The 54,210-nt window shown below is 58.8% G+C and carries 60 protein-coding genes and 1 pseudogene (1 of these 61 only partly in view); 29 read left to right on the top strand and 32 right to left on the bottom strand.

The window, feature by feature from the left end:
* Positions 1-110: 110 nt before the first annotated feature.
* Positions 111-1,712 carry a BCCT family transporter gene (locus ACR0E2_RS13010; RefSeq protein ID WP_152459384.1) on the bottom strand — a complete coding sequence of 534 codons (1,602 nt, stop codon included), beginning with the start codon at positions 1,710-1,712 and terminating at the stop codon, positions 111-113.
* Positions 1,713-2,194: 482 nt separating this feature from the next.
* On the opposite strand from ACR0E2_RS13010, the gene pnp reads away from it, so the two are divergent.
* Entirely contained in the window at positions 2,195-4,345 is a 2,151-nt protein-coding gene (pnp, locus tag ACR0E2_RS13005) for a polyribonucleotide nucleotidyltransferase (protein WP_152459385.1), read from the top strand.
* 175 nt (positions 4,346-4,520) lie between these two features.
* Positions 4,521-5,321, top strand: a pseudogene (locus tag ACR0E2_RS13000) (Hint domain-containing protein); the annotation flags it as partial.
* A gap of 214 nt (positions 5,322-5,535) precedes the next feature.
* Here the strand turns inward: ACR0E2_RS13000 and ACR0E2_RS12995 are convergent.
* Entirely contained in the window at positions 5,536-6,171 is a 636-nt protein-coding gene (locus ACR0E2_RS12995) for a DUF1326 domain-containing protein (RefSeq protein ID WP_480446684.1), read from the bottom strand.
* A 235-nt stretch (positions 6,172-6,406) separates the two neighbouring features.
* Here ACR0E2_RS12995 and ACR0E2_RS12990 point away from each other — a divergent pair, with 235 nt between their 5' ends.
* The 3 genes from ACR0E2_RS12990 to ACR0E2_RS12980 all read left to right on the top strand — a co-directional run bounded on the left by ACR0E2_RS12990 (position 6,407) and on the right by ACR0E2_RS12980 (position 8,032).
* Entirely contained in the window at positions 6,407-6,679 is a 273-nt protein-coding gene (locus ACR0E2_RS12990; RefSeq protein WP_171233448.1) for a PepSY domain-containing protein, read from the top strand.
* Positions 6,680-6,702: 23 nt separating this feature from the next.
* The gene (locus tag ACR0E2_RS12985; protein ID WP_224858283.1) at positions 6,703-7,203 is read left to right on the top strand and encodes a helix-turn-helix transcriptional regulator; all 501 of its coding nucleotides are present in this window, start codon (positions 6,703-6,705) and stop codon (positions 7,201-7,203) included.
* Positions 7,204-7,342: 139 nt separating this feature from the next.
* The gene (locus tag ACR0E2_RS12980) at positions 7,343-8,032 is read left to right on the top strand and encodes an outer membrane protein (protein WP_480446683.1); all 690 of its coding nucleotides are present in this window, start codon (positions 7,343-7,345) and stop codon (positions 8,030-8,032) included.
* Positions 8,033-8,261: 229 nt separating this feature from the next.
* Here the strand turns inward: ACR0E2_RS12980 and ACR0E2_RS12975 are convergent, their stop codons facing one another.
* Positions 8,262-8,912, bottom strand: coding sequence for a peroxiredoxin (locus tag ACR0E2_RS12975; RefSeq protein WP_152459391.1), 651 nt, complete (start codon positions 8,910-8,912; stop codon positions 8,262-8,264).
* Between the two features lie 213 nt (positions 8,913-9,125).
* Between ACR0E2_RS12975 and ACR0E2_RS12970 the strand changes: the two genes are divergently transcribed.
* Positions 9,126-10,565, top strand: coding sequence for an aldehyde dehydrogenase family protein (locus ACR0E2_RS12970; protein WP_480446682.1), 1,440 nt, complete (start codon positions 9,126-9,128; stop codon positions 10,563-10,565).
* A 60-nt stretch (positions 10,566-10,625) separates the two neighbouring features.
* On the opposite strand, the gene ACR0E2_RS12965 is transcribed toward ACR0E2_RS12970, so the two are convergent.
* Positions 10,626-11,060: a glyoxalase superfamily protein gene (locus ACR0E2_RS12965; protein WP_480446681.1), complete on the bottom strand. Its 435-nt coding sequence runs from the start codon at positions 11,058-11,060 to the stop codon at positions 10,626-10,628.
* 177 nt (positions 11,061-11,237) lie between these two features.
* A complete protein-coding gene (locus ACR0E2_RS12960) occupies positions 11,238-12,089 on the bottom strand; it encodes a methylated-DNA--[protein]-cysteine S-methyltransferase (protein WP_152459393.1) in 852 nt (283 codons plus the stop codon).
* 116 nt (positions 12,090-12,205) lie between these two features.
* On the opposite strand from ACR0E2_RS12960, the gene nth reads away from it, so the two are divergent.
* The 3 genes from nth (at position 12,206) to ACR0E2_RS12945 (ending at position 14,696) form a co-directional block, all read left to right on the top strand.
* The gene (gene nth, locus ACR0E2_RS12955) at positions 12,206-12,850 is read left to right on the top strand and encodes an endonuclease III (RefSeq protein ID WP_480446680.1); all 645 of its coding nucleotides are present in this window, start codon (positions 12,206-12,208) and stop codon (positions 12,848-12,850) included.
* The gene (locus tag ACR0E2_RS12950) at positions 12,847-13,836 is read left to right on the top strand and encodes an adenosine kinase (RefSeq protein WP_152459395.1); all 990 of its coding nucleotides are present in this window, start codon (positions 12,847-12,849) and stop codon (positions 13,834-13,836) included. Before nth ends, ACR0E2_RS12950 begins: the two co-directional genes overlap by 4 nt.
* A 149-nt stretch (positions 13,837-13,985) precedes the next feature.
* Positions 13,986-14,696 carry a glutathione S-transferase family protein gene (locus ACR0E2_RS12945; protein ID WP_480446679.1) on the top strand — a complete coding sequence of 237 codons (711 nt, stop codon included), beginning with the start codon at positions 13,986-13,988 and terminating at the stop codon, positions 14,694-14,696.
* On the opposite strand, the gene ACR0E2_RS12940 is transcribed toward ACR0E2_RS12945, so the two are convergent.
* On the bottom strand, positions 14,666-15,931 hold the full coding sequence (locus ACR0E2_RS12940; protein WP_480446678.1) for a SulP family inorganic anion transporter: 1,266 nt from the start codon (positions 15,929-15,931) through the stop codon (positions 14,666-14,668). The genes ACR0E2_RS12945 and ACR0E2_RS12940 overlap by 31 nt on opposite strands.
* Before the next feature lie 80 nt (positions 15,932-16,011).
* Positions 16,012-16,503, bottom strand: coding sequence for an RNA pyrophosphohydrolase (locus ACR0E2_RS12935; protein WP_480446677.1), 492 nt, complete (start codon positions 16,501-16,503; stop codon positions 16,012-16,014).
* A 137-nt stretch (positions 16,504-16,640) separates the two neighbouring features.
* On the opposite strand from ACR0E2_RS12935, the gene ACR0E2_RS12930 reads away from it, so the two are divergent.
* Positions 16,641-18,668, top strand: a complete 2,028-nt coding sequence (locus ACR0E2_RS12930; protein WP_480446676.1) for an FAD-dependent oxidoreductase — start codon at positions 16,641-16,643, stop codon at positions 18,666-18,668.
* Between the two features lie 21 nt (positions 18,669-18,689).
* Here ACR0E2_RS12930 and ACR0E2_RS12925 read toward each other — a convergent pair whose 3' ends face one another.
* Together ACR0E2_RS12925 and ACR0E2_RS12920 are read right to left on the bottom strand one after the other, a co-directional pair.
* A complete protein-coding gene (locus ACR0E2_RS12925) occupies positions 18,690-19,298 on the bottom strand; it encodes a LysE family translocator (RefSeq protein ID WP_480446675.1) in 609 nt (202 codons plus the stop codon).
* A gap of 100 nt (positions 19,299-19,398) precedes the next feature.
* Positions 19,399-19,839, bottom strand: coding sequence for a DUF4399 domain-containing protein (locus tag ACR0E2_RS12920; RefSeq protein ID WP_152459400.1), 441 nt, complete (start codon positions 19,837-19,839; stop codon positions 19,399-19,401).
* Positions 19,840-20,066: 227 nt separating this feature from the next.
* On the opposite strand from ACR0E2_RS12920, the gene ACR0E2_RS12915 reads away from it, so the two are divergent.
* Complete coding sequence (locus ACR0E2_RS12915; protein WP_480446674.1) at positions 20,067-20,972, top strand: LysR family transcriptional regulator; 906 nt, start codon at positions 20,067-20,069, stop codon at positions 20,970-20,972.
* 52 nt (positions 20,973-21,024) lie between these two features.
* Here the strand turns inward: ACR0E2_RS12915 and ACR0E2_RS12910 are convergent, their stop codons facing one another.
* Positions 21,025-21,942 (bottom strand): hydrogen peroxide-inducible genes activator, encoded by a 918-nt coding sequence (locus tag ACR0E2_RS12910; RefSeq protein WP_171172024.1) that lies wholly within the window; start codon positions 21,940-21,942, stop codon positions 21,025-21,027.
* 99 nt (positions 21,943-22,041) lie between these two features.
* Here ACR0E2_RS12910 and ACR0E2_RS12905 point away from each other — a divergent pair, with 99 nt between their 5' ends.
* Entirely contained in the window at positions 22,042-23,004 is a 963-nt protein-coding gene (locus ACR0E2_RS12905; protein ID WP_171117141.1) for a sodium-dependent bicarbonate transport family permease, read from the top strand.
* Here ACR0E2_RS12905 and ACR0E2_RS12900 read toward each other — a convergent pair.
* Genes ACR0E2_RS12900 through ACR0E2_RS12885 form a run of 4 tightly spaced genes read right to left on the bottom strand, consistent with a single transcriptional unit; the run spans position 22,997 to position 25,913 of the window.
* Positions 22,997-23,866, bottom strand: a complete 870-nt coding sequence (locus ACR0E2_RS12900) for an OmpA family protein (RefSeq protein WP_480446673.1) — start codon at positions 23,864-23,866, stop codon at positions 22,997-22,999. The genes ACR0E2_RS12905 and ACR0E2_RS12900 overlap by 8 nt on opposite strands.
* Before the next feature lie 29 nt (positions 23,867-23,895).
* Complete coding sequence (locus tag ACR0E2_RS12895; RefSeq protein WP_152459932.1) at positions 23,896-24,453, bottom strand: peroxidase-related enzyme; 558 nt, start codon at positions 24,451-24,453, stop codon at positions 23,896-23,898.
* Between the two features lie 30 nt (positions 24,454-24,483).
* Positions 24,484-25,194, bottom strand: coding sequence for a GNAT family N-acetyltransferase (locus ACR0E2_RS12890; RefSeq protein WP_480446672.1), 711 nt, complete (start codon positions 25,192-25,194; stop codon positions 24,484-24,486).
* Entirely contained in the window at positions 25,191-25,913 is a 723-nt protein-coding gene (locus tag ACR0E2_RS12885) for a competence/damage-inducible protein A (protein WP_171117137.1), read from the bottom strand. The genes ACR0E2_RS12890 and ACR0E2_RS12885 overlap by 4 nt, the downstream gene beginning before the upstream one ends.
* Positions 25,914-25,963: 50 nt before the next feature.
* On the opposite strand from ACR0E2_RS12885, the gene sfsA reads away from it, so the two are divergent.
* A complete protein-coding gene (sfsA, locus tag ACR0E2_RS12880; protein WP_171229938.1) occupies positions 25,964-26,671 on the top strand; it encodes a DNA/RNA nuclease SfsA in 708 nt (235 codons plus the stop codon).
* A gap of 1 nt (position 26,672) precedes the next feature.
* Here sfsA and ACR0E2_RS12875 read toward each other — a convergent pair whose 3' ends face one another.
* The gene (locus tag ACR0E2_RS12875; protein WP_254443983.1) at positions 26,673-27,068 is read right to left on the bottom strand and encodes a RidA family protein; all 396 of its coding nucleotides are present in this window, start codon (positions 27,066-27,068) and stop codon (positions 26,673-26,675) included.
* A 269-nt stretch (positions 27,069-27,337) separates the two neighbouring features.
* Between ACR0E2_RS12875 and map the strand changes: the two genes are divergently transcribed.
* Complete coding sequence (gene map, locus ACR0E2_RS12870) at positions 27,338-28,150, top strand: type I methionyl aminopeptidase (protein WP_152459408.1); 813 nt, start codon at positions 27,338-27,340, stop codon at positions 28,148-28,150.
* Here the strand turns inward: map and ACR0E2_RS12865 are convergent.
* The 4 genes from ACR0E2_RS12865 to ACR0E2_RS12850 all read right to left on the bottom strand — a co-directional run bounded on the left by ACR0E2_RS12865 (position 28,138) and on the right by ACR0E2_RS12850 (position 30,833).
* A complete protein-coding gene (locus tag ACR0E2_RS12865; protein WP_171637339.1) occupies positions 28,138-28,317 on the bottom strand; it encodes a hypothetical protein in 180 nt (59 codons plus the stop codon). The genes map and ACR0E2_RS12865 overlap by 13 nt on opposite strands.
* 25 nt (positions 28,318-28,342) lie before the next feature.
* Positions 28,343-28,978, bottom strand: coding sequence for an HAD family hydrolase (locus tag ACR0E2_RS12860; protein ID WP_171637341.1), 636 nt, complete (start codon positions 28,976-28,978; stop codon positions 28,343-28,345).
* 89 nt (positions 28,979-29,067) lie between these two features.
* On the bottom strand, positions 29,068-29,625 hold the full coding sequence (gene rsmD / locus ACR0E2_RS12855) for a 16S rRNA (guanine(966)-N(2))-methyltransferase RsmD (RefSeq protein ID WP_171637343.1): 558 nt from the start codon (positions 29,623-29,625) through the stop codon (positions 29,068-29,070).
* Positions 29,622-30,833: an NAD(P)/FAD-dependent oxidoreductase gene (locus ACR0E2_RS12850; RefSeq protein ID WP_480446670.1), complete on the bottom strand. Its 1,212-nt coding sequence runs from the start codon at positions 30,831-30,833 to the stop codon at positions 29,622-29,624. The genes rsmD and ACR0E2_RS12850 overlap by 4 nt, the downstream gene beginning before the upstream one ends.
* Before the next feature lie 99 nt (positions 30,834-30,932).
* Here ACR0E2_RS12850 and ACR0E2_RS12845 point away from each other — a divergent pair, with 99 nt between their 5' ends.
* The 4 genes from ACR0E2_RS12845 (at position 30,933) to ACR0E2_RS12830 (ending at position 32,455) form a co-directional block, all read left to right on the top strand.
* A complete protein-coding gene (locus tag ACR0E2_RS12845) occupies positions 30,933-31,418 on the top strand; it encodes a peroxiredoxin (protein ID WP_224858240.1) in 486 nt (161 codons plus the stop codon).
* Between the two features lie 102 nt (positions 31,419-31,520).
* Positions 31,521-31,766: a glycine zipper 2TM domain-containing protein gene (locus tag ACR0E2_RS12840; protein ID WP_152459414.1), complete on the top strand. Its 246-nt coding sequence runs from the start codon at positions 31,521-31,523 to the stop codon at positions 31,764-31,766.
* 11 nt (positions 31,767-31,777) lie between these two features.
* Entirely contained in the window at positions 31,778-32,125 is a 348-nt protein-coding gene (locus ACR0E2_RS12835) for an EF-hand domain-containing protein (RefSeq protein WP_170346724.1), read from the top strand.
* Between the two features lie 21 nt (positions 32,126-32,146).
* A complete protein-coding gene (locus ACR0E2_RS12830; protein WP_171117123.1) occupies positions 32,147-32,455 on the top strand; it encodes a hypothetical protein in 309 nt (102 codons plus the stop codon).
* On the opposite strand, the gene ACR0E2_RS12825 is transcribed toward ACR0E2_RS12830, so the two are convergent.
* The 4 genes from ACR0E2_RS12825 to ACR0E2_RS12810 are packed head-to-tail and all read right to left on the bottom strand — an operon-like array spanning position 32,452 to position 35,194.
* Positions 32,452-32,745: a 4a-hydroxytetrahydrobiopterin dehydratase gene (locus ACR0E2_RS12825; RefSeq protein ID WP_152459417.1), complete on the bottom strand. Its 294-nt coding sequence runs from the start codon at positions 32,743-32,745 to the stop codon at positions 32,452-32,454. The genes ACR0E2_RS12830 and ACR0E2_RS12825 overlap by 4 nt on opposite strands.
* Positions 32,742-33,929 carry a GNAT family N-acetyltransferase gene (locus ACR0E2_RS12820; RefSeq protein ID WP_480446669.1) on the bottom strand — a complete coding sequence of 396 codons (1,188 nt, stop codon included), beginning with the start codon at positions 33,927-33,929 and terminating at the stop codon, positions 32,742-32,744. Before ACR0E2_RS12820 ends, ACR0E2_RS12825 begins: the two co-directional genes overlap by 4 nt.
* A gap of 45 nt (positions 33,930-33,974) precedes the next feature.
* The gene (locus ACR0E2_RS12815) at positions 33,975-34,742 is read right to left on the bottom strand and encodes a glycerophosphodiester phosphodiesterase family protein (protein WP_480446668.1); all 768 of its coding nucleotides are present in this window, start codon (positions 34,740-34,742) and stop codon (positions 33,975-33,977) included.
* Positions 34,739-35,194 (bottom strand): RidA family protein, encoded by a 456-nt coding sequence (locus ACR0E2_RS12810; protein WP_152459420.1) that lies wholly within the window; start codon positions 35,192-35,194, stop codon positions 34,739-34,741. The genes ACR0E2_RS12815 and ACR0E2_RS12810 overlap by 4 nt, the downstream gene beginning before the upstream one ends.
* A 345-nt stretch (positions 35,195-35,539) precedes the next feature.
* On the opposite strand from ACR0E2_RS12810, the gene ACR0E2_RS12805 reads away from it, so the two are divergent.
* Together ACR0E2_RS12805 and ACR0E2_RS12800 are read left to right on the top strand one after the other, a co-directional pair.
* The gene (locus tag ACR0E2_RS12805; protein ID WP_171230055.1) at positions 35,540-36,310 is read left to right on the top strand and encodes an MlaA family lipoprotein; all 771 of its coding nucleotides are present in this window, start codon (positions 35,540-35,542) and stop codon (positions 36,308-36,310) included.
* Positions 36,300-36,899, top strand: coding sequence for an MlaC/ttg2D family ABC transporter substrate-binding protein (locus tag ACR0E2_RS12800; protein WP_480446667.1), 600 nt, complete (start codon positions 36,300-36,302; stop codon positions 36,897-36,899). Before ACR0E2_RS12805 ends, ACR0E2_RS12800 begins: the two co-directional genes overlap by 11 nt.
* Before the next feature lie 103 nt (positions 36,900-37,002).
* Here ACR0E2_RS12800 and fliP read toward each other — a convergent pair whose 3' ends face one another.
* The 4 genes from fliP to fliF are packed head-to-tail and all read right to left on the bottom strand — an operon-like array spanning position 37,003 to position 40,190.
* Positions 37,003-37,731 (bottom strand): flagellar type III secretion system pore protein FliP, encoded by a 729-nt coding sequence (fliP, locus tag ACR0E2_RS12795; RefSeq protein WP_480446666.1) that lies wholly within the window; start codon positions 37,729-37,731, stop codon positions 37,003-37,005.
* On the bottom strand, positions 37,731-38,018 hold the full coding sequence (locus ACR0E2_RS12790; RefSeq protein ID WP_480446665.1) for a FliM/FliN family flagellar motor switch protein: 288 nt from the start codon (positions 38,016-38,018) through the stop codon (positions 37,731-37,733). Before ACR0E2_RS12790 ends, fliP begins: the two co-directional genes overlap by 1 nt.
* The gene (locus ACR0E2_RS12785; protein ID WP_480446664.1) at positions 38,011-38,607 is read right to left on the bottom strand and encodes a FliH/SctL family protein; all 597 of its coding nucleotides are present in this window, start codon (positions 38,605-38,607) and stop codon (positions 38,011-38,013) included. Before ACR0E2_RS12785 ends, ACR0E2_RS12790 begins: the two co-directional genes overlap by 8 nt.
* Positions 38,607-40,190: a flagellar basal-body MS-ring/collar protein FliF gene (gene fliF / locus ACR0E2_RS12780; RefSeq protein WP_480446663.1), complete on the bottom strand. Its 1,584-nt coding sequence runs from the start codon at positions 40,188-40,190 to the stop codon at positions 38,607-38,609. Before fliF ends, ACR0E2_RS12785 begins: the two co-directional genes overlap by 1 nt.
* Before the next feature lie 119 nt (positions 40,191-40,309).
* On the opposite strand from fliF, the gene ACR0E2_RS12775 reads away from it, so the two are divergent.
* Genes ACR0E2_RS12775 through ACR0E2_RS12755 form a run of 5 tightly spaced genes read left to right on the top strand, consistent with a single transcriptional unit; the run spans position 40,310 to position 44,923 of the window.
* A complete protein-coding gene (locus ACR0E2_RS12775; protein WP_480446662.1) occupies positions 40,310-40,807 on the top strand; it encodes a flagellar basal body-associated FliL family protein in 498 nt (165 codons plus the stop codon).
* 9 nt (positions 40,808-40,816) lie between these two features.
* Positions 40,817-41,293, top strand: coding sequence for a hypothetical protein (locus ACR0E2_RS12770; RefSeq protein ID WP_480446661.1), 477 nt, complete (start codon positions 40,817-40,819; stop codon positions 41,291-41,293).
* The gene (locus ACR0E2_RS12765; RefSeq protein WP_480446660.1) at positions 41,290-41,874 is read left to right on the top strand and encodes a MotE family protein; all 585 of its coding nucleotides are present in this window, start codon (positions 41,290-41,292) and stop codon (positions 41,872-41,874) included. The genes ACR0E2_RS12770 and ACR0E2_RS12765 overlap by 4 nt, the downstream gene beginning before the upstream one ends.
* A gap of 47 nt (positions 41,875-41,921) precedes the next feature.
* Positions 41,922-42,791 (top strand): flagellar motor stator protein MotA, encoded by an 870-nt coding sequence (motA, locus tag ACR0E2_RS12760; RefSeq protein WP_171637362.1) that lies wholly within the window; start codon positions 41,922-41,924, stop codon positions 42,789-42,791.
* Positions 42,788-44,923, top strand: a complete 2,136-nt coding sequence (locus tag ACR0E2_RS12755; RefSeq protein WP_480446659.1) for a hypothetical protein — start codon at positions 42,788-42,790, stop codon at positions 44,921-44,923. The genes motA and ACR0E2_RS12755 overlap by 4 nt, the downstream gene beginning before the upstream one ends.
* Before the next feature lie 580 nt (positions 44,924-45,503).
* Here ACR0E2_RS12755 and betB read toward each other — a convergent pair.
* The gene (betB, locus tag ACR0E2_RS12750) at positions 45,504-46,958 is read right to left on the bottom strand and encodes a betaine-aldehyde dehydrogenase (protein ID WP_480446658.1); all 1,455 of its coding nucleotides are present in this window, start codon (positions 46,956-46,958) and stop codon (positions 45,504-45,506) included.
* A gap of 187 nt (positions 46,959-47,145) precedes the next feature.
* Here betB and ACR0E2_RS12745 point away from each other — a divergent pair, with 187 nt between their 5' ends.
* Entirely contained in the window at positions 47,146-47,475 is a 330-nt protein-coding gene (locus ACR0E2_RS12745; RefSeq protein ID WP_171117096.1) for a hypothetical protein, read from the top strand.
* 7 nt (positions 47,476-47,482) lie between these two features.
* Here the strand turns inward: ACR0E2_RS12745 and ACR0E2_RS12740 are convergent, their stop codons facing one another.
* Together ACR0E2_RS12740 and trhO are read right to left on the bottom strand one after the other, a co-directional pair.
* Entirely contained in the window at positions 47,483-47,992 is a 510-nt protein-coding gene (locus tag ACR0E2_RS12740) for a potassium channel family protein (RefSeq protein ID WP_152459433.1), read from the bottom strand.
* A 65-nt stretch (positions 47,993-48,057) separates the two neighbouring features.
* Positions 48,058-48,963, bottom strand: a complete 906-nt coding sequence (gene trhO / locus ACR0E2_RS12735) for an oxygen-dependent tRNA uridine(34) hydroxylase TrhO (RefSeq protein ID WP_480446657.1) — start codon at positions 48,961-48,963, stop codon at positions 48,058-48,060.
* Positions 48,964-49,058: 95 nt separating this feature from the next.
* Here trhO and pncA point away from each other — a divergent pair, with 95 nt between their 5' ends.
* Complete coding sequence (gene pncA / locus ACR0E2_RS12730) at positions 49,059-49,652, top strand: bifunctional nicotinamidase/pyrazinamidase (RefSeq protein WP_480446656.1); 594 nt, start codon at positions 49,059-49,061, stop codon at positions 49,650-49,652.
* On the opposite strand, the gene ACR0E2_RS12725 is transcribed toward pncA, so the two are convergent.
* Positions 49,649-50,179 (bottom strand): hypothetical protein, encoded by a 531-nt coding sequence (locus ACR0E2_RS12725; RefSeq protein ID WP_480446655.1) that lies wholly within the window; start codon positions 50,177-50,179, stop codon positions 49,649-49,651. The two genes, pncA and ACR0E2_RS12725, sit on opposite strands and share 4 nt — an antisense overlap.
* Positions 50,180-50,343: 164 nt before the next feature.
* On the opposite strand from ACR0E2_RS12725, the gene pncB reads away from it, so the two are divergent.
* A complete protein-coding gene (gene pncB, locus ACR0E2_RS12720) occupies positions 50,344-51,636 on the top strand; it encodes a nicotinate phosphoribosyltransferase (RefSeq protein ID WP_480446654.1) in 1,293 nt (430 codons plus the stop codon).
* Positions 51,637-51,714: 78 nt separating this feature from the next.
* The gene (locus ACR0E2_RS12715) at positions 51,715-52,854 is read left to right on the top strand and encodes a hypothetical protein (RefSeq protein WP_480446653.1); all 1,140 of its coding nucleotides are present in this window, start codon (positions 51,715-51,717) and stop codon (positions 52,852-52,854) included.
* Between the two features lie 14 nt (positions 52,855-52,868).
* Here ACR0E2_RS12715 and ACR0E2_RS12710 read toward each other — a convergent pair whose 3' ends face one another.
* Positions 52,869-54,210, bottom strand: partial view of an aldehyde dehydrogenase family protein gene (locus ACR0E2_RS12710; protein ID WP_480446652.1) — the 3' portion only. The gene runs 110 nt beyond the window's last position; the window shows 1,342 of its 1,452 coding nt (coding positions 111-1,452); its start codon lies off the right edge, out of view; its stop codon occupies positions 52,869-52,871.

Raw genomic sequence — 54,210 nt, 5'->3', positions numbered from 1 at the left:
AAAATTCCGGTCAAGACACCGCGCAGATCTCTTCACTTTATGCAGGCTCCACAAAACGGAAGACGCCCACCAATCGGCGGGCGTCTCGTTCATGGAAAAAATCTTCGGCTCTACATTTTCGCCTTTTCTGATTTCAACGCCAGCCACAGGCAGTAGCACATTATCAGAACCACCAGCGTAAAGGGGATGCCGGTTGAAACCGCCGCGCCCTGCAATGCGGAAAGACCGCCTCCCAACAGCAATGCGATGGCAACCAGGCCTTCCAAAGTGCACCAGAACACGCGCTGAACCACGGGTGCGTCCATCTTGCCGCCTGCGGTGATCGTGTCGATCACCAAAGATCCGGAATCAGACGAGGTGACGAAGAAGATCACGATCAGGACTAGGGCGATCGGGGCTACGATGCCGTACAGCGGCAGCTCCTTCAGGAAACCGAACAGCGCTCCCTCGGGGGCGTAGCTGTCGATCACGGTCGCGCGCACACCTTCTGCTCCGCCTGCGTTCAGCATGTCGATGGCTGCGCCACCGAAGGTCGACATCCACAGGGCGCAGACGGCTGTTGGCGCCAGCAGCGCACAGATTACGAACTCGCGCACCGTACGGCCCTTTGAAATGCGGGCAATGAACATGCCAACAAACGGTGACCATGCGATCCACCACGCCCAGTAGAAGGTCGTCCAACCGTGGAAATAGCTGGTGTCTTCTCGTCCGAACGGGTTCGACAGCGCGGGCAGGTGCAGCACGTAATCAGTCATCACGTTGAAGTACCGCGCGATGGCGGTGCCTATGCCTGTTACAGCGATGACGAAAAGGAACAGCCCCACGGCCATGATCATATTGATCTCACTCAGCCGTTTGACGCCCGCATCCATGCCCAGCAAAACCGAGCCCAGCGCGATCAACGTAATGCCAATGATCAGCAGAACCACGACGGTGGGGCTGGGTTCGATGCCAAAAACCTCGTAAAGGCCAGCGGCAACCTGCTGAGCCCCCAGGCCAAGCGATGTGGTCAGACCGAACAACGTGGCAAAAACCGCCAACGTGTCGATGATATGGCCCCACCAGCCCCAGACCCGTTCACCCAGAATTGGATAGAAGGCCGAACGCAAAGTCAGGGGCAGGTTCAGATTGTAGCTGAAAATCGCCAGGCTCAGGCCGACTGCGGCGTAAACCGCCCAGCCTTCCAGCCCCCAATGGTGAATGGTTCCAACAACGCCGATATACTCATTGCCCGGAACAGCGATATCGATACCCAGTGGGCGCGCATTCCCGTCTTCGGCAAAGTTGTAGTAGACCGGCTCCATCACTCCGAAAAACAAAAGACCGATACCAATACCGGCGGCGAACATCATCGCAATCCATCCGGCGTAGGAATAATCAGGCTTGGCGTCCTTGCCGCCGATCCGCACACTGCCGACTGGCAGGATGATCAGAACGAGGCAAAACAGGGTAATTGCATCTACCGAAAGGACCAGAAACCAATCGAACGTGCTGGTCAGCCAAGGCCGGAGCCAGCCGAAAAACGTAGCTGCGGCCTCTTGGTTGGCCAATGCGATCAGAACGAACGCAAAGATCATGATACTCGAGATCAGAAAGACCGGGTTGTGAATGTCCAAGCCAAACGGCCGGACGTTATCCTGCCCCAGTTCATATTCCGTTTCGAAGTCGTAAATCCGGGGGTCCGGATCCAGCATCTTCTTTGTTTGTGCCATTCGATTGCCCTTCTGTTCGCTGTCTGCAAACGCCAAGGTATTCGGTCGGCGGACGGGAATGAGTTAGTTAACCCCCTTGGCGCGTTTCCGTCATTTCGACCGCAGGCTTAGTGATAAGAGCTTATACTGCCTTCATATTTTTACAAAATGCATTCGATTGCGGATATGTTAGCGCTACATGTTGTTCCGGGTTCCCGTAACCCCGGACCTGAAGAACCAACAGCAACCTGATAAGTTGATCGTTGTTCGTGCTTGAATCTTTTGCGCCCGGTGGCAGCACAAGCCAGTCCCGGCATGAAACGGCCATCCGATGCAGTTTCGCTTTCCTTCCAACGCATTCTCATGTATGCGCGCGGTATCTGAGACGTTGTGCCCTGACCCCGGCACTCGAATGGAAGATAAATTGGGGTCGGCGGCAATGGGGCCGCCACGCAAAACGGGAGACCCGCAGGGGCGGGAGTGCTCCCATCTAGGATACGCATATGTTTGATGTAACGAAGAAATCGATGCAGTGGGGCGAGGAAACGCTTACACTGGAAACCGGCAAGGTTGCCCGTCAGGCTGACGGCAGCGTGATTGCCACCCTGGGCGAAACCAGCGTCATGGCCAACGTGACCTTCGCCAAGGAACAGAAGCCCGGTCAGGACTTTTTCCCGCTGACCGTGCATTACCAAGAGAAATACTATGCCGCCGGCAAGGTTCCGGGTGGCTTCTTCAAGCGCGAAGCGCGCCCGACCGAGAAAGAAACGCTGACCGCGCGTCTGATCGACCGTCCGATCCGTCCGTTGTTCGTTGACGGCTTCAAAAACGAAGTCCTGGTGATGTGTACCGTGCTGAGCCACGATCTGGTCAACGATCCCGACATCGTTGCGATGATTGCTGCTTCGGCTGCTCTGACCATCTCGGGCGCACCGTTCATGGGCCCGATCGCGGGCTGCCGCGTGGGATACACCGACGGTGAATATGTCCTGAACCCAACCGTGGACGACATGCAGGACCTGCGCCTGAACCCCGAACAGCGTCTGGACCTGGTTGTGGCCGGCACCAAAGACGCCGTGATGATGGTGGAATCGGAAGCGTACGAACTGTCCGAAGCGGAAATGCTGGGTGCGGTGAACTTTGCGCATGAGCAGATCCAACCGGTCATCGACCTGATCATCTCGCTGGCGGAAGAAGCCGCGAAAGAGCCGTTTGACTTCCAGGCGCCGGATTATTCCGAGCTTTATGCCGCAGTTAAAGCCGCCGGTGAAGAGCAGATGCGCGCCGCCTTCGCGATCACCGACAAGCAAGAGCGCACCGCCGCTGTTGCCGCCGCCCGCGAAGCGATCAAAGAGGCGCTGACCGAAGAGCAGCTGGAAGACGGCAACCTCGGTTCCGCGATGAAAAAGCTGGAAGCCGGCATTCTGCGCGGCGACGTCGTCAGGGGCGGCAAGCGGATCGACGGTCGTTCGACCACCGATGTCCGCTCGATCGTTGCGGAAACCTCGATTCTGCCCCGGACCCACGGTTCTGCCCTGTTCACCCGCGGTGAAACACAGGCGCTGGCCGTGACCACGCTGGGCACCGGCGACGATGAGCAATTCATCGACGCGCTGCACGGCAATTTCAAATCGAACTTCCTGCTGCACTACAACTTCCCCCCGTATTCGGTGGGTGAAGTTGGCCGCGTTGGTTCGCCCGGCCGTCGCGAGATCGGCCACGGCAAACTGGCATGGCGCGCGCTTCAGGCGGTTCTGCCTGCGCCGACCGATTTCCCCTACACCATCCGCGTGGTGTCGGAGATCACAGAATCCAACGGCTCGTCCTCGATGGCCTCTGTCTGCGGCGGTTCGCTGTCGATGATGGATGCGGGTGTTCCGCTGAAAGCGCCGGTTGCCGGTGTGGCCATGGGTCTGATCCTGGAAGATGACGGTGAATACGCTGTTCTGACCGACATCCTGGGTGACGAAGACCACCTCGGCGACATGGACTTCAAGGTTGCGGGCACCGAAAACGGCATCACCTCGCTCCAGATGGACATCAAGGTTGCCGGTATCACGCCGCAGATCATGGAAACCGCCCTGGCACAGGCCAAGGAAGGCCGGATGCACATTCTGGGCGAGATGGGCAAAGCCCTGTCCGAGACCAACGATTTCTCGGTCCACGCCCCGCGCATCGAGACCATGAACATCCCGACGGACAAGATCCGCGAAGTGATCGGCTCGGGCGGCAAGGTCATCCGCGAGATCGTCGAGGTTTCGGGTGCCAAGGTCGACATCAACGACGATGGCGTGATCAAGATCGCCTCGCCCGATGGTGAGTCGATCAAGAAGGCCTATGACATGATCCATTCGATCGTGGCAGAACCTGAAGAAGGTCAGATCTACACCGGCAAAGTCGTCAAGATCGTCGATTTCGGCGCCTTCGTGAACTTCTTTGGCAAGCGTGACGGTCTGGTCCACGTGTCGCAGATCGAAAACCGCCGCCTGAACCATCCGTCGGATGTTCTGAAAGAAGGTCAGGAAGTCAAAGTCAAACTGCTGGGCTTTGACGATCGCGGCAAGGTGCGCCTGTCGATGAAAGTCGTCGATCAGGAAACCGGCGAAGAGATCGTTCCGGAAAAGAAAGAAAAGAAAGAGGAAAACGCAGAGTAATCTGCCCCTCTGACCCACAGCGGAAGGCCCCGGTTTCATCCGGGGCCTTTTTGTTTGCGCGGCAGCAGGACGGTTAACTGCGCCGCAACTTTGGTAAATCAATTATTAACACTTATTGCGTGTATTAGCTCAACCTTAAGGGGGATATTGCCGTTTTCAAGGAAGCTGTTCGACCGTGGCATCGATTACTGTTTACGAAATCAGCGCAGACCCGTTCAGCAACCGCAGTGTTGATATTACTGCTGCGTATTCGGTCGACGTCACGGATAATGACGCCCTGCTGCAAGATCCCGACCCGGATGGCAGCTCGCAACTTGACCTTGGGTCTCTTCCCGGCTTTTCCGGCTCGACCCAGAATTTCAGCACGTTCGAAAACTACACAGGCACGGTCGATGGCGCGCCGGTCACGTTCATCCTGATCCAGTTTTCAAACCCGCGTTACATCATAGTCACTTCGGGTCAGGCCGAACTGAATGACACGATTTCAGACACCAGTTTTGCCGGCACCGCGCCGCCATCCGCGTATGACACTTTGCCTTCTTTCGTGTGTTTCACCACAGGATCTCTGATCCAGACACCGACTGGGCTGCGCCGGGTCGAGGCGCTGGAGCCCGGCGACCCGGTCATCACCGCCGGAGGCCATGCACGCCCGGTCCGCTGGATCGGCAAGCGCCGGTTGTCCGCGGCTGAGTTGCGGCGAAACACGCATCTGTCCCCTGTACGGATCAAGGCGGGCTGTTTCGGGCCTAACAGCCCAAGCCGCGATCTCGTCATTTCCCCACAGCACCGGATTGCCGTGACCTCGACCATGATGGAGCTTATGCATTGCGAGCCGGCGATGCTGGCCCCCGCAAAGGGGCTGATCAATGGGCGTACCATCGTTCAGGAAACGCCCGCACATGGGGTGCAGTACATTCATATCCTCTTTGATCAGCATGAGTTGGTGAATGTCGAAGGACTCTGGTCCGAGTCCTTTTACCCCGGCGACACCAGCCTTGGGGCAATGGCGCCCGCCACCCGAAGCGAGCTGTTCGAACTGTTCCCGGAACTGGCCAATGGTGAAGGCAGCTACGGTTCGACCGCATTGCCGGTCCTCAAACCCTTCGAAGTCCGGGTGCTGTCGGCGGATCTGGCGGTTCCGGGCTGGAAGATCCGCCCCAATGAATCCGCAAAAGCCGCCTGACCGCAGGTCAGTGCGCGACACCACCGGGGCCATGTTTCAACAGGTGCCACTGGCCGTAGCTGTCTTTCAGGTCCAGTTTGATCGCCGCATCGGCTCGGGTCGAGGCGCTGCCGATCTCGGCAATGGTGAATTCGATCCCGCCGGGAATATCGATGCGTACGCGGTGTTCGCCGCCACCATGCGGGGCCTGAATCGGGCGCCCGGTCGACTTTAGAACGTCGCCAACAGTAACACTGGCCGTTCGTCCTTCGATATCCATCTCAAGCTCGATCGGCAGGTACAGCGTGTCGTGCACCGTCTCACACATGGCCCGGAACACGTACCAATGGGTTGCCATCTCTTCGGTTTCTTCGCCGTGAAAGACTTTTTCCAGCGCATCGCGCTGCGCCGGTGAGGCCGCGGGGTCGACGATCACCTGCATTTCGCCGCCACCCTCGAATATTGGCCCGGGCCATGCATAGATCAACGCAGCCTTGGTTCCACTCAGATCCGTTTCGCCAAAATATCCGGTGGATATTTCAAGCACCTCGAAGCCGCGGCAATCGCCATGCGTCGGCAATTCCTCGAACTGGCAGGGGCAGGCATAGCCGCAGTTGCAGTTTCCGAAGCTTTCTCCCTCGACGTACCAATCTGTAAAAGCCATGGTTTTCTCCTGTTCAGGACAGTCAGAAAGCCCGACATCGTTGGTTACATGCCCGTATGTTTCCGCAAAACAAACTATCACAACTTGATTGCAATCTGAACCTGACGCGCGCAAACGGCCGCAAATGGCATAAACCTTGGTTCCATTCGCCCTGTTTCAACCAAAAACCAATCGCAGGTGTCCGCTGCCATCCCCAGTTCGACCGCATCGCCACAACGCAAAAAGGAGATGCGATATGGAAACCTTGAAACTGCTGACACTGACGGGATTGATCGCAACCGCACCGGTTCTTGCTTTGGCCAATGTCGGACTGGGCGACAAACTGGGCACAAGCGAAGCCGATATCCGCGCGGCCCTTGAAGCCCAGGGGTACCAGATCGAAGAGATCGAATTCGAAGGCGGGAAGATCGAGGTTGAACTCACCAAGGATGGCGTGGAAACTGAACTGGTTCTGTCTGACACGGACGGGGTGGTGACAGCCATCGAGCTCGAAGAGGACGACGACTGAACCTGCAACGTCCAAGGGGCCGCATGAAAGTACCTCAAACGTCTTTGCTCTGGCTCCTTCTGGTGGTGCAGGCCCTCTGCGCCGCCTTTTTCATGACGGATGCGCTGCTGGATTGGACGGGCGGCGATGGCGCAGGGTTTCGTCACCTTCATTCGTTCGAGCTGTTTCTGTCGCTGGCGCTTGTCGGCGGCCTGAGCGCCACGATCGCCCTGATCCGTTCCCAGTCCAGACGGGTGCGCGACATGCAGCGGCAACTGCAAGTGGCGCAAGGGGCCTTTGCCCAGGTCATCGAAACCCAGTTCAGCGAGTGGCAGCTCAGTGATGCTGAGCGTGACGTCGCCATGCTGACGATCAAGGGTCTTTCCATCGCGGAAATCGCCGGAATGCGACAGACGAAAGAAGGGACGATCAAGGCCCAAAGCGCTGCGGTCTATCGAAAGGCGGGCGTTTCCAGCAGGGTGCAGTTGCTCAGTTTCTTTGTCGACGAACTCCTGTCAGAACCGTTGGTCAGGGATGTGCCCTGAAACAGTGCCAGAGCCTCGTGTTTATTCACTCACACATTCCTAAAAACCTGTGAAACGAAGTGAAGGCCCGGCGCCTTTCTTTTTGGGCAAGCCTCGTCCACATCCATGGCATGCGGACTTTGGAACACTGGAGATGGTTATGTTCACGCGCCTCATTCTCGCCTCTTCGGCTCTGGCGATCAGCGCAACGGCGCTTGCCGCGCAGAGCCTGGGCGACGGCACCTATTTTCACGGCTTCATCGGCTACAGCCAGCTACAGGACAGCGATTTCACCGGGACGATCGGTGGCGCGACGCAATCGGTCGATACCGAATTCGACGCAGGTTTCGGACTGGGCCTCGCGATAGGCAAGGAAATCCCGCAATGGTCCAACGACATCATCGGAACGCGGATCGAGCTGGAACTGTCTTATCGCGACAGTGACGTGGATGGTGTGAACTTTACCGGCAATGGTCCGGGGCCCGAGGGCAATATCTCGGGCGACGTCACGCAGACCTCGTTATTTGCCAATCTGCTGTTCGATTTCAAACAGGCCGGCGCGCTGACACCGTTTGCCGGGTTTGGCGTGGGGGCCACCTATTCGGATCTGGATTTTTCTTACGGGCCGGGTGTGGCGCTGGACGGCTCCGACACCACCTTGGCCGCCCAGCTGATCGCCGGCGTGGCATATGACATCAACGCGTCGACAGCGTTCACCGTTGATGCCCGTTACGCCCGTGCCTTTGATGTTTCGTCGCAGCGCCTGGCCCCCAACGGAGCTTTGACCGGCAGCGTAGAGGACGATCTGGGTACTTTCAGCATCAATTTCGGACTTCGCCATAATTTCTGATTGCTTCGGGTGTCAGGTTTCTCTCCGGTTTCCTGCCCCTCTTTGCCCTCGCGCCTCAGGCGCGGGGGCACCCGGAAAACCCCGAAAAATGCAGTACGCGCTGGATATGCCGGTGGTTGCCCGATCTGCAACAACCGCCTGCTTCATCTGGCGAAAAAATATCCTCGGGGGGAATCGTGCCAGCGGGCACGATGGGGGGGCAGACAGCCCCCCTGACCCGGCAACCGGCTTACGACGGCGCTTTGGTCTTGCGCAGATAGGGGAAGATCGTTTCGAACTCGCCAAACTTGGCCTTGGCGTCTTCGTTCGACACGGTTGGCGGGATGATCACGTCTTCGCCCGGCACCCAGTTGGCAGGCGTCGCAACCCCCTTGGCCGACATCTGCAACCCATCAAGCGCGCGCAAGATTTCGGCAAAGTTCCGGCCCACGGTCATCGGGTACGTCATCGACAGCTTCAGCTGCTTGTCCGGGCCGATGATAAAGACCGAACGCACCGTGGCACTGTCAGCCGGTGTACGGCCATCGGGCAGATATGCTTCGGCCGGCAGCATGTCGAAAGCCTTGGACACAGCCAGACCGTCATCGGCGATGATCGGAAAGCCGGGGTTGGCCTTGCCGTATTCCTCAATGTCCTTCTTCCACTTTTTGTGGTCTTCGACGCCATCGACCGATACGCCGATCACCTTGGTGTTGCGCGCGGCCCATTCGTCATTCAACTGCGCAACGGCCGAAAACTCGGTGGTGCAAACAGGTGTGAAATCCTTTGGGTGCGAGAACAGAATGGCCCAGCTGTCGCCAATCCAGTCGTGAAACTGAATGGTGCCCTGATCCGTTTCTGCCGTGAAATTCGGAACGGTGTCGTTGATACGCAAACCCATGGGGCATCTCCTTCTCTGTGAAAAACCTGAATCGGTTGTTTGGAACCTAATCACTTTATGTGCAGGTTAAACCGCCCATCGCGCTTGGCGATACGGATTTCGTGGGCATTGCCCGAAAATAATTTGATCAAATTCACTATTGCTCAGCCTGTACATGGGTGACAGAGTGGCCCCGAACAGCCGGTTTCAGGCAGACCTTCAGGAGGGCTCAGGATGATCGAAAAGCGGGATTTCTATATTAATGGTCGGTGGGTGGCCCCATCGCAGCCCAATGACTTCGAGGTCATCAACCCGTCAACCGAAGACCCCTGCGCCGTGATCTCGCTTGGCGCCGAAGCCGACACGAATGCGGCCGTTGCCGCGGCCAAGGCCGCCCTGCCGGGCTGGATGACCACGCCAGTGGAAACCCGCATCGCGCTGGTGGAAAAACTGGTCGAACTCTATGCAGCCCGGGCAGAGGATCTGGCGCAGGCGATGTCGCTGGAAATGGGCGCCCCGATCGATCTGGCGCGTTCGGCGCAGGCGGGCGCCGGCATCTATCACCTGAAGAACTTCATCCGCGCCGCCAGGTCGTTCGAATTCGAGCGCCCGCTGGGGGATCATGCGCCGAATGATCGCATCATTTACGAGTCGGTTGGCGTTGCCGCTTTGATCACGCCGTGGAACTGGCCGATGAACCAGATCACGCTCAAGGTTGGGGCTGCTGCGATTGCGGGCTGCACGATGGTGCTGAAACCGTCGGAACAAAGCCCGCTGAACGCGATGATCTTTGCCGAGATGATGGACGAGGCAGGCTTCCCGCCCGGTGTGTTCAATCTGGTCAACGGCGACGGCGCGGGTGTTGGTTCGCAACTTTCGGGTCATCCGGATGTGGACATGGTCAGCTTCACAGGTTCGACCCGCGCAGGCACCGCGATTTCCAAAAACGCGGCTGAAACCCTCAAGAAAGTACATCTTGAGCTTGGAGGCAAAGGAGCCAACGTCATCTTTGAGGACGCGGACGAAAAAGCGGTCAAGCGTGGGGTGCTGCACATGATGCAAAACACCGGCCAAAGCTGCAACGCCCCCAGCCGGATGCTGGTTCAACGCCCGATCTATGACAAGGCTGTGGAAACCGCGGCCGAGGTCGCAAACATGGTCAAGGTTGGCCCTGCCTCAGAGGAAGGCCGCCATATCGGCCCGGTGGTGAATGAAGTTCAGTGGACCAAGATTCAGGACTTGATCCAGAAAGGCATCGATGAAGGGGCGCGGCTGGTCGCAGGCGGCACCGGACGGCCAGAGGGGCTGAACAAGGGCTACTATGTCCGCCCCACGGTCTTTGCCGATGCAAACAACCAGATGACCATCGCCCGCGAAGAAATCTTTGGCCCGGTTCTGACCATGATCCCCTTCGACACCGAAGAAGAGGCTATCGAAATCGCCAATGATACCCCCTATGGCCTGACCAACTATGTTCAGACGCAGGACGGCGCGCGTGCCAATCGCATGGCACGGGCGCTGCGGTCGGGCATGGTCGAAATGAACGGGCAATCGCGCAGCGCGGGCTCACCGTTCGGCGGCATGAAGCAATCCGGCAACGGGCGTGAAGGCGGCGTCTTTGGGCTTGAGGACTTCCTCGAGATCAAAGCTGTCGGTGGTTGGGCGGCAGAGTAACTATACCTGCAAAGCAGACAGATCGGGCGGGGCAACGCGGTTGGCCCCGCCCACAACCCCCTATAGGGGCCGCACCACAAGCTGGGGTACGCCATCGGACGTGCGGCGCCGGGATTGACCGTCCCACCCAATCTCTCCGGTGACGCGCTGTCGAAATGCAGAAAAGCTGTCAAAGCGCACCACATCTACCGGCGCATCGAAATGCAGGGTCACTCGGCGACGCGCGCCATCGCCAAGAATGGTCATACCGCGAATTTCGGCCGTGAACGCCTGACCCAGATAGCGCCCTTCGACCCGATCACCCACGCGCAGATGCATCCGGTTTCCGGCAATTGCGTGCAAGGTGTTCCAGTCTCGAACGCCATGCTGATGGGCCAGCAGTTCCAATGCCGCACTGTGCGACAGCGAAACGCCCTTCGTTTTCAAGTCTTCCCGCAGGCGTCTCGCCTGCGCTTTCAGCTCTTCAACCGGAGCAACGGTTTGGGATCGTGTCATCATGTGCCTCGTTTCCTTGAACGGGCGCGAAGTCAGGACGGGGCTCGCATTTCCATCCGCGCGCCGGGAAAGGGCAACAGATGCTTTTCAAACCGGGTTTCACCAAAGCCAATGGCCGCGAACGGCAGGGGACCCGAACCTGAGGTGCCTTTTGGCAGCGGGCGGGCCGTCTGTCAATCAGGCATCTGCCTGCGCCGCCTCATAGGCCAGCATGGCACGCTTGACAGGCAAGCCCCAGTGATAGCCCCCCAGACCACCTGATTTGCGCAATGCCCGATGGCAGGGGATCAACCAACTGACCGGGTTGCGACCAACTGCCGTTCCAACGGCGCGAACGGCTTGCGGCGAACCGATTCGTTGGGCGATCTCGGAATAGGTCGTGACCTGCCCGGACGGGATATGCATCAGCGCTTCCCACACCTTGATTTGCAAAGGTGACCCGATCAGGAAAACCGGTGTCGGCTCCAACCGGTCGCTGGCAGCGCCAAAAGCACTCAGCGCCCAAGGACGCAGGCGCATCGGATCTTCGACAAACGTCGCCTTGGGCCAGCGCGAGATCATGTCTTCCATCGCGGCCTCTTCGCCGGTCTCGGCACCGAAGGCGATGCCGCAGATGCCCTTGTCGGTCCCCATGACCAGCGCAGGGCCAAAGGGGCATTCGAACCACCCCCAATAGATCGTCAGACCTTCGCCTTTTCGGGCATATTCGCCAGGGCTCATGGATTCCCACTTCAGGAACAGATCATGCAGACGCCCGCTGCCGGACAGGCCCACATTGTGGGCCGTTTCCAATGTCGTGAACCGTTCACGCAACAATGCTTTCGCATGGCCCAGCGTCAGGTATTGTTGGTACCGTTTCGGTGACACTCCGGTCCAACGCGAAAACAAACGCTGGAAATGGGCCGGGCTCATATCCATCTGGCGCGCCAGTTCATCAAGGCTCAGGCCTTCACCGCCCTGATCGATCAACTCGATTGCCCGGCGCATGACGTTGTAATGATAACCGCTTTCTGGGGTCTGGACGTTCATGGTTCCACCTCATCATCTGACAAAACCATAGCGCGCCGGCCACGCTGTCGCGACCCGGAACTTGCGCATTGGCTTTGTGCTTGTGTCAGGGCGCGGTGGACGGCATTAAGGCCCGGATGGCAAAGCAACTCGACTATCATACGATCCGCGAGATTTTCACGCGCTTTCAAGAGGCCGACCCGGAACCCAAGGGCGAGCTGGAGCATGTGAACGTCTATACTCTGGTCGTCGCCGTGGCCCTTTCGGCGCAGGCCACGGATGCGGGTGTCAACAAAGCGACGCGCGACCTGTTCAAGATCGCCGACACGCCGCAAAAGATGCTGGATCTGGGCGAGGACGGCCTGATCGAGCACATCAAGACCATTGGCTTGTTCCGCCAGAAGGCCAAGAACGTCATCAAGCTCAGCCGTATCCTGGTTGACGAATATGGTGGCGAGGTTCCCAATTCCCGGGCTGCCCTGCAATCCCTTCCGGGTGTGGGCCGCAAGACGGCCAACGTGGTTCTGAACATGTGGTGGCGGCAACCGGCGCAGGCGGTGGACACCCATATCTTTCGCGTCGGCAACCGCACCGGTATTTGCCCCGGCAAGGATGTGGACACGGTCGAACGCGCCATCGAAGACAATATTCCCACTGACTTTCAACTTCATGCGCATCACTGGTTGATCCTGCATGGCCGGTACCACTGCAAGGCGCGCAAGCCGCAATGCCCGACCTGCATCATCCGTGATCTCTGCCAATTCGAGGACAAAACCCTATGAAGACTTATCAACTGACCGGCATCGGAAATGCCGTTGTGGACGTGATTTCCCAGGCCGATGACAGCTTTCTGGAGCTGATGGGCATCGAAAAAGGCATCATGCAGTTGATCGAACAGGAACGCGGCGAGGTGCTGTACGCCTCGATGGAAAGCCGAGTTCAAACGCCGGGCGGCTCGGTGGCCAATACCATTGCGGGCGCAGGCGCGCTTGGTCTGGATGCAGCGTTTATCGGCCGGGTACACGATGACGCTCTGGGCCGGTTCTATGCAGATGCGATGAACGAAGATGGCGTCGACTTCGTGAACCCGCCTGTTCCGGGTGGCGAATTGCCGACGTCACGCTCGATGATCTTTGTCTCGCCTGATGGCGAGCGGTCGATGAACACCTATCTGGGCATTTCCTCGGAACTGTCGTCTCAGGACGTTCCGGATGAGGTCGCTGGAAACAGCCAGATCATGTTCCTCGAGGGGTATCTGTTCGACAAGGAAAAAGGCAAGGCGGCATTCCTTGAGGCCGCACGCGCCTGTCACAAGGGTGGCGGCAAAGCCGGGATCGCCATTTCCGACCCATTCTGCGTGGAACGGCATCGGGTGGATTTCCTGCTGCTGATTGAAAACGAGCTGGATTTCGTGATCGGCAACGAGGCCGAGATCAAATCCCTGTTCGAGACCGACGACCTGGAAGAGGCGCTGCGGCGCACGTCGGCGATCTGCCCGCTGGTGGTCTGCACCCGCTCGGGTGACGGGGTGACGGTTATGAACGGTGATGCTCGCATTGACGTACCGGTCGAGAAGGTCGTCCCGGTTGACGCAACGGGTGCCGGCGACCAGTTTGCCGCCGGGTTCCTGTTCGGCATGGCAACGGGCCGCGATTATGAAACCTGCGCCCGCATCGGCAATGTCTGCGCCCGCGAGGTGATCAGCCATATCGGCCCCCGCCCCGAGGCGAACATGCTGGAGCTGCTGAGGGAAGAAGGGTTGGTTTGAGGACGCGGGTTTCCCGCGCCTTTTTTCGGGAAAAAATGCGGCTCGACCCTGCGAGCGCGGCCTGAACACCGGGCCGCGACGCCCCTTTTTTTGCTGGCAGGGCCGGCTCTGACAGCGTTATGCTTTTCGCATCAAAAAGGGGGGCTGTCATGAGAGCACTGCTGTTCACGACCGGGTCGCCATTTGCAAGGGCGGTCAGGATCGTTCTGGACGAACTTTCGCTGGATTACGAAAGACGAGAGGAAATAACCACGCCCAGCGCCGAGCAACGCGCGCAGGCTACTCCGACATTGCAGGTGCCGACATTCTGGGACGGCGATCTTGTGCTGTGGGAAAGCGGCACCGTCGTCGAATACCTGCTGTCGACCTATCCGGACAGGCCGCAGGCCGCGCCGAAACTGGCACCCTTTGCCTTTCGGCCCGGGGACGCGCAGTGGCAGGATAAGCTTGTATTCTCGACCATCCAGACCTTCGGAAACGCGGCCACGACCATCTCGCAAATGAAGTGGTCCGGCGTGAGCGTGGGCCAGAACACGCATCTTCAGCGGTCAGCCGAGAAGCTGGCCCATATCCTGGACTGGCTGGAGAACCGGCTGACCGGCGAGGACGGTTTCGTGCCGGGCTACCTGTCGATGCAGGATATCTTTCTGGCCGCCCATGTGCGTTTCGTGCAGGCAAGGCCGCTTGGGGTAGATCTGAAGCTGGACCGGTACCACAAGGTTTCGGCGCTGCTCGACCGGCTGGACGCGCGCAACAGTTTCAAGGCAAACCCGATTTGGTGGTGGGAACCGGGGGTCATCGGCTATGAGGCCGACGGCACGCCGGTTACTCACCGGTCGGGCGGGGTCCAGTCCGTCTGAACCGACTCACGTCGGCTGAGCCGCAAGGCCAGGCCGATGGCGACACCCACACCAATGGCAACGGTCAGGTCGATGAAAACGGTCAGCAGCATGGTCAGCAACAGCAGCGCCCGATCGCTGGGGCGCGCGCGGGCGTATTCGCCCCATTTGTGCGGCTCGCTCATGTTCCAGGCGGTGATCATCAGCAGTGCGGCCAATGCCGGCATGGCCAGATAGCCCGCCGCCGGGGCCGCGACCAGCATGATCAGCAGGATGGCCAGCGCGTGGATGATGCCGGCCACCGGCGTCTTGCCGCCAGCCTTGATGTTCGTCGCCGTGCGCGCGATGGCGCCGGTGGCCGGCAGCCCTCCGAACAGGGCCGAGGCGATGTTGGCCGCGCCCTGCGCCGTCAGTTCTGCGTTGGGCCGGTGCTGTCCGCCGATCATGCGATCAGCAACCATGGCCGACAGCAGCGATTCAACCCCCGCCAGAAAGGCGATGGTGACGGCCGAGGGGAACAGCTCGACAAAGCGCGACAGCGACAGATCGGGCAGCTGCGGCGCCGGCAGGGTCGAAGGCAGATCGCCGAACCGCGAATGGATCGTGTCGACCCCCAGCCCCATCAGCGCGACCAGCGCCGAGGCAACGCCGACCGCGATGATGAGCCCCGGAAAACGTGGCGCGATCTGGCGCAGGGCCACGATCAACACCGCCGCCAGCAGGGCGATTCCCGTGTCCGGCAGGTTCAGCGTGTCGCGCGCAGCCCACAGCGCGGGCACTTTTTCAAGGAATTCGGCGGGAAGATTCTGAATCGACAGGCCAAAGAAATCCTTGATCTGACTGGCGGCGATGATGACGGCGATGCCGATGGTAAAGCCGTTGACGACCGCTTCGGGCACGAACGAGATCAACCGCCCGGCCCGGAAATAACCCGCGATCAGCAGGATGAAGCCCGCCATGAAGGTGGCCATGACCAACCCGTCATAGCCGTGTTCGGCAATCACGCCGAACACCACCACGATGAAGGCGCCGGTCGGGCCTCCGATCTGGACCCGGCTGCCCCCCAGCGCCGAAATGACGAACCCGGCGACGATGGCCGTGACCAACCCTTGCGCCGGGTCGGCACCCGAGGCGATGGCAATCGCCAGACTCAGCGGCAGGGCCACCATGGTAACCGAGATCCCGGCGATCAGATCCGCCGTGAACTGGGTCATGTCATAGGTTTTGAGCGTCGTCAGGATCTTTGGCTGGCGCATGAAATCCACCACTCCATTTGGCCGCACACTGTCGGGCGGCCATAAAAGCGCATCAGACTTGTACCTAATTCAATACCACGTCAAGTGCGACGAATATGCGCGCCGAACGCCTTCAACACCTGCTCGTAAACCTCGCGCTTGAAGGGCACAATCTCGGCGATCAGGCGCTCGGGGTCCTGCCATTTCCAGCGGGTGAACTCGGGGTGGTCGGTTTCGATGTCGATCTGGTCGTCGGTTCCCAGAAACCGCATCAGGAACCATTTCTGCTCCTGCCCACGATATCGGCCCTTCCAGATCTTGGGCACGATATCATGCGGCAGGTCATAGGGCAGCCAGCCTTCGGTCTCGGCCACGATTTCCACAAGATCGCCGGTTACACCGGTTTCTTCCCACAGCTCTCGCAAGGCCGCATCACGAGGGTCTTCGCCCTTGTCCACGCCGCCTTGTGGCATCTGCCACGCGTCCTCGAACCGGTCGTTGCGCTGACCGACGAAGATCTGGCCCTGATCGTTCATCAGCATCAGCCCGACGCAGGGGCGATAGGGCAGTTTGGCAATTTCTTCGGGGGTCACGCGCGGCCTCATCGTGTTGTTTCACCCACCTCTAGCAATCACCGGCGCAACAGCAAAGAGGGTGACGTGGGGTTTCGCGTGACAAAGTTTACGCGAACGTCAATCTATCACGCAAATTCAGGAGGGAGAGTTTTGCCATGACTGTGTACCCAAACATGCTGGCACCACTGGATCTGGGCTTTACCACGTTGAAGAACCGGGTCCTGATGGGCTCGATGCATACCGGGCTGGAGGAAACCGGCGACTGGAACCGGGTGGCCGAGTTCTATGCCGCCCGCGCGCGCGGTGGCGTGGCGCTGATGGTCACGGGCGGCATCGGGCCGAACCTCGAAGGCTCGGTCCTGCCGGGGGCTGCAATGATGACCAGCGACAAGGACGTGGCCAATCATTCCGTCGTCACCGACCGGGTGCATCAGGCGGGCGGCAAGATCGCGATGCAGATCCTCCATGCGGGTCGCTATGCCTATGGGCCGAAATGCGTGGCGCCCAGCCCGGTGAAGTCGCCGATCTCGCCTTTCCCGCCGACCGACCTGGACGAGGACGGCATCGAAAAGCAGATCAGTGACATCGTGAACGCCGCCGTGCTGGCCCAGAAGGCGGGCTATGACGGGGTCGAGATCATGGGGTCCGAGGGGTATTTCATCAACCAGTTTCTGGTGACCCATACCAACAAGCGCACCGACCGCTGGGGCGGGTCCTATGAGAACCGGATGCGCCTACCGCTGGAAATCGTGCGCCGCACCCGCGAAGCGGTGGGCACCGATTTCATCATCATCTACCGCCTGTCGATGATCGACCTTGTGCCCAATGGCTCGACTTTCGAGGAGGTGGTGGAACTGGCGCAGCGGATCGAAGAAGCGGGGGCCACGATCATCAACACCGGCATCGGCTGGCACGAGGCGCGGATCCCGACCATCGCCACATCGGTGCCGCGCCGGGCCTTTGCCTGGGTGACGAAAAAACTGATGGGCAGGGTGGGGATTCCGGTCATCACCTCGAACCGGATCAACACGCCCGAAGTGGCCGAGCAGGTGCTGACCGAGGGCTGTGCCGACATGGTCTCTCTGGCGCGGCCGATGCTGGCGGATGCGGATTTCGTGGCCAAGGCGATGGCCGGCGAATCGGCCAGGATCGCGCCCTGCATCGCCTGCAACCAGGCCTGTCTGGATCACACCTTCAGCGGCAAACTGACCTCCTGCCTGGTGAACCCGCGCGCCTGCCACGAGACCGAGCTGGTGATCGAAAAGGCCGCCATGCCCAAGCGCGTGGCCATCGTGGGCGCGGGTCCGGCGGGCCTGTCCACGGCGATGACGGCGGCGGAGCGCGGCCATGACGTGACCGTGTTCGACAAGGCCGACGAGATCGGCGGCCAGCTGAACATGGCCAAGCAGGTGCCGGGCAAGGAAGAGTTCTGGGGCTTGGTGGACTGGTACCGCACCATGCTGAACGATCTGGGCGTCAAGGTCGAACTGGGCCGCAAAGTCGGCGCCGACGATCTGATCGGGTTCGACGAGGTGGTGATCGCCACCGGCGTCAACCCGCGCGACCCGCAGATCCCGGGCGAGGACCGCGACAATGTCGTGAACTATATCGACGTGCTGCGCGACAAGGCCCCGGTGGGAAAATCGGTGGCCGTGATCGGCGCCGGCGGCATCGGCTTCGACGTGTCGGAATACCTGTTGGAGGAAGGCCATTCGCCCACCACCGACCTGCCCTTGTGGATGAAGGAATGGGGCGTCGCCGACCCCGAGCAGCACCGCGCAGGCCTGGCGCCCGAAGGCCCGCAGCCCGAGGCGCCCAAGCGGCAGGTCACGCTGTTGCAACGCAAGAAGCAGGCGCATGGCAAGGGGCTGGGCAAGACCACCGGCTGGATCCACCGCGCCACGCTGAAGATGAAGGATGTCAACTTCGTGGGCGGCGTGAACTATGAACGCATAGACGACGAGGGGCTGCATGTCTCGTTCGGAGAAGAGCGCGCCGATCCGACCGTCATCAAGGCGGATACGATCGTTCTGTGTGCAGGACAGGTGCCCGAGCGGTCGCTGGCCGATGCGCTGATCGAACGCGGGATCACCCCGCATGTGATCGGTGGGGCGGATGTGGCGGCCGAACTGGACGCCAAACGCGCAATCAATCAGGGCACACGCCTTGCCGCAGAGTTCTGAAGCCACTCGTTCAGAGTGTCTTCAGTCCGACAGCGCGAGCTTTGCACCCAAGGCACCAAAAGCGGTTGCGAAACACCGCTTTATCCACGCCATCACAGCAGGGCGTCGGATCACATAGTCCCGCGCCAGTGCGGCGCATGCGCCATACCCGACAAAAACAACAAATGTCATGGCCATGAAGGCCAGCGCCAGTTTGGCCAGTTCCATTCCTGCATTTGCTGCATTCGCCGGCAGGAATTGAGGCAGAAAGGCCAGGAAGAATAGCGACAACTTTGGGTTCAAAACGTTGATCAGCGTTCCTGTCACGGCAATTCCAAAGTCGCTTTTTGCGGATTTCTCCGCCGCGACATCCATGGCACCGCCGTCCTTCAGGATACCCCATGCCATGTAGAACAAGTACAAGACGCCAAGATATTTGATGAGTTGAAACGCGACGGCACTGGTGTGCAGCAAGGCTGCAAGTCCGATGATGCTGGCCAAGGCCGCCGGAACGATCCCAAGTGTGCATCCGAAGGCTGCGGCAAGGCTTGCGCGAAACCCGCGCCCAAGACCGACAGCCAAAGTATAGATGACGCCGGTACCCGGCAGCAAAACAACAATCAATGATGTGACGAAGAATTCCAGCGACATTATTATCCCCCTGCAAATGCAGGCAGATTCACTAAGTGCGCCGAAAATGTAAATGCCTTTCCATCACATGAACCGAACGGACGGTTTCAACGACCTGCGGCTATTCCACGGTGATCGTGATCACCTCGGATACAATCGGCGGGGAATGCGGCACATGCCCGGCGTCGCCCAGAACCAATTGCAGGGTGTGTTGGCCCGGCGCCAGATCCAGCGTTACTTCGGTCTGACCGCCTCCGAAGTGCATGTGATTATCGTCGGCGGGCAAACCATTTGCCAACTCATCCGCGCCATCCTCGCCTTCACCCAGCGGGGGACGGTCAAGCAACAGGTGGTGGTGCCCGGTGTTTTCTTTCTCGGTTCCGGCGGGTGCGACGCCCATGCCGCTTAGGCCAAAGACAACCGTGACCGGTGATTGCACGGTATCGCCATCCGACAGGTTGACGAAATAGACCTTTGCATCAGGATTCGATGGGGTCTCTCCTCCGGCATGCGCAAAGCCCACCGAAAGGCAAAGCGCAGCAATGGCGAAAAAGGTTCTCATGATCTCCTCCCTGGTCACAAAAATGCCATTCTCAATGTGAGATCTTAGCGCGATTGTCTGAAAAACACAGCATCACAATGCCTGAGGCGCGTTTGGAAACCACTGTTTCTACGTTTCCCATACGCAAACGATCCGATTCAAATCCCTGATATTATCCCATGTCTGCCCCGTTTCCGCCCAGATTCAGCGCCATAGTCAGGACGGAAATCAAGATCTGGGGAACGAGTATGGACCGACTGACCGAAATGGAAGCCTTCGCCAATGTGGTGGACCAGGGTGGCTTCACCGATGCGGCCAAAAAGATGGGCATCTCCAAATCAGCTGTGTCCAAACACGTATCAAGCCTTGAGGCGCGCCTGGGAGCACGGCTGTTGAACCGAACCACGCGCCGGGTTTCACCAACGGAAATCGGGCTGGCCTATTATGACCGCGCGCGGCGCGTGTTGAATGATGCCGGAGAAGCGGATTCACTGGTCACGTCAATGCAATCGGCCCCGTCTGGTCTTTTGCGCATCAGCGTTGCCACGGATTTCGGCGTCAATCACCTGTCACCTGTTCTGTCCGAGTTCCTTGCAGCCTACCCCGACATCACTGTGAACATGGTTTTGAACAACCGCTATGTCGAGCTGATTTCCGAAGGATTTGACGTGGCCGTGCGTATTGGTGAGCTGGAAGACAGTACACTGCGCGCCCGCAAACTGACCGAGACGGTCAAACGCATGGTCGCCGCGCCCAGTTATGTCGAAAGGTTCGGCCGGCCGCAGAAGATCGATGATCTGAACGAACACAAGCTGCTGCATTATTCCAGCCAATCCTCGGGCAATGTCTGGAAACTGACCGCGCCATCCGGCGAAAAACGTCAGGTTCGTACCGCCGGGTGGTTGAGTGTCAATGATGGCCAATCCCTGTTGAACGCAGCGGTTTCCGGCCTGGGTATCGCCTATCTGCCCAGCTATCTTTACGCTGAAGCCCTGAAGGCCGGGCTGGTTGTCGATGCAATGCCGTCCCTGCCTGACGAAGTTCAAGGCGTTTACGCCGTCTACCCGCCGGGCCGCTTTACGCAACCCAAAGTGCGGGCCTTCATCGATTTCCTCGTCGATTCCTTCCACGGGAAGGGTCCGATGGAATGGTAATTTCTCCCTGAAGACCAACCTTTGGCCCGCATGTGAAAGTGCGGGCCTTTTTTTACGGGTCGATCACTGACAGTCCCATGGACCGGGCGGAAGTGCGCAAGCTGTCCGTCAGCACATTCTGACCCGGCGGTGGGGTCTCGGAACTGCGTGCCAAAAGAGCGATATCGCGATTTGCATTGGCGATGGACAGCGGTCGCAATCGCACCTCGTCGCGGTAGATCCCCTGTCTGCGAGCATAAAGATCAGGCAGTACCGCAACACCAACACCCGAAGCCGCCATCAGAACAATGGAATCAAGCGTCGTGCCTTCATACTCATCCGAAACAACCCCACCGCATTCCGCCGCCAATGCATAGACGATGCGCGACAGGCGGTGGCTTTGATCCAGGGTGAGGAAGATCCGGTTCTGAAGATCGGTGGCGCTGACACCCTGCAAATCCCGCGCCAGAACGTCATCAACGGCAACCGCGACCCAAAGAGGTTCGTTGAACAACCGGTGTTGCACGGTATTCGGATGGTCTTCGGGCGTGGACAATATCAGATCAAAGCGACCGGATTTCAGACCCTGTTCCAGATCCAGTGTGTTTTCCTCGCGCACCGCAATGCGCAATCCGGGGCGAATCCGGTGCACCTGTTTGATGGCTTGCGGCAACAGATAAGGCCCGATCGAAGGCAAAACCCCCAGTCGCAATCGTCCTCCGACGGGCATATCGTTCGACATGGCGTGGCGCAGGTCCTTGACCTCTGCCAGGATCTTCTGTGCGCGCAAGATGAACTCTTCTCCCTTCGCCGTCACCTGGATACCACCACGGTTACGCTCAAAGATCCGAACGCCAAGCTCTTGTTCTACAGTCGCAATTTGCGTCGACAGGCTGGGCTGGCTGACATTCAGCACCTCGGCTGCCAAACTGAATCGCCCAAGGCGACTGACCGTAACGATGTATTCCAACTGTCGCAATGTCGGGCGCATTTCATAGCCTGAAACTATTTATAACTTAGAAAGATAGTATTTGGCGAAATCAGTTTTGCAAGGCACCTAACCCGAAAAACGAGGGATCAGGAGTCAATTATGCCCGGAGTGATCGAGACACTTTCCAGCAACCTGCTGGTGCCGACCATACTGTTTTTTGCCCTTGGGCTTCTGGCCGCCTTTGTACGCAGTGACCTGTCCATTCCTGCGGGCGCGGCCAAGTTCATGTCGCTTTACCTGCTGCTGGCCATCGGGTTCAAAGGCGGTGCCAGTCTGGCCGCGCATGGCATTCACCTGCAACTGTTCCTGACGCTGTTGGGCGGTGTCGCCTTGTCCTTTGCCATCCCCTTCGTGGCCTTTGGCCTGCTCAGGGTGATGACACGGCTGGATGCGCTGAACGCGGCGGCGGTGGCAGGGCACTATGGCTCGATCTCGATCGTCACCTTTGTCACCGCCACCAGCCTGCTGGATCTGGTGGGGCTGACCCATGACGGTTTCATGGTGGCCGTTGCGGCTGCGATGGAGGTGCCAGCAATCCTGTCGGCGCTTTGGTTGGCGCACAAGACCGGAAGCAATGGCGTCAAGGATGACAAGCTGTGGCGCGATCTGCTGGCCAACGGCTCGATCGTTCTGCTTACCGGTGCCTTCCTGATCGGAGCCATCACCGGCGGTGAAGGCATGCAGATGATCGCGCCCTTCATCGTGACGCCTTTCACCGGAATTCTGTGCCTGTTTCTGCTGGATATGGGCCTGTCGGCAGGGCGCAGCCTGATCAGCAACCGAGACAAGCTGTCGGTTGGCCTGTTCGCCTTTGGTGTCTTGATGCCCCTGATCGGCGCATTTATGGCCTGGGCGGTAGGTGCCTTGATCGGCTTGCCACAGGGCAGCTTGTTCCTGTTCATGGTGCTGTCCGCCTCGGCTTCGTATATCGCGGTTCCCGCCGCGATGAAGATCGCCCTTCCAAAGGCCGAGGCCGGGATCTATCTGACCTTGTCGCTGGGGGTGTCGTTTCCGTTCAACATCACCGTCGGATTGCCGCTGTACCTGTGGTGGGTCAGTTGACCAGCAATACAGCTTCGACCCGACGGTTGAGATCGCGCCCTTCCGGGGTTGCATTCGATGTGAGCGGAGACAGATAGCCAACACCCTGCGCTTCGATCCGTTCGGGTGCCACGCCATGCGCATCGATCAAGCGGGTTCGCACCGCCTCGGCCCGGCTTTTGCTGACCGCAATATTTGCCTGTAACGCACCGGTATCGTCAGTGTGCCCCACCAACGCCAGGCGTGTGTTCGGGTTGTCGGTCAAGTATCCGGCCAGCAAGGTCAGCGAGTCAAACGGCCCTTCGCCCAGGGCAACCTCGCCCGTCGGAAAATGCAGATCATCCAGGATCACGTGGCCCGTTGTCGCCAAGGCCTCCAACACCCCGACCGAGCCTTCCACAGCTTGCTCGACCACCACAGGGTCCGGGTCCGGCGCGTCCTGGGGTGTGACCCGGATCATCTGAACATAGCCATCCGGGGGATTGCGGCTGACCAGCAGGCTAAGGGCAACCGGCCCCTTGGTGGCCGACAAAAAACGGTAATCCTGAATGGCGACATACATGTCCGGGGTTGGCACGACCTCGGTGCCAAAGCGAAAGTCGAAACCACCGCAAACCCGCGCGTCGCATTCGAACAGGATCTTGTAGCCCTGCGCCTCGATCTGATCCCGCAACGGTGCCAGCAGCTGCAATGTCGTGCTCGACCCCGCCTGAAGCCGCCACGTATAGCGTTCCACGCGCCCTTCGAGTGTTTCTGCGGGAACCGAGCCATTTGCATAAGGCCCCGTCGGCAGATCATAGCTGTCCAGTGGCGATGTTCGGTCGCTGATCTGTCGGGCACTGGCCGGCAGGGTCAGGTCCTGCGCGGCAACAGGTCCTGTCATCAGCAGGGCAACAAGGGCGGCGGCGCGGATCATCGAAACTGTGCGTGATATTCTTCGTTGGGCACCATCGCCGTCGCGCTGGCGACCCGGTTTGACATGTTGAAAAACCCGGCGACATTGGCGATGTCCCAGATGTCGCGGTCGGAAAAGCCTGCATCGCGCAGGCGCTGGCGGTCGGGCTCTTCGATCTCGGCGCTGGCGGTAGTCATCTTTGCGGCAAAGTCCAGCATCGCCCGTTGACGCGGCTCCAGCGGGGCGACGCGATAGTTCATCACCAGCATTTCGCCCAGTTGCGGATTGCCCGAAAGCTGACGCACCGCCGCCCCATGGGCGACCAGACAGTAGAAGCATTTGTTGATCGACGATACGACGACCGCGATCATCTCGCGTTCCAGTTTGGTCAGCCCGCTGTCAGCCAGCATCAGATCGTTATACATCGCGGTGAAGGCGTTCAGCTTGTCGATATCGAATGCGTTGGCTTTCAGCACATTCGGCACCATGCCCAGTTTTTCGACACAGATATCAAAGTATTTCTGCGTTTCCGGCGGCAGCGGATCGACCATGGGCAGGTTCAGCGCGGTAGGCATGTCTTTTTGTATCACGGCGGCCTCTTCGGTTCAGACAAGATGACGGTAATGGTATTCGCGCGCGATCTCCATCCCGAGGGCACGATAAAGACCGTTGGCGCCCTCATTGGCCTTGGTGCAGATCACGCTGAGGTTCTGTGCACCGTGATCACGCGCCCAGAATGCCGCCGCGCGCATGGTCCAGTGGCCCAGCCCCTGACGACGGTGTTCGGGCAACACTTCCAGCGCGTGGACCATCGCAGTGTCTGAATGCATCGCCACAAAAGCCACGCCGCTGGGTTTGTCGTTGTGACGCAGCAAAAATCCTGTCTTGGGGCCCTTGGCACGTTCCATAACCGCGATCCGCTCAGGTCCGATCCCGCCCGAGGCCCAGATTTCGCGCATGATCTCAAGCGGTTCCCAGATCGAAAACACCATGACTGGTGGGATCGGTTGATCGATCAGCCGAGAGACGGGGCAGACATAGATGTTGACCGGGTCAAGAATGTCATATCCCCGCTGGGCCAGCATTGCATCCAGGGCTTCATCCCCGGGCCGCAGGCAGAAGATGCGTTTTTGCCCCATGGACAGCATCGCGGCCTCGGCGGCGTCGATATCGTCTTCATCGGCCGGGCCCAATGCACTGGCCGCAGACACGCGCGACCCTCCGCCCTGCCCCTCACGCAGCAGAAACGGGCCAAGCCGCTGATAGCGTGCGGCGGGCCAGGTTCCGTCGACTATTTCCGCCCAGTTATTGCTCAAAGCTCTAGCTCTTTCGCCAGGCGGGTGGTGGCTGCGTCGATCCGGCCCCCGTCGGTGCCGCGCACGACCACATTGGCCCCGAAGGCACCGTTGATCTGAAACGGGTAGCACCCGATGGACAGGTCGCTGAAATCTTCGGCCAAGGCTGCCAAGGTTGCGGCGATATCACCTTCTCCGCGGTCCACACGCAGAGTTTGCGACAGCAAAGGGCGGCCTCCGGTCAATGTTGGCAAAACGCTCGCCACCATCGCTTGGAAAACCGACGGCACACCTGCCATGACATGCACATTCGCAAGCGTGAACCCGGGCGCCGTCGAAACCGGATTTTCGATCAGCGTCGCACCGTCCGGAATACGCGCCATGCGCAGGCGGGCGGCATTCAGTTCCAGCCCGGATTTGTCGTAATGGGCCTGCAAAAGCGCGCGCGCGTCATCGCGCACATCAATGGGTGTGTCGAAAGCGCGGGCAATGCAATCGGCCGTGATATCGTCATGGGTCGGGCCGATGCCGCCGCTGGTGAAGACGTTGTCATAAGCGTCGGACAGCGCTTTGACGGCCGCTTCGATGGCAGGGGCGTCATCGCTGACAATGCGGACCTCTTTCAGGTCGATGCCGTGTTTGGTCAGTTCCTGCGCCAGAAAATGCATATTCGCGTCGCGGGTGCGACCCGACAGGATTTCATCCCCGATCACCAGCATCGCTGCGGTTGGATTGGCCATGGCGCTGTCCCCTCTTGATCGTTCTCAGGGGCAGGTATAGGCCCTGAACCATGCGATTTGAAACCCCTCTTGTCCCCGCCCGGCTGATCCGCCGTTATAAACGCTTTCTGGCTGATTGCAGGCTTGAGGATGGAAGTGAGGTAACGGCCCATTGCGCCAATCCGGGGTCGATGATGGGGCTGGCCGAGCCCGGCGAAAAGATTTGGCTGGAGCCAAACGACGATCCGAAGAAAAAGCTGAAATTCGGATGGCGGCTGGTGGATCATGAAAACGGGCATTTTACCGGGGTCGATACCTCGGTTCCGAACCGGGCGCTGCGGGCCGCTTTGGAAGCCGGTGATATCCCCGAACTGGCCGCCTATGGCACCGTCCGGCCCGAGGTGAAATACGGCGACAACAGCCGCATTGATTTCCTGCTGACGGGGCCGGGCCTGCCGGATGCCTATGTCGAGGTGAAAAGCGTGACACTGTCACGCCAGCCCGGACTGGCCGAGTTTCCCGACAGCGTCACAGCCCGTGGCACCAAGCATCTGGCCGAGTTGGCCGCAATGGCGTCACAAGGGCACCGGGCGATCATGCTGTATTTGGTTCAGCGAACCGATTGCGACCGGTTTGCTTTGGCGGCCGATATTGATCCAGCCTACGCGGCGGCATTTGAGGCGGCGCAGGCGCAAGGGGTGGAACGGATCGTTTACGGGACGCGGATAACGCCGTCGGGGGTTTGGGTGCAGACTGAAATGAGGATTTTGGCCGGCTGAGTCAGTCCGAAACGACAGCATCAACCTCGATCTCGACCAGCCACTCGGGATTCACAAATCGTTCGATGGCCATGATAGTATCTACAGGGCGAGCATCCAGACAATACAGCTTTCGGGCTTCGATCGCCTGTTTCCAGTTTTCGATTTCGGTCAGGATGACACGCGTTCTGACAATATCATGCAGCCCTGACCCGGCACGCTCAAGCGCATCTTTGATGATTTCGAAACATTGTCTGGTTTGCAGATAGACATCGCCGACACCCACAGTGTTGCCCTCAGCATCGACTGGTGCGGTTCCCCCGACCGCGATGAAGTTCCCGACCCGAACCGCTCGGCTGAACCCAACGATGCTTTCCATGGGGTTTCCGTTAGAGATCAATTCTCGTTTCTGTGACATACGTCCGGCTCCCTGATTTTCTCAAGAAAAAGTGCAATCATTAGATACTGATCCACCTGCCGTGAAAAGTGTCCAAGCCAGTAGCCGTACGGATTGCGGTCGAGGCGGTGGGGTCCGAGATGCTGCAATGCAGCCCCTACTCTTGAATCCTGAGCCAACGGAACCAAGTTTCTCGCATGGTTTACGCAGTCTGAACGCGCGCCCTCTGGTACTTTCTGCACAAGCAGCGTAAAAGGAATGCTGCGCGCAACATTTGGAGCTTAGCGTCGATGAAAGAGCATCGTGGCCGCCTGACCAAGGACGGCATTCGCATCTATGAACAAGGTGACTTTGCCGGGATGCACGCGGCAGGGGCGCTGGCTGCGCGGATTCTGGATGATATTGCAGAACATGTGTTTCCCGGCCAAACCACCGGCGCACTTGACGGGCTGATCACGCAGATGGTCGAAGACGCCGGTGCGACCTCGGCCACCATCGGTTATAAAGGCTATCAGCACGCCAGCTGCATAAGCGTGAACCACGTGGTCTGCCACGGTATTCCCGGTGAGAAAAAGCTGAAGGACGGCGATATCCTGAATATCGACGTCACCGTCATCGTCGATGGCTGGTTTGGCGACACCTCACGCATGTATGTGGCGGGCAAGCTGCCGCGCAAGGCGGAACGGCTGATCCAGGTGACCCATGACGCGCTGTTCAAGGGCATCGAGATGGTCAAGCCGGGCAATACCTTTGGTGACATCGGCCATGCCATCCAGTCCTATGTCGAAGCACACCGGATGAGCGTCGTGCGTGATTTCTGCGGTCATGGTCTGGGTCGTGTGTTTCACGCGCCACCGAACGTGCTGCACTATGGCCGCCCGGGCACCGGTGCCGTTCTGGAAGAGGGTATGTTCTTTACCATCGAACCCATGGTCAATCTGGGTCGTCCCGAAACCAAGACCCTGGCCGATGACTGGACAGCCGTAACCCGCGACAAATCGCTGTCGGCACAGTTCGAACATTCGGTGGGCGTCACCTCGGATGGGGTCGATATCTTTACCCTGTCACCCGCTGGCAAGTTTCACCCGACCTATTCCTCCTGATCCGCGGCCTGTTCGCGGAGGAGTTTCAGCAGCATCGTTTCGTCCGCCCACGGCGTGACCGCGTCGTGGATGAAGACCGGCGCGCGCATGGGTTTGCGCTCGGGGCCGGCAGCGGCTTCGCTGTCGCTAGAAAAGGTCCAGGCAAAAGGTGTCAGAGTGCGGTCCATGCGTGCACATTAGCACGACCGCGGGTCAAAGTCCCAACAACCCATGCGCCTGTGACATGTCCGTGATCACTTCGGCCCCCAGATCCGCCAGCTTTTCACCGCCTCCCTGAGGCGCATAAGCAAGGCAACGCATGCCGGCGCGGATTGCCGCCGTGACACCGCTATGACTGTCTTCGATCACCACCGGAGCCGTCGCGCCAAAGTGCTCGGCGGCCAGTTGGAACATCTTTGGGTCCGGCTTTCCGGTGCCCAGCACATGGGCCGAGAACATCACGTCTTTGAACCGGTCCCAAAGCCCGTTCTGACCCAGAGTGATCTTCATCTTGTCCGGGCTGCCATTCGACGCAACGCAACAGGGGATACCTTTTTGATCCAGCCCCTCAAGCAGGTCTGCGATACCGGGCACCAATGGCACACCTACACGCAGGCGGTCGTAGGTTTCGGCATAGACCTGATCTATCCAGTCTTCGGGCAGAACGGCACCCATCGCGCGGGCCTTGTCCCGCACACCCACCATGGTTCCGCCCACAAACAGGGACATACATTCATGCAGCGCCAGATGCAGGCCATGTTGCGCCAGATTGTCCACCAGCACCTGGTTCGAGACCACCTCGCTGTCCACCAGAACGCCGTCGCAATCGAAAATGACAAGATCGTGCATATGGAATCCCTGATTTGCCTCGCACTCGGCCTATCAAGGCTTTCCCGTCATCGTCCACCCATGTTCCGCACCAAACCGCGCAGCGCGTTTCAATCTGGAACGCCTTTCCACATCAAGGAAATATGCGTGTCGCCATATTTGCGGCTGTTATGCAATTTAAATCCGGCCGGCGCCTGCATCGGGGCGTTTTCTTCCCAAACCAACAAGGCATCATCCGCGATCCAGCCATTGGCCAAGGCGGCGACGGCCTTCTGCCCCATGGATTTCCCGTAAGGCGGGTCCAGAAAAACCAGATCATAAGGCGCGCCGGGATTGTCGCCCAACCGGGTCGCGTCGCGGCGGATCAAATCCGTACGGTCGGCGCTGCGGGTCAGGTCGATGTTCTTGCGTATCAACCCCTGGGCCACTCGCCCGTCATCGACGAAGGTGACATGCGACGCCCCCCGCGACAGCGCCTCGAGCCCCAGCGCCCCGGTTCCCGCGAACAGATCCAGCACCCGCAAACCGTCAAATTCGATCTGGTGGCTGAGCACATTGAACAGGCTTTCACGCACACGGTCGGTGGTGGGGCGCAGATGCGCGCCCGCATCACCCTTGCCGACCGAGGCCAGCGCCCGGCCCCGGAATTCTCCGGCAATGATCCTCACGCCTTGAGCAGCGGTTTCAGGTCCGCGTTCGGGTCTGCCACGACTTCGGGGTCAGCGGTCTTGCCCATTTCGATCAGTCTTTTGCCGACCATGTATGCCCGCGGATCATTCATCGCATCCACAGCAATCAGCCTGTCGCCCTTGTAATACCAGAAGGACACGGTCTGACCCTCGCCCTTGCGGGTCACCACGCGGTCATATCCGGTGTTCAGGCCCGCGATCTGAAGCTTGACGTCGTACTGGTCCGACCAGAACCATGGGGTTGCCACATAATCCTTGGCCGCGCCCAGCATGTTCTGCGCCACGATTTCGGCCTGGTCGATCGCGTTGGGGACGCTTTCCAGACGGATACGCCCTTCGCCATGGGGGAAAGAGGCGCAATCGCCCGCCGCCCAGATCGACGGATCAGACGTGCGACCATGGGCATCGGTTTTGATGCCGTTATCCAGTTCGAGCCCTGCCATCTCGGCCAGTTGGGTAGAGGGGGTGATGCCCACACCGACCACCACGAAATCAACGTCCAGCGTCGTGCCGTCCGTCAACACGGCCCCCACAACCCAGCCATTTTCGCCGATCAGACGATCCAGCCCGACACCTTCGCGGATGTCGGCACCGTATTCGCTGTGCAACGCGCGGAAATACGCGCTGGTTTCTGGCGCAGCGACCCGTTGCAGGATGCGGTCGGCCATCTCGACCAAGGTGACCTTGACGCCGCGTTTCGCGCAGACGGCGGCGGCCTCGAGCCCGATGTAACCGCCGCCCACAATCAACGCGCGGGCGCCTTCGGTCACTTTGGGTTCCATCTCATCAATATGGGCCAGGTCGCGCACCACGTGCACGCCGTCCAGATCGCCTCCGATGGCGGCAGGCAGGCGGCGCGGATCTGACCCGGTAGTCAGCGCAAGTTCGTCATACGGGATGACTTCATCCCCAACAGTGACCGTTTTGGCCTTGGGGTCGATGCCGGTCACGCGCTGGCCAAGCCGCAGAGTGATGTTGTTTTCGGCATAGAAGCTTTCGGGTCGCAGGAACAGGCGCTCCAGCTCCATCTCTCCAAGAAGATAAGCCTTGGACAAAGGCGGGCGCTGATACGGCAGATGCGGCTCGGCCCCGATCAGAGTAATCTCTCCGTCGAACCCGTCCTTGCGCAGCCGCGCCACCAAGGACGCTCCTGCCTGACCCGCGCCAATCACGACAATATGGCTCATGCTTTGCCCACCCTGCAGTTTTCCCGTGGTCTCTCTGATTTGACCACCTATATTGCGGCTTAGCCCAATTCTGCAAATCCAAACGACAGGAGCTGAAAAATGATTTCAACAGGAGACACTCTGCCCGAAGCCACACTGATCCAGATGGGGGCCGACGGGCCGGAGGAAGTTCGGATTTCAGACAAGACCAAAGGGCGCAAGGTTGTCATCTTCGCTGTGCCCGGCGCCTATACCGGCACATGCACCACCGCACATGTGCCAAGCTTCATTCGCACCAAAAAGCAGTTCGACGACAAGGGCGTGGACGAGATCATGTGCCTGTCGGTCAACGACCCGTTCGTCATGCAGGCTTGGGGTGAATCCACCGGCGCGACCGCGGCCGGACTGACCATGGTTTCAGACGCGGCCTCAGAATTCACCAAAGCCATCGGCATGGATTTCGACGCCCCGCCCGTTGGCCTGTTCGCACGCTCGAAACGGTATGCGATGCTGGTCGAGGACGGCAAGATCACGGCCCTGAACCTGGAAGATAACCCCGGTGCCTGCGGGATCTCGGCGGGCGAAGGTCTGCTGGAGGTGATCTGAATTTGGGCGGCCCCGGTCTGTCCGGGGCCGCGTGAACCCAATTTTACTTGAAGCACTGCCTCAATGCGCGAATACTCGTCGCACAAAATTGGGGAGATTTTTATGAAACTTAAGGTGTTTTCATCCATCCTGACCGGCGCAGCGCTTTTGGCAGCCTGCGGTCCGGCCCCAACCCCGCAACAGCAAGCCGCACGACAGCACGAGATTGCCTGCCTCAGCGGCACACTGGGCGGCGCCTTGATCGGCGGTGCAATCGGCAACCAGTTCGGCGGCGGATCGGGCAAGACGATCCTGACCGCAGCCGGTGCTGCCGCCGGTGGCATTGAAGGCCAAAGATTTGCATGCTGAGGAGATTGGACATGAAACGGGCGATTTTTGTATTCACAGCTGCATTCCTGGCCTCGGCCACCAATGCCGAAACCGTGGCCGAGCTGCATGAAAAAGAATTGAATGCCATCGACGCAAACAATGACGGGTTCCTGTCCAAAGACGAGTTCGACGCTTTTTCGGACTATGCGTTTCAGGCCATGGACGAAGACAAGAACGGCACACTGGGTCAGGCCGAGGCCAAGCCGTTTCTGGACATAAAGCAGTTCCAGAATGTTGACCGCAACAAGGACAGCTTTATCTCAAGATCGGAATATGATGCACAGATGAATGAAGATTTCGGCGCGGCAGACCAGAACGGCAATGGTCAACTGGACTAAGCCCGCTTGAAGGAGCTTGCTATGAAGAAATGGATCGGAATGGGTGCTTTGGCACTGGCCGCGGCCTGTGACGTTCCGCAAGCTCCCGTGGTGACGGGGCCGGACGGACAGGTCCGCATCCAGATCAATTCGTCTGGCCTGACCTGCTATGAAAACCGGTGTCTGGATATCAACCCAGCGGCGCGCAGCGTGCGCCAGATCGGGAACAAGACCACTGGCATTCCACGGTCCATCGATGTCAGCGATGGCACCGTCACACCTGCGGAATTCAAGCAGATGGGCACGGCTGCGTCGCTTGCCGGTGGCCAGGGGTCAGGCAACGACCGCTAGCACAGGCTGTCCATCTTTCGGGCCAGCTTGGCGTCCAGTGACGACAGGCCACCTACGTCATGGGTGGACAGAACCACCTCAACCGTGCGGTAGACGTTGGACCATTCTGGATGATGGTTCCATTTCTCGGCCCAGATCGCCACTTGCGTCATCCAGCCAAATGCGTGCACGAAGTTGTCGAAAATGAAGGTCTTGGTGATCGCGTCGCGGCCTTCGACCATGGTCCAGCCGTTTTTGAACAGCGGATCCAGCAGCGGGCCACGGGTCTCGGCGGACAAAAGTTCAGTCATTGCTGTTCCTCCGGGTTCGATTTCCTGAACGGGCCGTAATCCGTCAGAATCTCGATCTCTTCTCCCACTGCGCGGCCTTCGGCGTCCAGATATTTTTTGACGGCATCGGCAAAACCCGGATCGCCGACCCAGTGCAAGCTATGCGTGCGCGTCGGCAAATAGCCCCGCGCCAGCTTGTGTTCGCCCTGAGCGCCCGCTTCCACCCGGGCCAGACCGTGGGCAATGGCAAAATCTATCGCCCTATAGTAGCACAGTTCGAAATGCAGGCAGGCATGATGTTCAATGCAGCCCCAATACCGCCCAAAAAGCGTTTCGCGGCCTATGAAGTTCAGCGCACCCGCAATGGCATGACCATCCCGTTCAGCCAAAACCAGGGCCATGTCATTCGCCATCGTCTCTTGTGCGATGTCAAAAAACCGGCGCGTCAGATAGGGTGAGCCCCATTTTCGCGCCCCGGTGTCCTGATAGAACCGCCAAAACGCATCCCAGTGTTCCGGGCGCAGGTCATCGCCCGTCAATGTGCGGATTTCACCGCCAAAGCCATTGGCCTGCGCCCTTTCCTTGCGGATGTTCTTGCGCTTGCGTGAGGACAAGGCCGCAAGGAAGTCATCGAATTCGGCGTAGCCATCATTCAGCCAGTGAAACTGTTGCGAGCTGCGAAGCATTAGCCCCATCTGCTCACCCGCCAATGCCTCGGCTTCTGTACAGAAGGTCACGTGAACCGAAGAAACCTGATTGTCGGCCGCCAGTTGAACGGCACCCTGCACCAAAGCCGACATTCCGATCCTGTCATAGCCCGGGCGCACCAGAAACCGCCGCCCGGTGGCGGGTGTGAACGGCACCGCAATTTGCAGCTTGGGATAATACCGCCCGCCTGCGCTTTCATAGGCATGGGCCCAGCTGTGGTCAAAGATGTATTCGCCCTGGCTGTGCGATTTGGCATACATAGGGGCCGCTGCGATCAGGATCCCGTCAAGAAAGGCGGTCAGGTATTGCGGTTGCCAACCCGTACCGCGCCCGACCGAGCCGCTTTCCTCAAGCGCCAGCAAAAAGCGATGCGTGGTGAAGGGATCAAGGGGCCGTCCACCATCGGCGGTCTCGGGGCAGGCGCAGGCATCCCACTCGGCCGCTGAAATCCGCGACAGAGACCCAATGACCTGAACTTCGATTTGGGCCTGATCCATGTTTCCTCCGCACCAGCCCTTTATCTGTGACCGAAGCGGCAGGGTTCAAGCTGAATGCGCAGCCAGATACCCTTCGAAGGTCACATTGTCGGCAACCATGCGGGCCTCTGCCTCTTGTTCGGGCGTTCGGACGGTCCAGCACAGGATCGGCACGCCTTGCGCCTTCAGTTCGGCCACACGCGGGCGGGAAAGATCTTCCGCCTCGTGGCTGATGAAACCGGCCCCGACACGTTCAAAATCAGGAATGTCGCGCAGGGTGTCGCAGACGTCCTGCGGCAGAAGCTCGACACTGGGCTCATAGGCGCAAGTCGTGATGCCGCGCGGCAGATGCGGGGCCAGTCGCGCCAGTTCCGCAACCGAGTTTGGATTGAAGGACATCAGGGCCACCGGGCCGTCATAGCCCTGCAATGCGCGCACGGTGTCGTGCTCGAGGGCACCGATATTCATACCCATAACGCCGTCCTGATCCTTCAGCTCGATCAGAAGCGGCACCCGGCCTGCGACCATATCCAGCACCTCATCAAGCGTTGGAATGCCGTCATCACCATACAGAAGGGTCAATTCGGACGCCGCCGCCGCCGACACCTGCCGGATCGGCCCGGGCTGGCCGGTCAGACGCCCCATGTCGTAATCATGGAATACGACGGCACGATCATCAGATGTCAGCTGAAGGTCGATCTCGATCCCGTATCCGGCATCAATGGCGGCACGAATGGCCGCCCGGCTGTTTTCCGGGCGGTTGTTCGAGACGTCATGCAGCGCCCGATGAGCAATCGGGGCCTGCAAAAACGCAGCTGGCAGGGGCGGTATCATTCGATCTCGAAAATGCCTTCTATCTCGACCGCCACGCCCAAAGGCAGCGACGCAGCACTTACGGCAGAGCGCGAGTGGCGACCGGCGTCGCCCAGCGCTTCGACCAGAAAGTCGGATGCGCCGTTGATCACTTGCGGCTGCGCAGTGAAATCTGCGGTCGAGTTCACGAAACCGGTCAGCTTAATGACACGCACCAGTTTGTCGATATCTCCGCCACAGGCCGCCTTGACCTGTGCCAACAGATTGATCGCGCAGACCCGCGCCGCTGCGGCTCCGGCTTCGACATCCATGTCATCGCCCAGCTTGCCGGTGATCAGCTCGTCTGATTTCGATATCTGGCCGGACACGTACACGATATTGCCCACACGTACATACGGCACATAATTTGCCGCTGGCGCGGGTGCGTCGCCCAGCGTGACACCGAGGCTTTCCAATTTTGCAGCGATGCTCATTGAGAGGGTCCTTCCCTGATTGACTCTGCCGGACGCTAACCGGGAAGCACATCCGTGGAAAGACGGAATGCGGCAAATTCCGTCTTGCATGCGATCTGAGCATATCTTTACTTATTATGACTTGCAGATGCTCAATTGCTTTACCCGGACCTGACGAACAGGTTACACGCTAGGTGTTTCATTTGAGACCTGAAACGACTATGTGACAAGAACTTGTGCCTTACCGGCGTGTTAGTATTGGTGAATTGTGATTGTTGGCCCGACAGAACGGATGTCGGGCATTTGGGAGAAGCAAAGATCGTGTCGAGCAGATTTTGCCTGAAACACCTGGTTGTCCTGTCGCTCATGGCCATTCTGTCCGCCTGTGCAACGACACCGCCCGAGGGCGCCGCACGCAGCGACGTGTTTGACCCCTACGAAAACGCGAACCGGGGAATTCACAAGTTCAATCTGGGCGTTGACCGGTTTCTGTTTCGACCTGCGTCGAAAGGGTACGTGAAGATCGTTCCTGATCCCATGGTCACCAGTTTCAGCACATTCGCCGAAAACATCTCGCTGCCCGGACAAGCGGTCGACTACCTGCTTCAGGGCAACCCGAAACAGATGGGCAATGCGCTGCTGCGCTTTGTGATCAACATGACCGTGGGCGGCTTTGGCCTGTCCGCGCCCGCAGATGAGCTGAACCTGCCGCCCGTCGATACTGATTTCGGTGAGACCCTGCACGTCTGGGGGGTCGGTGAAGGGGCTTATGTTGAACTGCCTTTCTATGGCCCGTCGACCCAAAGGGATGCCATCGGGGTCGTGATCAACCTGTTCTCGAATCCGATCAATTTTACCCCGGTCCGGCCCGCCGACAATCTGGGCGTTTATGCCGAAGTCGTTCGCCGCATGGGCGATCGTGGGCGGTTCTCGGATACCGTGGACTCGATTCTGTATGAAAGCGCAGACAGTTATGCGCAGGCCCGCCTGATCTATCTGCAAAACCGCCGCTTCGAACTGGCGAGAGATGACGAAGACGCCTATCTGGATTTGTATTCCGACCCCTATGCCGAAACCGGTACAGACCCTGTCAGGGACCCCTATTTAGACCCATACGAGGACCCCTATGCTGAATAACGAGTTGAACCGCCGTAGCTTTGTCGCAGCTGGTCTGGCCTTGGCGGTCCTGCCCAAATCCGCATTTGCCCAGACCGAGGCATCAGCCAAGGCACTGGTCAACAGTGTGGTCAACGACATCAACAGGGTTATCGCATCGGGCAAGTCAGAGAATGCGATGCTGCGTGATTTCGAGAAGATCTTTGTGCAATATGCCGACGTCCCGATCATGGCGCGTTATGCCCTCGGTGCCGATGCCCGTACGGCCACCCCATCCCAGCTAAGGCAATTCACCAAGGCTTTTCAGGGCTATATCTCCCGCAAATATGGTCGCCGCTTCCGCGAGTTCATTGGCGGTGAGGTCAACGTGCGCAATGCACGCAAGATCAAGGCCGGATATGAAGTGCGCACAATTGTCAAGTTGCGCGGCTCGGCGCCGTTTGATGTGACGTTCCTTGTTTCGGACAAGTCTGGGCGTGAAAAATTCTACAACATGTTCATCGAAGGCGTGAATTTGTTGCTGACCGAACGCACCGAAATCGGCGCGATGCTGGATGCCCGCAAAGGCAACCTGGACCAGTTGATCAAAGACCTGAAAAAGACAGGGTGATCCGTTTCACTTGCGGCCACGCATTGAGTTACGCCTTTAACAACAGTGGGACAGAGGCGTCTGACCACCTGTTTTTTCGGCGCGCCGCGGCTACATGTCGAGCTCACGGCATGTAACTGCGCACCAAAGCGCCTGCAATCAAAGCCCACCCATCGGCGATCACGAAAAACGCCAGCTTGAATGGCAAGGATACGATGGCCGGTGGCACCATCATCATGCCCATCGACATCAATACAGCAGCCACGACAAGATCGATGATCAGAAACGGCAGGAAAATCAGAAACCCGATCTGAAACGCCCGTGCGATTTCCGACAGCATGAAGGACGGCATCAAGACCGACAATGGCGCTTGTGCGGACAACTCCATAGCCTCACCATCGGGGCGCAAAGCCGCCATGGCATAGAACGTGTCCGCATCCAGTCGGGCCGCCATGAAGGCCCGGAACGGCTCCAACGCGCGCTCCAACGCTGGTTCCACTTCCATCGTCTCTTCCATCATCGGTCGTATCCCTGTCGCCCATGCTTCTGAAAACACCGGGTCCATGATGAAATAGGTCAGGAACAACGCCAGGCTGACCAACAGCATATTGGGCGGCGATTGTTGCAGGCCGATCCCTTGCCGCAGGATCGACAGAACGGTGATCAGGAAGGGAAAGCAGGTGATCATGATCGCCAGCCCCGGAGCGATGCTCAGCACTGTGATCAGCAGAATCAGCTGGATTGTCCGGGCGGAAATCGACCCGCCCTCGCCCAAGGACAAGGTCAAATCCTGGGCGGCGGCCAGTGAGGGCGTCAACACGGCCACCAAAGCCAGGCAGATTGCATAGCGCATCAACCGATTCCGTTGTGCAAATCCGCAATCTCGGTCAAGCGCACTGCAAGTTGCCCTGCCTGATCGCCTTCCATTTCTTCCAACAGCCCGCGCGCCACCAACTGATCCGCAACATAGAGGTCAACCGGATCTTCGATCCGTTTGTCCAGGGTCAGCACGGCATTCTCTCCCATGTTCAACAGGTCCTTGATCAATGGGCGCGCACGACCAACGGAAACGGTCACTTCAATCGGGACCGAGTCGAAGGGGTTGGGTTTTTCAGATTTCGGGATCTGGGTGTCATTCATTGGACAAAGCCTCTCTTGTCTCAAAGACATAAGCGTCAAAGGTCTGTTCGATGGCGGCGAGCAAAGCGGTGCAATCAACCTCACGCCGGCTCGTGCCGACCTGAAGGCGGGCCTGACCCGGCTCCAGGTCCGAGTGTTCGATCACCTGAGGAGTGGAATGCAGATCTTGCGGCAACAGCGTTGCGACACTCTCGGCACATCCCGGCGGAACCAAAATCTGCATCGGCTGCTCTATCCGCGAACGCGCCATTTCACAGAGTTGCTCCACAATGCGGGCTGCCAGGCCGCGCTCGGCCATCTCAGGCAGTACGGTCTGAACCAGGCTGGTGAACATGGGCTCCAACGACAGGGTCATGCGGGCGATGGCTTCGTGATAGGTGAAAGACATATCCTCAAGCGACCTTGCCAATTCAGCCGAAATCTGGCTGCGGCTCTGCTCCTGCGCCCTCGAGGCATCTTCCCAACCGGCCCCATACCCGTCTTCGAAGGCAGCGAGCCGTTGTTCTTCCAGCGTGTCCTCATTCAAGATCAGAACAGGCCCCGTACCGGTCTGGGTGGTGAAATCCTCAAGAAGATGGGCAATCGACATCACACCCGCTCCTCACCTTCTTCAAGCCAACTGCGCAGGATCTCGACAGTTTCTTCCTGCTTGTCACCGATCATGGCGCGCAGCCGGTCGACAGGATCTTCAGTGGCGTTCGAGCCGAGAGCCGGAACACCACGCTCTGCCGGCAGGGTCGAGAGCTCTGCCGGTTCCTCCGGAGCGATTTCACCTGTCAGCGCCAGGGTATCCGAATCCGCCCCTCCTGCCGCCGCCAGCAGCGCCGGTGTCGGTGTTGCATTCGTCAGGATCGGGCGGATCACGAACAGGGCCAGCACGAGCGAAACCAAAGCCAGCACAGCCATCTGTATCAAGGACATGACGTCCAGATGGATGTTCTGCCAGAGCGACGACGATACCAGAGTGCCCTGTGGTTCGACCGACGGCAGATCCATGGATTTCAGAGTGATAACGTCCCCGCGCGCCGAATCGTACCCGACTGCCGACGCCACGAGCTCTTCCAGAGCGGCCAGCTCTTCCCGGGGCAAGGGCGTGAAGACTTCGGCACCGGAGGCGTCCACCGATCTTTTCCCATTGACCAGAACTGCAACCGTCAGACGCTTGATCGCGCCGGGAGCCTTATGAACTTCCAGCTCTGTCTCGGAGACTTCGTAGTTCACCCGCTCACGAGTCTGGGTAGCCGTCGAATTCGATTCGTCGCCACCCGCCGCATCGCCATCCGGCAGGTTTGACGCCACGGTGACATCCGATGACTGGTTTCGGGCGCTGTCCGAACGTTCTTCGACATCCGTGCTGATCGCCACGCGGCCTTTGGGGTCAAAGCGCCGCTCGCGAATGGATTCCGTCTTGGTTTCGGTATCGACACTGACTTCGACCACGGCGTTGCCGGTACCGACACGCGCCTCGACCAGACGCAGAACACGTTCCCGCAACTGGCGCGACTTGTCGTCCGCAGTGTCCGCAGGCGCTGCGGTATCCTGCCCGCCTATCACGGCCCCGTGCGAATCAATCACCGTCACGTTCTCGGGCGTCAGGCCGCTGACGGCCGAGGCAACAAGGAACCGGATGGCCTTGGCCTGATCCCCGGTAATTTCGGTCCCGGATGGCACGAGGTAGACCGAAGCCGTTGGTGCCACGCTGCGCTGAAACGGGTTTGCCGTCCCGTTGGCAATATGGACGCGCGCCTGACTTATATGCGGGCTTCCGACAATCGTCCGCGCCAGTTCACCCTCTTTCGCGCGCCAATAAGCAGCATCGAACATCTGAGAGGTGGTGCCAAACCCGCTTAGCGAATCAAGCAGTTCGTACCCTTTGTTGCCGTTTGCGGGCAGGCCTTCGCTGGCCAGGGTCATTCGCAGCTCGTCGCGCTGCGCGCCGGATACGTAGATCGATCCGCCCCGGATTTCATATGTGACGCCGCGCTGGTCCAGCGCGCGTACTATTTCCCCGGCGGCACCGCTTTCCAGACCCGCATAAAGCAGCGTCATGGACGGAGCCGTCACGAGGCGCGACAAGCCAAGGATTCCCAGAAACACCAGCGCAACCGCACCGGCGACGATGATTTGTTTACGCCTGTCCAAATTAGCCCAGACAGTTCCGATCTGCTGCACGCTCACCTCCGACTCGCCGGCATTCTGCCCGACGCACCCTCTGTTTGGACGATTGCTCTTAACAATCGGTTAGTCCCTGCGCGGTTATGACGGGGTCGGAACGGATGAATGAGGACGTCATGACCGACGCAACCGACGAACTGGCGGAACCCACCGGGAAAAAAGGGAAAAAGGGAATGCTGATCGGGATGCTTCTTGCCATCGCCGGCGCTGCGGGCGGGTATTTCCTGACGTCATCCGGATTGATTCCGCTGGGTGGCAAGGCCGCGGTTGAGGCCGGCAAGGACGAGGCGAAAGAGGAACCTGCCAAAGCGCTGGCAGATGTCGGGTTCATTGATCTGCCGCCGGTTGTTGTATCGGTGAATTCCGGCAATTCGCGACATTTGAAGTTCCACGCTCAGCTCGAAGTTAACGCGCCGTACATAGCTGATGTGAAAAAAATGCAGCCACGAATCATGGATGTCCTGAACGGATACCTGCGAGCTGTTGAATTGAAGGACCTGGAGGATTCGCAGGCATTGACGCGCATCCGAGGTCACCTGCTGCGACGCATTGGAATTGTCGTTGGCGAAGGGCGCGTTCGCGATGTGCTGGTGATGGAATTTGTACTGAATTAGGAGGCGAAATTGGAGCTGATTGCGGATATTTTGCTGGTCGCCGGTGCGTTGGGCGCGGGTCTTTATTGTTTTGTGCTGTCGCGCCGCCTCAGGCGGTTCACCGATCTTGAAAAAGGCGTCGGTGGCGCGGTGGCCGTGTTGTCGACCCAGGCAGAAGAGCTGAAGAAATCCCTGGACAGCGCGCGAAATGCCTCTGATCAATCGGGGGATCAGCTGAAGGCGCTGACGCAAAGGGCTGAGACCGTGGCTCAGCGCCTGGAGCTGATGATGGCATCTCTGCATGATGTCATCCCCGAAGAAGAAGCTGCTGCCCCGGAAAAAGCAAAGCCTGTCCAAGACGAGCCCCAGCCTGAAGAGGAACAGGGCACCAAGCATGAGAAAGCCGCGGAACCGGCCGAAACTGGTGCGCGTGAAGAGCAACCCAAGGCGCCAGAGGGCCTGATGTTCTTCCGCCATGACCGCAAGCAGAACGGGGCGCAGGCATGAGCCTTGCGCGCAACGCCAAACACGATACACGCCCGCGTGGCGGTGTGCTTGCCGTCATCTCATTGCTGATGATCGGCTCGGCAGCCATTCGCGTTGGCTTGGAGGCAGGACCCGCGCTCGCCAAACCGGCGACACCCGAAGCAGTGGAAAACAAGCCTGCCGCGTCCGAAACACGCGATGTTCAGGTTGTACTGGCAGAGCTTTTGCGCCGGGAGGAACGCATCAAACAGCGAGAGGCTGAATTGCGCGATCAGGAAAAAGCACTGGAGATCGCAACTCAGGCCGTCGAAACGCGTCTGACGGCACTGAAGGAAGCAGAAGATGCCCTGCGTGCCACGTTGGCGGTTGCGGACAAGGCGGCAGAGAACGATCTGGCGCGCCTGACAGATGTTTACCAGAACATGAAACCCAAGGACGCAGCCGCGTTGTTTGAAACCATGGACCCGACCTTTGCCGCAGGGTTCCTGTCCCGCATGCCGGCGGACGCAGCGGCTGGCGTGCTGGCGGGCCTGAGCCCCGAAGCGGCCTATACGATCAGCGTTGTCATGGCCGGACGCAACGCCTCGGCCCCACAGGAGTAGTCGCCCGTGTTGCCCGGTAACGCACAGAACTCATCTGGAGATCTCAAATGATTGGAATTGTTGGAATTGTTGTCATCTTCGTAATGGTCTTCGGCGGCTATCTCGCGGCAGGTGGCAAGATGACCATCATCATGAAATCTCTTCCCTTCGAAATGATGATGATCGGCGGCGCCGCCGTCGGAGCCTTTCTGATCAGCAACGACATGGGCGGCGTGAAACATACGATCAAAGACATGGGCAAGGTGTTCAAAGGCCCGAAATGGAAGCCCGAAGACTATCGTGACCTTCTGTGCCTTCTGTTTTCGTTGATCCGCATTGCCCGCGCCAACCCTGTTGAGGTCGAGCAGCATATTGAAGACCCCGAAAACTCCAGCTTGTTTTCCGCATACCCCAAGATCCAATCAGACAAGGAGGCCGTCGACCTGATTTGTGACACCATGCGGTCGGCGGCGATGAATTATGACGATCCGCATCAGGTTGAAGAGGTTCTGGAGAAGCGCATGGAAGCGAATTTTCATCACGCCATGCACTCAAGCCATGCGCTTCAAACAGTGGCAGACGGCCTGCCCGCGCTGGGGATCGTTGCTGCGGTTTTGGGCGTGATCAAGACGATGGGATCAATCGATCAACCGCCCGAAGTGCTGGGGAAGCTGATTGGGGGTGCCCTGGTAGGCACGTTCCTGGGCGTTTTTCTGGCTTATGGTCTGGTCGGCCCCTTCGCAGGCAAACTGAAAGCCGTGGTTGAAGAAGACAACCACTTTTATCAGCTGATCAAGGAAGTATTGGTGGCCAATCTGCACAACCACAATGCCGCCATGTGCATTGAAGTCGGACGCCAGAACACCCCAACCCATAACCGCCCGGGCTTTTCCGAGCTGGAAGACGCATTGAAAGAGCTCAAGCAGGCCGCGGCATGAAGCGCATCGGGTTTCTGATTGCGATTTTGGTCACGGCTGCATCTGCCGTGACCGCACAGGACGTGGTGGTGCGATCCGGTGAGCATGACGGATTCACACGTCTGGTTTTCGACGTGCCACCGGATACCCGCTGGGTGCTGGCGCAACGGAAGAACGGCGCCAGCCTTACCATTGCCCTGGACGACGTGACATTCAAAACCAGCTCGGTTTTTGGGCGGTTGACCACGAACCGCCTGGCCTCATTGTCGCAGGAAAACCCCGGCAGCGCTTTGGAGCTGGAGTTCGGGTGCGACTGCGTGGCGTCGGCGTTTCTGTACAGAAACTCGATGATCGTACTGGACATCGCGCCAGGGGAATTGTTGCCGCCGCTTCTTGAGAATGTACCGCCACCCTTGATCGGAAAAACGGCCAAAGGCAAACCGCCATCGGTTGAGACAGGGTTGCATCTGCCGCTTCTCACCATGATTGAGCAGGGAATAAAAGACCAGCTGTCCACTCGTCTTCTGCAAGGGACCGATCGCAAGCTGCTGGACTTGAAGCTTGCTCCGGTCAGGCCACGCAATACCGCCCCGTCCGGCACAAGCGTTGTGCCGCCCCAATTGCGTTCGAACCTACGTCTGACCACGGTTCTGGACGATTTGCAGAGTGTTTTGAACGCAGAACTGCAACCAATTGACCACAGACCGGCCTGCATCTCGACTGCTGAGCTGAATTTTGCGTCCTGGTCAGGGGACACGCCTTTTCCGGATCAGGTGTCAGCTCTCCGCTCCGGGCTGTACAAAGAGTTTGACAAACTTGACGGCGAAAAGGCCATGAACCTGGCCAGGCTCTACGCCTCTTTCGGCTTCGGAGCCGAAGCGTTGAATGTCTTGAGGCTGTTGGAGACGCCGCCAGAGGGCTTCGAACCCGTTGCGGCAATTGCCCGAGTTGTAGATAACTGGCCGCCGCTGCCCAGGAATCCATTCAACGACCTGCAACGATGTGACAGCGATGCCGCGCTTTGGGCTGTGTTGTCCGAAGGGGAACTGGCACCTGACGCAAACGTGGAAGCAATCGAAAACGCGTATTCAAGACTGCCAGATCATCTTCGCCGCCAGCTGGGGCCGCGGTTATCAAAATTACTGGTGAGCGCACAACAACTGGAGGCTGCCCGCAGAATCCTTCGTTCGGTTGACCGGATTGAACCGGAAACGATATCCAGTGTCGCTCAGGCCAAAGCCAGCGTTGCCAAGGCGGAAGGGGACAGTGACCGTGAAGAAGAGTTGTTGACCGAGGTTATAACCTCTACCGACGCCGCCGCTGAATCTCCGCTGGCTTTGGCGCGCCTGGTGGAAAAACGTTGGTCTGAACGCAAAGCTGTTTCTTCTCAGGAGCTTGATCTGGCGGCATCTTATGCGGTCGAGTTCAGACGATCGGAGCTGGGCGCGATGATGAACCGCACCTATGCGATCGCTCTGAGCCTGAGCCAGGAATTCGACCGCGCATTTGACGTGATCGAAGCGCAGCCACCCGGACCCGATAGTGACGGCGCGATCAATCGGCATCTGCAATTGCTTGCCGAGAGATCGGACGACGCAACCTTTCTACGCCAGACGATGGAGGTAATGCAGCCAGACATGACGGCAGTGCTGACAACCGATACTGTAATTGCATTGGCAAGCCGTCTTGCTGATCTGGGCTTTGCTCAGCAGACATTCGCGCTGGCGAACAGACCGGAAGATCAGTCTCGACGCTCGGATCGGGCTCGGTTGCGGGCTCGGGCCGCTTTGCTGTCGGGGCGCCCTCATCAAGCCCTGCTGGAGCTGGCTGATAACAATTCCGCAGAGGCGATCGCCTTGCGCGCGCAGGCGATGGTTTCAACAGAAGATTTTGCAGCCGCCGGCGATATGCTCCGAGATCTCGAACAAAACGAAGCGGCAAACCGGTACTTCTGGCTGGCCGGAGTATCGGAAGAAAGGTTGGAACCTGCGGGCGGGAAATACGCGGCATTGAATCAAATGACCCAAGCCTTGTCTGACCTGCCGGAGCGGTTGGCGGAAAAGCCGCTGGCGGATGCGGAAAACCTGTTGAAGGACAGCCAGTCGGCCCGCCAGCGGATCGATGAGATGTTGAACGCAGTTGGGGTAAAATGACGTATATCGCGACTGTTCCGGCCGCACCCGGCAAAGTGAACGCCGATCCCGGTATTCCCTGCGATGCGTTTCAACCGCTGGCAAACCGGCGACGTTGCTTCAAAGCGGGTCCAATCCTAACGCCCGATCAGGCGGGGATGGAAAAAAAGCTCCAACTTCTTTCAAGGATGTTGTGTTCCAGACATGACACAGAAAAACAGGCCGCCGAATTTCAGGCCACGTTCCTCAACCAAAAAGGTCACGACGGCTGACCGCCCGTAAAGCAACCGGTGCCGTGGAATTTGCGGCAGATGCGTGAAAACGAGACGCCACATCCGAAATACGGCGGTCAAAGTTCCGCGCCTTCAATGAGTTCCGTGGTCAGAAAAATCGCGGACGTGTCTCCTCATCAAACCTGGCCATCCGGCTTGGGATGGCAACGTCTTTGGACACAAATTCTGCAAGCCCGCCTTTTCCGACACGCTGACAGGCATCGGTATTGCCAGTGCAGTATTGCACGCCACTGGCTGGCGTTTCCTAAGCTCCCGGTGCCGGGCACCGGGAGCTGAGACGTCAAAAACAGCGGACAACCGTCCTTGATTCAGTACGGAGCCTCAACATCATTCATCGAGACATAGACGGTTTTCATTTCCGAGAAATGGTTGACCGCCAGTTTCGAGTTCTCGCGCCCGACACCGGACATCTTCGATCCACCAAACGGCGCTTCGACCGGGGCAAGGTTGTAGGTGTTGATATAGCAAGTGCCAGCTTCGAATCCGGCCACGATTCGATGCGCCCGGGTCAGATCATTCGTGAAGACACCTGCGGCCAGACCGAACTCGGTGTCATTGGCGCGGGCCATCACCTCTTCCTCGGTCTCGAAATCCAGCACCGACATGACGGGGCCAAAGATTTCTTCGCGCGCGATGGTCATGTTGTCCGTGACGTCAGCAAAAACCGTGGGTTGCACAAAATAGCCGTCTCTTTCGATCCGTTCACCGCCATAAACCAATCTTGCGCCTTCGGCTTTGCCCTTTTCGATATAGCCTAGGGTGATGTTCATCTGGTTCTCGCTGACCATCGGGCCAAAGCTGACGTCCTCGTCCATTGGATCGCCGATTTTCGCGTGCGCCAGACGTTCCGACAGGCGTTTCAGGAATGCCTCTTTGATACCTTTCTGAACGAAGACGCGGGTGCCGTTGGAACAAACCTGGCCCGAAGAGTAGAAATTGCCCAGGATCGCACCTGAAACAGCGTTTTCGATGTCGGCGTCGTCAAAGACGATCATCGGGGATTTGCCGCCAAGTTCCATGGTCACATGCTTCATGCCATCCGCCGCAGCAGCATAGACCTTGCGGCCCGTCGGCACAGAACCTGTCAAAGAGACCTTGGCCACGCGCGGATCAGAGACCAGCGAAGCACCGACATCACCGTACCCCTGGATCACGTTGTAGACGCCCTTGGGCGCGCCGGCCTCGACAAGAATTTCGGCGACTTTCAATGCCGAAAGGGGCGTGGTTTCCGAAGGTTTGAATACCATCGTGTTACCGCAGGCAAGTGCAGGGGCACCTTTCCAGCAGGCGATCTGCGTGGGGTAATTCCAGGCGCCGATCCCGACGCAAACGCCCAGCGCCTCGCGGATGGTATAGACGAAATCACCCCCGCCCAGCGGAATATGCTCGCCAGTCAGAGAGGCGGCCAATCCACCAAAATACTCCAGCGCATCGGCCCCCGAGGTGGCATCGGCCACGGTGGTTTCCTGAATCGGTTTGCCGGTATCATGGGTTTCCAGAACGGACAGGTCGTAATTGCGTTCGCGCATGATATCAGAGGCGCGGCGCAGGATGCGGCCACGTTCCGTCCCGGACAGGGCCGCCCATGCTGCCTGAGCGTTTTTTGCACTGTTTAGAGCCTGTTCTACGATCGCCGGCGTCGCCGAATGCAACCGTGCAATCACTTCGCCTGTAGCGGGATAGATCACTTCGATGGCCGCGCCGTTTGTATCTTCGACATATTCGCCGTCAATGAAATGGCTGGCCCGGGGCTGAAACTTCATACCGTGTCCTTTTCTTTCGCACCCGTCAGGACGGGACAAATGGTCAGTCGAAAATCGGCCTATCGGTTATTGATTGACCAGTCAATAAAATCATCAAAGGGGCGGTTTCACGCCTGCCAAACCCCGCAAACCTTGAAATTTTTGGTTAATGTTCTATTTATGTTCTACACAGTCAGAGGACAAACCGATGGCCCAGCAAACACGCCCCACCGCCCTGAACGGGCCGAACAACGACTATCACCTGCTTCCGGTGACCGATCGGCAGATGCGGTATGCGCGTGCGATTGCCGAGAAGTCAGCCCTTGAGATTCCGGTTGAGGCACAGCGCGACCGGCGGCTTTTGTCTGACTGGATTTCTGCCCACAAACCACGCGGGACCTCGCAATTCGACAATTACCCGACGGGAAAACAAGTCGCGTTTGCCGAGCGGATTTCACGCAGCAAGCGCCGCCCGATCCCATCCGAGTGTTTCCGCGACAAGAAAATGATGTCGCGCTGGATCGATCACAACAAATAGCCCTTAATTAGGGTCTGTCCGGATTGTGGTTGCGGGCGTAAAGCGAAACTGCTGCGGCAACAAACATCCCCAGCAGGATATAGCCTGTTACGGCTTCGGACACGGCGAGCCCACGGCACAGACCGGTCGGAGACATGTCGCCATACCCGACTGTGGTAAAGGTAACATAGGAAAAATACAGGATATCCCCCGGACCCTGCGCACCGATGACACAGTGGTCGTTATACCCAAAGGCCCCGTAAACTGCGGCGAACAGGAATGGAACGACCTGTATGAACGAAACACCCATCAGAAACAAAAGCCTGCGGGGCGATTTCACCTGTGTCATGTAATACCAGGACTGTGACACCAGCCATATCAATAGCCCGATCGAGGCGACTGTGCCAATCGTGTCACCCGCAGCCGCCTCGCTCAGGCGGGACAGGCCGTACCAGGCCAGGAAGCTGGCAAGGACCAGCCCCAGTGCCGCAATCAGGGTCGATTTCCATTCGTCCAATGTCGTGGGTTTGCGGTGCATGAACGACCCCTCAATCCGGTTTTTGGGCAATCATCCGACCTAAAGGCAACGCCCGCAACCCGAATTCAATCCTGCCGCAAATGCGCCTCACCCCGTTCCCGAGCCAGCAGGATCTGCTTTTGCCGCTCGCGAAAGCGCATCTTGTCAGCATCGGACGTCTCATCGATGCATTGATGGCATGAAACGCCATGCTCGTATTCCGGGCGCTTCATATCCTCGGGCAGGATAGGACGCCGGCAGCCATGACAGAGCTTGTGCGGCCCTTCAACAAGCCCGTGACCAACCGAAACGCGATTGTCGAACACAAAGCATTCACCCTGCCAGGAACTGTCTTCGGCGGGGATTTCCTCAAGATATCGCAGGATACCACCTTTGAGGTGATAGACATCCTCGACCCCCTGCCCCAACAGGTAGTTGGTGGATTTCTCGCAACGGATACCGCCGGTGCAGAACATGGCGACCCGCTTGTTGTGAAAGCGGTCCTTGTTCTGTTCCCACCATGCCGGGAAATCGCGGAAACTGGCTGTTTCAGGGTCTATTGCGCCTTCAAACGTCCCGATTGCCACTTCGTAATCGTTTCGCGTGTCGATCAGCACCACATCATCAGAACGGATCAGGTCATTCCACTCCTGCGGGTCGACATAGTTGCCGACACGGGCGCGCGGGTCCACGTCGGGCTGGCCCATGGTCACGATCTCTTTCTTCAGCCGCACCTTCATCTTGCCGAAAGGCGGGTGGTCCGAGGTCGCTTCTTTCCACTCCAGATCAGCGCAACCGGGCAGGGATCGGATTTGTTTCAGCACGGCGTCAATTCCGGCCCGCGGGCCGGCGATCGTGCCGTTGATCCCTTCCTGGGCAAGCAGCAGCGTACCTGTGACAGACTGCGCGCGGCACAGGTCCAGCAAGGGGTCGCGCAACGCGGCCGGGTCCGCGAAACGTGTAAAGTGATAGAGGGCAGCGATTGTGTACATACGCGCGATCTACCTTTGCAGACCCAGAGTCGCAAGGGATTGCATTGACGCCCCGCGCGCCGCCGCCTACCGATAGAGCGTAAAAGGAGGCCGCCATGACCCATGCCCTGCTCGTGATCGATGTCCAGAACGACTTCTGCCCAGGTGGGGCACTGGCCGTGGCAGAAGGGGACGAGATCGTCGCACCGATAAACGCCATGATGGATGAATTCGATGCCGTGATCCTGACTCAGGACTGGCATCCGGCGGGGCATTCTTCGTTTGCCAGTTCTCACGATGGCAAAAACCCGTTTGACCTGGTCGAAATGCCCTATGGCCAACAGGTTCTGTGGCCCGACCACTGCGTGCAGGGCACGCGCGGCGCCGGTTTTCATCCCGACTTGCGCACGGATGGCGACCTGATCCTTCGCAAGGGGTTCCGCAGTGCCATCGACAGCTATTCCGCATTCTTCGAGAATGACCACCAGACACCGACAGGCCTGAAAGGCTATTTGGATACACGCGGCATCGACCGTTTGACCCTTGTGGGATTGGCCACCGATTACTGCGTGCGTTATTCCGCGGTAGATGCCGCCAGGTTGGGTTTCGATGTCACGGTCCGCATGGGCGCGTGCCGCGCGATTGATATGGACGGTTCGCTGGCAGCCGCCGAACAGGCGATGCGGGATGCCGGCGTCGTATTGACCTAAGGTGTGGCGCCTGCGGCGGCCAGAAGCTTGATCATCACGAACAGAACAACCGCCAGACCCAGCGCGAACCCGATGCGCCCCGGTATCGTGCGACGTTCCGGGTTGGTCTGATTTGGCGGAGGTGACGGAACGCGCATCGGTCGGCTGCGCACGATCCCAGCCATGGGTTGCGCGGTTCGCACATAATGCAGGAAATCCCACACGTTGAAATCGCCGCAATATTCACCCTGAATTCCACGCGTCCTGATGTTGTCAAACAGCGACCGCAGAATTCGCACCCGATCCGCATGATCCTCGGCCGGAAAAACACCTGGCACGATGCCGCTGTTGCGCGACTCGAGGCTGAACCCGGCATCCATGAAAATCTTGCGGATTTTCGGCGATGTTCCACGCAACGCGTCCGCGGCTCTGATATCGCGGAAAACCGCACATACCTGGCGTTCCGTATCAGAGGCAGACCCCAGCTTTTCGGGGTCCAGATCTTCCAGCGCTACGTTAACAATATCAAAATCGTACTCGATACCCATTCACAAACTCAGTTTCGACTTTCCATCCCCTCTTCTCACTAACCGGTAAAAACAATGCACAATATGCCGGCTTTGTGACGTCAAACTGGCATTGTCAACAAATCAGTGACTCTTGCTATTTCCAGAGTCGATTGATCTAACTACGGAAATCGCAGGAGTTCCCCATGGTCGACATCGCGACCCGCGTCTACAATCACAAATGGAAGATTGACCCGATTGTACGGTCTTTGATCGATACTGATTTCTACAAACTGCTGATGTGCCAGTCAGTGTTTCGAAACAAGCCTCAAACAGATGTCGTTTTTTCGTTGATCAACCGGTCGAATCACGTACCTCTGGCGCGTTTGATCGATGAGGGAGAGCTGCGGGAACAGCTGGATCACATCCGCTCTCTCAGCCTCAGCCGCGGGGAAAGCACCTGGCTGCGCGGCAACATGTTCTATGGAAAACGGCAGATGTTCCGCTCGGACTTCATGGAGTGGTTCGAGAATTCGCGCCTGCCGCCCTATCATCTTGAACGCAAAGGCGACCAATATGAACTGACCTTTGAAGGCAAATGGCACGAGGTCATGCTGTGGGAAATCCCCGCGCTGGCGGTGTTGATGGAGCTGCGCTCGCGCGCGGTTCTGAACGACATGCGCCGGTTCGAATTGCAGGTACTGTACGCCCGCGCGATGACCCGGGTTTGGGAAAAGATCGAAAAGTTGAGCTCGATAAACGGGCTTGGGATCGCGGATTTCGGCACCAGACGGCGGCATTCCTTCCTTTGGCAGGATTGGTGCGTGCAGGCGATGATCGAAGGGCTGGGCGCATCCTTTACCGGAACTTCAAACTGCCTGATCGCCATGCGACGCGAGGTCGAGGCGATCGGCACCAATGCGCATGAACTGCCCATGGTCTATTCCGCGCTGGCCGATACGGATGACGCGTTGGCGCAGGCGCCTTATGACGTGCTCAGCGACTGGCATGACGAACATGACGGCAACCTCCGCATCATCCTGCCCGACACCTATGGCACCAAGGGGTTTCTGGACAATGCTCCTGACTGGCTGGCGGGATGGACCGGCATTCGCATCGACAGCGGAGACCCGGCAGCAGCGGCCGAGGTCGCAATAGACTGGTGGAATGCACGCGGCGAAGACCCGACAGGGAAACGGATCATTTTCTCTGACGGTCTGGATGTCGAGAAAATTCAGGAATTGCACGCCCAGTTCGCGGGCCGCGCCAATATTTCCTTCGGTTGGGGAACCTTGCTGACCAACGATTTTCGCGGACTCGTCCCCAATGACGCGCTGGCACCGTTCTCATTGGTTTGCAAAGCGGTATCCGCCAATGGCCGCCCGACGGTGAAACTGTCGGACAACCCGGAAAAGGCGATGGGTCCGAAAGACCAGATCGAACGCTACAAGCGGGTGTTCGGTGTCGGTGCGCAAGAAGCCATAAAGGTTGTGGTTTAGCCCCTAAAACTCTTTAGCAAAAAAAAGTCTATCGTGTGCTAAAATACCCAAATAGCTACTAATATTTGGAGTACGAAGATGGCAGGCATTGAGAATCCCGTTTCACTTGAAACTGCATTGATCGAGCGTGACGAACTTGGGCTGCATACAGTTGCTGCGTACTTGATCAGCCGAGCGTCAGCACTGACTACCCCGAAGGATGCCTTCGAATATACTTTGCCAGAAGAGGACACTGCTGAACTTGGCTTCAGAGATGTTGCAACCTTTCAACAATTGGACGGACGAGTGCCCCTGCCTTCTGTACCTGGTCCAGACGAGGATTCCGCCAATGAACAAGCCGTTTCCGCGCCAATCAGCTACTACGATCAGCTAGCGGAGTTTATCGAGCGCGCCGAAGAGTCAGGTACAGTTCCAGACGTTCTGACTGCAGTCAAATATGGTCTTTCTGCCCCAAGCGACATTGTCAGAGTGGCGGCACTCAGTTCAGGTATGAAATTATTTCAGCTGCCTTCGTTGACCCCGTTGACTCGGTTCGAGTGGTTTGCACAGAGGTTCGACAACCTGTCAGATTTGACACGCGAAGTTTACTCAACTCTCTTTCTAAGCCTCGGATCAGAGCCGTCCGCGCTGCCGATGAGGTTTCCGCAGCCGCCTGAGCCGGGCATCAGGGACGATATTGGACTCACACTTGTCCACGGTACTCATTTTGACATCAACTCAGATCCAGATTGGTATTATCCCGGAACCGGAGACCTTCACACGTATATTGCGCCACATCGCAGCGACATTTTCTCTGGAGCTGACTTCTTCGAATGGGAGGGGCGTTGGTCGGATCGTGGTCGTGATATTGCAGCAAAAAATTTTTCGACATGGGTACGGTACCAAGGTCTTGAAGGTTGCGATGTCGTCACTCACAGCCATGGGGGTAATGTCGTCATGAAAGCTGCAGAATCTGGCTTGAAACTGCGCCGGGTCCTGTTTCTGAGCTGCCCGGTGCATTGGGACAAGTACAACCTACTACATGGAAACATCACCCAAGCTTACGCGGCGCGAGTCAGGTTTGACTTCGTCGTATTAGCTGATTGGGGCGCGCAGAAGTTCCCGAGCTCTGCAAACTTGGTGGAACAACGGCGAGTCGGAAGCTTTTTTGGCAGCCACTCGGACACACGCAAGTCAGAAACCTGGCAAAGTGACCAGATTGAGAACATGCTGACTTGAAAGACCTTAAAATGTTATCCGTGAAACGCGGCAACTGTCTTCAACTGTGAAAAGCCGTACAAAGCTTCGAACCCTTTTTCGCGGCCATGGCCGGATTTTCCCACCCCGCCAAACGGCAGTTCAACACCACCGCCTGCACCGTAGTTGTTGATGAAAACCTGACCCGAGTGCAGCGCTTTCGCCAACCGCATCTGCCGCGCGCCATCCCGCGTCCAGACGCTGGCGACCAGGCCGTACTCTGTACTATTCGCTATGGTCAGAGCCTGTTCTTCGGTGTCGAACGGGATCAGAACCTGGACGGGGCCGAAAATTTCGTCCTGTGCCAACTGATGATCTGGCGGCACGTCTGCGAACAAAGTGGGCCGGACATAGGCTCCGGTCTCTGGCGCGTCTTCGACAATCTGTCCCTGCGCAGCGATCGTCAGGTCAGTGGCGGTTTTCAGAAAGCCCCTGACAATCTGTCTCTGCCGGTCCGAGATCAACGGCCCAACCCGCAGATCCTGCATCGCCGGGCCGACGGTCAGTTCTTCATAGGCCTTGGACATGCGCGATCTGACCTGCTCATAAACGCCCCGCTGCACCAGGATCCGGGACGAGGCCGAACAAGTCTGGCCCGCATTTTGGATACCCGCATTCACCAGAAACGGCAGCGCCGCATCCAGATCGGCGTCGTCGAAAACCAATTGCGGGGATTTCCCGCCCAGTTCCAGCGTCACGGGCACCACGTTGCGACCCGCCGCCTGCTGCACAAGGGCCCCTGTGGCAACAGAACCAGTGAACGAGATGTGGTTTACACCCGAATGTCCGGACAGCGCCGCACCCGCCTCGGCCCCCAGACCGGGCACGACGTTCAATGCTCCGGCTGGCAGACCGGCCTGTTGCGCAAGATGGGCAAAGGCCAGCGCGGTCAGACAGGCCTCTTCCGCCGGTTTCAGAACACAGGCGTTGCCCATGGCCAACGCCGCCCCGACCGAACGCCCGATAATCTGCATCGGATAGTTCCACGGCACGATATGGCCCGTCACCCCATGCGGTTCGCGCAGGGTATAGACGGTGTAGCCATCGAGATAGGGGATGGTCTCACCCATCACCTTGTCGGCCGTGCCGCCATAGAACTCGCAATAGCGCGCCAGGGCGACCGCGTCTGCCCGGGCCTGTGTCAGCGGTTTGCCGACATCCATCGCCTCAAGCCGCGCCAGGTCGTCCACCCGTTCCAGCACCAGTTGGCCCAGCCGGGTCAGGATGCGGCCGCGTTCCAACGCCGTCTTTCGCCCCCAATCACCATTAAACGCAGACCGGGCGGCTTGTACCGCCGCGTCGATATCCGCCTCGGACCCTCGGGCGATCCGGCAGATC

This window comes from Ruegeria sp. A4, from assembly GCF_056543025.1.
Note: the sequence above shows the minus strand (reverse complement) of the source record. Positions and strands in the feature narration are given on the sequence as shown.

Excerpts from the sequence above, each read along its gene's own strand:
- ACR0E2_RS13010 (WP_152459384.1), bottom strand. The coding sequence starts at position 1,712 with ATGGCACAAACAAAGAAGATGCTGGATCCGGACCCCCGGATTTACGAC.
- pnp (WP_152459385.1), top strand. The coding sequence starts at position 2,195 with ATGTTTGATGTAACGAAGAAATCGATGCAGTGGGGCGAGGAAACGCTT.
- ACR0E2_RS12995 (WP_480446684.1), bottom strand. The coding sequence starts at position 6,171 with ATGGCTTTTACAGATTGGTACGTCGAGGGAGAAAGCTTCGGAAACTGC.
- ACR0E2_RS12990 (WP_171233448.1), top strand. The coding sequence starts at position 6,407 with ATGGAAACCTTGAAACTGCTGACACTGACGGGATTGATCGCAACCGCA.
- ACR0E2_RS12985 (WP_224858283.1), top strand. The coding sequence starts at position 6,703 with ATGAAAGTACCTCAAACGTCTTTGCTCTGGCTCCTTCTGGTGGTGCAG.
- ACR0E2_RS12980 (WP_480446683.1), top strand. The coding sequence starts at position 7,343 with ATGTTCACGCGCCTCATTCTCGCCTCTTCGGCTCTGGCGATCAGCGCA.
- ACR0E2_RS12975 (WP_152459391.1), bottom strand. The coding sequence starts at position 8,912 with ATGGGTTTGCGTATCAACGACACCGTTCCGAATTTCACGGCAGAAACG.
- ACR0E2_RS12970 (WP_480446682.1), top strand. The coding sequence starts at position 9,126 with ATGATCGAAAAGCGGGATTTCTATATTAATGGTCGGTGGGTGGCCCCA.
- ACR0E2_RS12965 (WP_480446681.1), bottom strand. The coding sequence starts at position 11,060 with ATGACACGATCCCAAACCGTTGCTCCGGTTGAAGAGCTGAAAGCGCAG.
- ACR0E2_RS12960 (WP_152459393.1), bottom strand. The coding sequence starts at position 12,089 with ATGAACGTCCAGACCCCAGAAAGCGGTTATCATTACAACGTCATGCGC.
- nth (WP_480446680.1), top strand. The coding sequence starts at position 12,206 with ATGGCAAAGCAACTCGACTATCATACGATCCGCGAGATTTTCACGCGC.
- ACR0E2_RS12950 (WP_152459395.1), top strand. The coding sequence starts at position 12,847 with ATGAAGACTTATCAACTGACCGGCATCGGAAATGCCGTTGTGGACGTG.
- ACR0E2_RS12945 (WP_480446679.1), top strand. The coding sequence starts at position 13,986 with ATGAGAGCACTGCTGTTCACGACCGGGTCGCCATTTGCAAGGGCGGTC.
- ACR0E2_RS12940 (WP_480446678.1), bottom strand. The coding sequence starts at position 15,931 with ATGCGCCAGCCAAAGATCCTGACGACGCTCAAAACCTATGACATGACC.
- ACR0E2_RS12930 (WP_480446676.1), top strand. The coding sequence starts at position 16,641 with ATGACTGTGTACCCAAACATGCTGGCACCACTGGATCTGGGCTTTACC.
- ACR0E2_RS12925 (WP_480446675.1), bottom strand. The coding sequence starts at position 19,298 with ATGTCGCTGGAATTCTTCGTCACATCATTGATTGTTGTTTTGCTGCCG.
- ACR0E2_RS12920 (WP_152459400.1), bottom strand. The coding sequence starts at position 19,839 with ATGAGAACCTTTTTCGCCATTGCTGCGCTTTGCCTTTCGGTGGGCTTT.
- ACR0E2_RS12915 (WP_480446674.1), top strand. The coding sequence starts at position 20,067 with ATGGACCGACTGACCGAAATGGAAGCCTTCGCCAATGTGGTGGACCAG.
- ACR0E2_RS12910 (WP_171172024.1), bottom strand. The coding sequence starts at position 21,942 with ATGCGCCCGACATTGCGACAGTTGGAATACATCGTTACGGTCAGTCGC.
- ACR0E2_RS12905 (WP_171117141.1), top strand. The coding sequence starts at position 22,042 with ATGCCCGGAGTGATCGAGACACTTTCCAGCAACCTGCTGGTGCCGACC.
- ACR0E2_RS12900 (WP_480446673.1), bottom strand. The coding sequence starts at position 23,866 with ATGACAGGACCTGTTGCCGCGCAGGACCTGACCCTGCCGGCCAGTGCC.
- ACR0E2_RS12895 (WP_152459932.1), bottom strand. The coding sequence starts at position 24,453 with ATGCCTACCGCGCTGAACCTGCCCATGGTCGATCCGCTGCCGCCGGAA.
- ACR0E2_RS12885 (WP_171117137.1), bottom strand. The coding sequence starts at position 25,913 with ATGGCCAATCCAACCGCAGCGATGCTGGTGATCGGGGATGAAATCCTG.
- sfsA (WP_171229938.1), top strand. The coding sequence starts at position 25,964 with ATGCGATTTGAAACCCCTCTTGTCCCCGCCCGGCTGATCCGCCGTTAT.
- ACR0E2_RS12875 (WP_254443983.1), bottom strand. The coding sequence starts at position 27,068 with ATGTCACAGAAACGAGAATTGATCTCTAACGGAAACCCCATGGAAAGC.
- map (WP_152459408.1), top strand. The coding sequence starts at position 27,338 with ATGAAAGAGCATCGTGGCCGCCTGACCAAGGACGGCATTCGCATCTAT.
- ACR0E2_RS12865 (WP_171637339.1), bottom strand. The coding sequence starts at position 28,317 with ATGGACCGCACTCTGACACCTTTTGCCTGGACCTTTTCTAGCGACAGC.
- ACR0E2_RS12860 (WP_171637341.1), bottom strand. The coding sequence starts at position 28,978 with ATGCACGATCTTGTCATTTTCGATTGCGACGGCGTTCTGGTGGACAGC.
- ACR0E2_RS12850 (WP_480446670.1), bottom strand. The coding sequence starts at position 30,833 with ATGAGCCATATTGTCGTGATTGGCGCGGGTCAGGCAGGAGCGTCCTTG.
- ACR0E2_RS12845 (WP_224858240.1), top strand. The coding sequence starts at position 30,933 with ATGATTTCAACAGGAGACACTCTGCCCGAAGCCACACTGATCCAGATG.
- ACR0E2_RS12840 (WP_152459414.1), top strand. The coding sequence starts at position 31,521 with ATGAAACTTAAGGTGTTTTCATCCATCCTGACCGGCGCAGCGCTTTTG.
- ACR0E2_RS12835 (WP_170346724.1), top strand. The coding sequence starts at position 31,778 with ATGAAACGGGCGATTTTTGTATTCACAGCTGCATTCCTGGCCTCGGCC.
- ACR0E2_RS12830 (WP_171117123.1), top strand. The coding sequence starts at position 32,147 with ATGAAGAAATGGATCGGAATGGGTGCTTTGGCACTGGCCGCGGCCTGT.
- ACR0E2_RS12825 (WP_152459417.1), bottom strand. The coding sequence starts at position 32,745 with ATGACTGAACTTTTGTCCGCCGAGACCCGTGGCCCGCTGCTGGATCCG.
- ACR0E2_RS12820 (WP_480446669.1), bottom strand. The coding sequence starts at position 33,929 with ATGGATCAGGCCCAAATCGAAGTTCAGGTCATTGGGTCTCTGTCGCGG.
- ACR0E2_RS12815 (WP_480446668.1), bottom strand. The coding sequence starts at position 34,742 with ATGATACCGCCCCTGCCAGCTGCGTTTTTGCAGGCCCCGATTGCTCAT.
- ACR0E2_RS12810 (WP_152459420.1), bottom strand. The coding sequence starts at position 35,194 with ATGAGCATCGCTGCAAAATTGGAAAGCCTCGGTGTCACGCTGGGCGAC.
- ACR0E2_RS12805 (WP_171230055.1), top strand. The coding sequence starts at position 35,540 with ATGGCCATTCTGTCCGCCTGTGCAACGACACCGCCCGAGGGCGCCGCA.
- ACR0E2_RS12800 (WP_480446667.1), top strand. The coding sequence starts at position 36,300 with ATGCTGAATAACGAGTTGAACCGCCGTAGCTTTGTCGCAGCTGGTCTG.
- fliP (WP_480446666.1), bottom strand. The coding sequence starts at position 37,731 with ATGCGCTATGCAATCTGCCTGGCTTTGGTGGCCGTGTTGACGCCCTCA.
- ACR0E2_RS12790 (WP_480446665.1), bottom strand. The coding sequence starts at position 38,018 with ATGAATGACACCCAGATCCCGAAATCTGAAAAACCCAACCCCTTCGAC.
- ACR0E2_RS12785 (WP_480446664.1), bottom strand. The coding sequence starts at position 38,607 with ATGTCGATTGCCCATCTTCTTGAGGATTTCACCACCCAGACCGGTACG.
- ACR0E2_RS12775 (WP_480446662.1), top strand. The coding sequence starts at position 40,310 with ATGACCGACGCAACCGACGAACTGGCGGAACCCACCGGGAAAAAAGGG.
- ACR0E2_RS12765 (WP_480446660.1), top strand. The coding sequence starts at position 41,290 with ATGAGCCTTGCGCGCAACGCCAAACACGATACACGCCCGCGTGGCGGT.
- motA (WP_171637362.1), top strand. The coding sequence starts at position 41,922 with ATGATTGGAATTGTTGGAATTGTTGTCATCTTCGTAATGGTCTTCGGC.
- ACR0E2_RS12755 (WP_480446659.1), top strand. The coding sequence starts at position 42,788 with ATGAAGCGCATCGGGTTTCTGATTGCGATTTTGGTCACGGCTGCATCT.
- betB (WP_480446658.1), bottom strand. The coding sequence starts at position 46,958 with ATGAAGTTTCAGCCCCGGGCCAGCCATTTCATTGACGGCGAATATGTC.
- ACR0E2_RS12745 (WP_171117096.1), top strand. The coding sequence starts at position 47,146 with ATGGCCCAGCAAACACGCCCCACCGCCCTGAACGGGCCGAACAACGAC.
- ACR0E2_RS12740 (WP_152459433.1), bottom strand. The coding sequence starts at position 47,992 with ATGCACCGCAAACCCACGACATTGGACGAATGGAAATCGACCCTGATT.
- trhO (WP_480446657.1), bottom strand. The coding sequence starts at position 48,963 with ATGTACACAATCGCTGCCCTCTATCACTTTACACGTTTCGCGGACCCG.
- pncA (WP_480446656.1), top strand. The coding sequence starts at position 49,059 with ATGACCCATGCCCTGCTCGTGATCGATGTCCAGAACGACTTCTGCCCA.
- ACR0E2_RS12725 (WP_480446655.1), bottom strand. The coding sequence starts at position 50,179 with ATGGGTATCGAGTACGATTTTGATATTGTTAACGTAGCGCTGGAAGAT.
- pncB (WP_480446654.1), top strand. The coding sequence starts at position 50,344 with ATGGTCGACATCGCGACCCGCGTCTACAATCACAAATGGAAGATTGAC.
- ACR0E2_RS12715 (WP_480446653.1), top strand. The coding sequence starts at position 51,715 with ATGGCAGGCATTGAGAATCCCGTTTCACTTGAAACTGCATTGATCGAG.